Here is a 46,637-nt window from a genome sequence, read left to right as displayed (position 1 = left end):
GCCGGATAGTCGGAGACGGAGCTCGCAAGTAGTCGAATACCGAGGCGGCGGCCGAGCTGCACCGCGTTCAATCAGAGCAGCCGGCTGGCCGTTTCTGACATGCGTCGGAGCAACGCGGAGCTAGTTTTGAGATGCGGGCTTTTAGCCCGCCGTCCTCACGATGCTCGAAGATGATTTCGCACTCGGAGGCACTATTGGCCTGCGGCCCGCATTACGACCTGTCTAGGACCGTCCGGATGCTGGGCGAGGAGGTCCGCCAGCACGCGCAGCACTTCCGGGTGATGGACCATGCCTAGATGGCTGACGTCGTCGACCTCAATGTTGCGGTGGTTCGTTGACCCGGTCGAGACGCATCCTTCCCACGCGACAATTCCGTCCGTTTTTGAGTAGACCGAAGCGGACGGAACAGGCGCAGTCGCATCTGAACACCGCGTGGGAGCGTGATTTATTGGAGGTATGCCACTGCTCAACATGTTCAGCATCCATCCGGCATGAGTGGCGTCCGAGTTGTCGGCAACAGGTGTCGCCAGCGTGATGACCTGGCGCACCAGTTCCGGATATTTCGCGGCCAACTGACGGGCGTAGACGCCGCCAAAGCTCCAGCCGAGCAGTGAAACCGAACGCCGATGCAACGCATGTATCTGCCGCAGATGGTCACCCAGACGTTCCAGCATCAGGTCATTGTCGGCACCCGGCCCAAAGTTGACGCCTTGTTCCCAATCGTGAACTTCGTAGCCGAGTTGTTGCAGGCGCTTGCGCAGGTCCGACGTCGCGACCCCGCTGACACCCAGACCGGGAAATACGAGTACCGGATGACCGTCACCGGGCGGCAGCGGGGCAGCCAGCGGAGCCAGACCGGCAGCGTAGTCGGCTGCCGCGCGAAGCGGTTCAAGAACGAGAAGTGTTGCTGAGGGTGGCGTGAGTTCAACGCTTTTCATTGCATCTCCAGTGGGGCGCGTATGCAGGGCATCCTAAGTATGCGCGCGTATTGCTGCATCGCAACGTAAACATATGAGATGCCACAGTTCAGATGTCCCGCTGCTTCGGTAAAAAACGTGCCACGCCCTGCTGACAAGGGACGGAGGCGCACGAAGGAGCTCCAGATGCGCAAAATAAGAATTTGACTTCGTCGAAATTGTGGCTATGATGGAACTCAGATTGCTGCAATGCAGCATTTAAATCGGGCGACATACGGCCCTACTTTTTTGGAGTCGAACATGAACACCCTCATCCCGGAACAAACGATTATTGCAACCAAGGCAAGCCTTGAGACAACTTTCGGTCTTGCGAGCAAGGCTTTTCAGGGCTTCGAAAAACTCATTGAACTCAATGCGCAGACGGTCAAGATGACGCTCGCCGAGGCGCAAGAATTCGCTGCCAAATCTGTTGCTAGCAAAGAACCGCAAGCAGCTTTTGCCGGTCAGGCAGCCCAACTGCAGGCTGGCGTTCAAAAGGCGCAGGCCTATTGGAAGCACGTGAACGAAATCGTGTCGAGCACCCAGGCTGAATTCGAAGCGGCGGCCAAGAACGTCTTCAAACAGCCCTCGTTTGATGCGAAGGCATTTTTCGCCAACATGTCGAAAAATGCACTGCCTGGCGGTGACGCGATTACTGCCTTCTGGAAGTCCACTTTCGGCGCAGCGGGCCAGACAGCTAGCGTGGCGTACGCGGCTGCCACGAAAGCGACTAAAAAGGTCGGTGAAACCGCGGTCAGCGACGCGTAGTAATTGCTCGCGGTTGGAGACCTTAATAATGTGCCGAAAAATCTTGCGCTGAGCGCGACGGAGTAAGCTCAACGTTGAGCAGTAGAAGGGAGTCCCGGTCGAAAGACCGGGACAACCCAAAATGGAACGAGTGAAAATAGCGGTCTGCGTGTGCAAACACGTCGTGGCGCTTAAGCTCGACGGTGTAGGCACCGGAAGAAGAGTCTGTCTGCTAACGGGACTCGTGCGCCGTTACCTCTTCGGGGCTTTCGTAGATATAGGTCGCGACGCTGCGCCGGTGCAGCGCTTCTCCCAGTTTCATTCGAAGGAAGCTGCTTGTCGTATATCGAGTGACGTCCGAGTAGTAGCGGGAGACGAGACCAGTAACCATGTCTGAATAGGCGTCGATGACTTTGGGAGCTATCGAGAAGTTGTCGTAGTTTACGATGGCGTGAAGTCTCACCGTTAGTCCGGACAGCGCCAACTCAACCTCGGCACGGATAGCTTCCACGTCGTCAGCGGACGTGACCTTGTGCCCCTCGAAGTTGATGAAGAACATATTTTTGTCCGCGTCGTAGCTGAACCTTTCTCCGAGTGTCAATCGCAAAAGCATGGCTCGCAGGCCCATCGGTTTGCTGTCAAAAATTCGGGCGTCCATGAGACGCGGCGGCGATTTTATGATTGGGACGAATTCCATCTGTGAAATGATGTCTCTCTGCAAGTCGATTCCGGGTGCGATTTCGACAAGCTCAAGACCGCCCGGGCTAAGAGAAAAGACGCATCGTTCTGTGATGTACAGAACAGGCTGGCGGCGTTCACTTGCGTAGCGACCACCGAACGTGCGATGCTCCACCTCGTTCACAAACTTTCGGCAGACGCTATCTCGAAGAATCGTCAACCGGCCGTCTTTGATACTTAAATCAAGTTTGCCGGCGTTGAACGTGCCAAGAAAGACCACCTTCTTCGCGCTCTGGGAAATATTGATGAAGCCGCCGGCGCCAGCCAGCTTCGGTCCAAACTTGCTCACATTCAGATTGCCTTCCCGGTCGACCTGAGCCAGTCCGAGAAACGCTATATCCAGTCCGCCACCGTCATAGAAGTCGAACTGGTAGGGCTGGTCAATGATGGCATCGGTGTTGGTCGCCGCGCCAAAATTCAGGCCATCCGCAGGTATTCCGCCAATGACACCCGGCTCGGTCGTCATTGTGAAAAGGTCGCATACCTTCTCCTCGTTTGCGACGCTCGCTATGCCTTCGGGCATCCCAATCCCAAGATTCACCACGCTGTTGGCCATCAGTTCGAACGAGGCCCGTCGTGCAATGACTTTTCGCTCCGTCAAGGCCATTGCGGGAATCGAACCGGCTGAAACGCGAAGCTCACTTGCAAAGCCGGGACTGTACGGTTCAGCAAAGGTCTGCCAGTGGTTTTCAGGCTTGGCGACCACAACACAATCGACCAGGATTCCGGGTATCTTGACGTGTCGAGGATTCAAGGTGCCAGACTCTGCAATTCGCTCTACCTGAACTATTACGATGCCCCCAGAGTTACGTGCGGCCATTGCAATGGAAAGCGACTCGAGGGTGAGCGCTTCCTTCTCCATCGTTATATTCCCGTTCGCGTCGGCCGTGGTACCGCGTACGATAGCGACGTCGATGGGGAATGTCTTGTACAGAAGGCAGTCAGCGCCGTTGACAGATATAAGGCTCACCAAGTCTTCGGTAGTTTTTGCATTGAGCTTGCCGCCGCCGTTTCGCGGGTCTACGAACGTGTCGAGCCCGACGGTCGACAAGTGGCCAGGTCGGTGCGCCGCGATGTCTCGAAAGAGTTGAGAGATGACACCTTGCGGGAGGTTGTAGGCTTCGATGTGACCTTCGACAGCCAGCCGTTGACGGCCCGGTACAAGGCCCCAATGGCCCGCCGATTACTCTCCGAACGAGTCCGTGATGGGCGAAATGATTCAGCCCCTTCAACGCACCGTCCCCTTGTCCGCCAGCATAGACAAGCGTCAGGTTCCGCGGCGCATCGTTTTCCAGACTACTGGTGTCGAGGAACAGCTGTTCGAGTGCAACAGCAATTTCCTCCGCAAAGCCAATTCCAACGAAGCCGCCTGTCGCTACAGTGTTGCCTTCGCGAATTAGCCTAACTGCGTCCAGGGCGTTGACGATTTTTCCTCGTCCAACGCTTTGCATTGCCACCGGAAACGGATGGTGAAATCCTGCACTCATGTCTAGTCTCCAATCCGCACCATGGAGGCGAGCTCCGGCGCAATATGTTTGTTCAGCCAAGCTGGCGGCTCTACCGAGGCTGTACTAGCTATTACATGAGCCATCCGTGACTGATGACGATGTTTGGTGCTGAGAACTCACGGCTCCGCATCGGGTTGGGCGGCGGGGTCGGCTTGCCGGAACGCATCCAACTTCATCGCGTTGGCTGCCAGTCGGGAAATGATGGGGTAACGATTCAAAGGTATTTCGAAGCGGCGGGCGTTCCAGACCTGTGGAACGAGGCATAGGTCTGCAATGGTAGGGGCGCTCCCAAACACATAGTCGCCAACGCGGGGCTCAGACTTCAGCCTGCTTTCGAGCGAACTGAAGCCGACATCAATCCAGTGCTGATACCACTCCGATTTCTGTTCCTCGGAGATGCCGAAGCGTCTTTTCAGGTACTGGAGGACTCGTAAGTTGTTGACCGGATGTATTTCACTGGCGACTTGCAACGCCACGGACCGTACATATGCACGGTCGGCGGGAGCGGCAGGAAGCAGTGGCGGCTCCGGGTGCAGCTCGTTCAGATACTCGATAATCGCGAGCGATTGCGTCAGAACCTGCGGGCCATCCTCGAGAGTTGGCACCAGTCCATCGGAGTTGAGCTCGCGGTAGACGGGCGAAAGTTGCTGGCCCCCTCCCTTGAGAAGATGCACCGGTGCATATTCATAAGGTAGCCCCTTTAATGCGAGGGCAACGCGAACCCGATATGACGCCGAGCTCCGGAAGTAGCTGTAGAGCTTCATTCATCGCTCTCCGGCGCGGCGACCTCGAGGGCCGGCAATATGGTGCCGACGCATGAACCGAAGCCAATGCGGTAGCCTTCGCCTTGACACCATCCGAGCAGAGTCAGTTCGTCGCCGTCCTCAATGAAGCTCCGAACTTCGTCGTTGCCAAGCTTGAGTGGCGTTTGTCCATTCCACGTCAGCTCGAGAAGGCTGCCGAACGTTCCAACATTGTCGTCAGCCAACTCTGATTTTGGCCCGCTGATAGTTCCCGAGCCCAAGAGGTCTCCAACTCGCGTGTTGCAGCCCGAGGACGTATGGTGCACCAACTGTTGCGCCATCGACCAGTACATGTGCTTGAAGTTAGTCCGAGCAATAGTTGTTGGGGACGCGGCGGATTTCGGCTTCAGAAGGACCTCAAGGTGCAGGTCAACGCCAGCGTTCTTCGCTCCTCGCAGGTACGCCAAGGGTTTCGGCATCTGCGACGGCTGTTCGACACGAAACGGCGCCAACGCATCCATCGTCACCACCCACGGCGAAATGGTGGTCGCGAATCCTTTTGAATTGAACGGGCCAAGTGGCTGATATTCCCATTGCTGGATGTCTCGCGCGCTCCAGTCGTTAAGGAGGACCATGCCAAAGATATTCCCATCCGCGTCCGCAGCGGAAATCGGTGAACCAAGAGCATTGCCGACACCGACGAAGAAGCCCGTTTCCAATTCGATGTCCAGCTTGCGACACGGCCCATACGAAGGGCGTGCGGAGTCCGGGTCTTTGCGCTGCCCGTTCGGGCGCCGAACCGGCGTGCCGCTCACAACAACGGACGATGCCCGGCCGTTGTACCCAATAGGAATCTCGAGCCAGTTTGGCATCAACGCATTCTTCGGGTCGCGAAACATACACCCTACATTCGTCGCATGTTCTCGCGAGGAGTAGAAATCGGTGTAGCCCGGAATTTCGAACGGAAGATGCATGACCGCATCGCATTGACGAACGACTGCACGCTCACGGACCGCGGCGTTGTCACGAAGTGCTGTTCCGTCTGCAGACAGGAGCATCGAGAGTTGAGTCCGCACACTAGCCCAAGCTGCCTTTCCCAAGGCGACAAAGTCATTGAGTCGCCCCTGACGGAAAACGCTCTTCGGTTGGCCCGCGTCGTCGGTAACCGCGTACGGCACGGAGAGCAAGCCGGCCGATTCTAGTACAGCGAGGTCGACGACTAATTCTCCAATTGCGACGCCGACACGGGGGATGCCGGAATTGTTGTCCGAGAAGACGCCAAAGGGCAGGTTCTGGATGGGAAAGTCGGTGTCGCCCGTATTGGCCGATTCAACCCAGCTTTTCAGGTTCGGACTGGTTGTCCGCGGCAGCGCCAAAGCTTCGTCTGTCATCGCAGTCATCATTTCACTTCCGGATTGAAGTTGTTCTTGAGCCCCTGCCAGCACTCGAAGTAGTTCGCCTGTAATTGCGAAATTTCGAGCGCGAACTGCGTCGGTTTGATGAGCGTGCGCGTCTCGAACATGAAGGCCATGGTGGAGTCGACCTTGGCCGGCTTCGCGGTGTCAGACGCTGACGCCTTGTCGAATGTGCCGGCGTCAGGCCCGTGGCCGGACATGCAGTTATGCAGGCTTGCGCCCCCTGGGAGGAAGCCTTCCGCCTTCGCGTCATATTCGCCATGAATGAGACCCATGAACTCGCTGGCAACATTGCGATGGAACCAGGGCGGTCGAAAGGTGTCCTCGGCGGCGAGCCAGCGCGGCGGGAAAATAACAAAGTCAATGCTGTCAACGCCAGGCGTGTCGCTGGGTGACTGCAGGACCAGGAAGATTGACGGGTCTGGATGGTCGAAGCTGATTGAGCCAATTGTGTTGAATTGGCGTAGGTCGTACTTATAAGGCGCGTAGTTCCCGTGCCACGCGACGACGTCGAGCGGCGAGTGGTCGATGTCGGCGCGCCAAAGTTGGCCGTTCAGCTTTGCGACCAGCTCGAAATTACCTTCGAGCACCTCGTAGGCGGCCTGCGGCGTCAGGAAGTCACGCGGATTGGCAAGTCCGTTTGAGCCGATTGGGCCGAGGTCTGGCAACCGGAGGAGGGCGCCAAAGTTTTCGCAGACGTACCCCCGTGCATCCCCGTCGAGCAGTTCAACGCGAAAACGCGTGCCGCGCGGAATAACAGCGATTTCTTGTGGCCCGACTTCAACGAGCCCAAATTCGGTCCCAATGCTCAGCGTGCCGAGTTGAGGAACAATCAGTAGCTCGCCATCGGCAGAATAGAAGAAACGGTCGTGCATCGACCGGTTCGCTGCATACATGTGGATGGCGCAACCGGTCATCGACTCAGCCGAGCCGTTGCCCGCCATCGTTACCAGACCGTCGATGAAGTCGGTGGGCTCCTGGGGGAGCGGTAATGGGTCCCAGCGGAGCTGATTGGGCGGCGTCTGCGGGACGTTGGAGAAGTCGCTAACGAGCTTGCTTTTGCCTAATGGCGTGAATGGCTTATGGACGGCGGCAGGGCGTATCCGGTAAAGCCATGAGCGACGGTTGTGCGAGCGCGGCGCGGTGAACGCCGTTCCAGAAAATTGTTCCGCGTAAAGGCCGTACGCGACTCGCTGTGGTGAATTCCGACCCACAGGCAGGGCGCCAGGAAGCGCTTCGGTCGCAAATTCGCTACCGAAGCCGGACTGATATCCGGTAGGGTGCGCTGAAAAAGCAGCCGATGCCGACGAGGCACGTTTAAGGCTGGAATTCTGAAGCGAAGCTGCGTGGGCAGTCTCGCGATTTTCCTTCGTTTCGACAGTCGGGTGTTGCACGTTGAGTCTCCAAGGGGGATTCATCTTGAAAGCGGAGACCCTGGCGTTGTGTCAAACAGCCGCGGTCCGCCGATACAGGTCAGCCTTCGAGCGTTTCCCACATCTCCTTGTCGCGCTGCGCGGTCCAGATGCGCGGGTCGGGGTACTGCGTGGCTTCGTCGTGGGCGCGCGTCACATCAAACGGCATGCAGTGGTCGAAGATGACCCAGTCGCCGAACTTCGGCTTCAACGCTGCGTAGGTGTCTTTGTAGATGGCGTTCAGGTCCTTCCCTTCGCTCGAGCTGGACTTGACCTTGTTGTAGAGCTCGCTGACAAATGCACGCGTCCCAGCCAGACCGTCCGCGACTTCCTGGGGCGTTTTCAGCGCGGCACCGCGGCCGGGAACCAGCTTCTCGGGTTTCAGCGCGGCAATGGCGTCGAGCGTAGCTGGCCAGTCCTGGAAGTAGGCGTCACCGGCGTACGGCGTAGCGCCGTACTCGACGAGGTCGCCCGACAAAAGGACCTTTTCCTGCGGCAACCACACAACAGTGTCGCCCTTCGTATGTCCGCGACCAAGCTGAAGGATTTTCACTTCGAGCTTGCCCAGCCACAGCGTCATTTCCTTCTTGAAAGTCAAAGTTGGCCACGTCAGCCCCGGCACGGACTCAACGGCATTGAACAGTCGCGGGAAGCGTTCAATCTCGCTCTTCATGTCCTGCTCGCCACGTTCGACGATGAGGTCGTAGGTGTCCTGACTCGCGATGATTTGTTGCGGGTTGTATGCCGATGCGCCGAGCACGCGAACAGCATGATAGTGGGTGAGGAGCACGTATTTGATGGGCTTGTCCGTCACCTCGCGGATGCGGCGAATGACGTCCTGAGCCATGACCGGCGTTGCCTGGGTGTCAGCGACCAGTACCGCGTCATCGCCGATGATGATGCCGGTATTGGGGTCGCCTTCCGCCGTGTAGGCGTACGCGTGCTCGGAAAGCTGTTCAAACGTGACCTTTTTCTCTTCAGTATCCGCGTGGGAAGCGAACTTCTTCTGTGACGTCATGGCGAAACCTCTGTTGGTGGTTCGAAAGTCGGACTGAGCGGTCGCCCGCCGATGGGAAAGGCCACATGCGTGGTCGGATGTTTAAAATTATACAGAAGAGAATGAAATCGCATATAGATAATTTCCCTCATCCCTCGAACGGAATCCGAAACCATCTGATGTAAACGGCGCTACTGCCCGTTTACGTCTACGGGATTGTACCCATGCAAATAAGTTTGCAAGGAGTAAATTGCGACGTACTATTCGCTTAAGGAGACATTGAGGCTCCGCCATCCATTTTTTGGTGCGTCCTGGGACGAACCATCACCGGAGAAAGCAATGCCGCAAGAGAGTGAATATCAATGTGATGTCCTGGTTATCGGCTCAGGCGCATCTGGCATGTCGACGGCGATTACTGCCGCGTCGAAAGGTCTGAAGGTGCTGGTTATTGAGAAGGAGCCGAAATTTGGTGGGTCGACGGCACGCTCCGGCGGCTGGCTGTGGATTCCGAACACCTCTTTGGCGAAGGTGCAGGGAATTTATGAACCGGAAGGAGCGGCGCGCACCTATCTCGCACATGAGGCTGGGGACAGCTTCGACCCGGACCGCGTGGATGCTTTCATCAAGTACGGCCCGGAAGCGGTGGATTTTTTCACGACGAAGACGGCAGTGCGGTTCGACATGCCGCTAGTTTTTCCTGACTATCACGCCGAGGCTCCCGGGGGCAGGCAAGGTGGGCGTTCGATGGTAACCAGACCCTTCGACGGACGTGAGCTGGGGAAGCACATCGGCGATTTGGCCCCGGCGCTGCCCGAACTGACAGTCTTCGGGATGATGCTGGGTTCGGGCAAGGAAATCGTGCACTTCATGCGAGTGACGAAATCTGTGAAGTCGGCGTGGTATGTGACCAAGCGGTTGTCGAAGCACTTCGCCGACGTGATGAAGTTCGGCCGTGGAATGACGCTGACGAACGGCAACGCCCTATCTGGCCGGCTGGCAAAGTCGCTTTTCGACCTCAACGTGCCGCTTTGGCTGAATACGAAGGCAACTTCGCTGACGTTTGATGATGGCCGCGTGTCCGGTGCGACGCTAATCCGCGAGGGTAAGGCGGTCCGTGTTACGGCTAGTTGCGCGGTGGTACTGGCAAGCGGCGGATTCCCTTACGACATCGAACGGCGCAAGCAACTGTTCCCGCATGCTCCGACGGGCATGGAGCATTTCTCTCCGTCGCCGACGGGGAATACGGGGGATGGTTTGCGTATGGCTGAGGCCGTCGGAGCTCAGGTTGCAAAGACACTTCCAAATGCGGCTGCGTGGGTGCCGGTATCGACCCTCAAGCGAAAGGACGGCACGACGGGCATCATGCCTCACTTCATCGACCGGGCGAAGCCTGGCGTCATCGCGGTGCTGAAAGACGGACAACGGTTCACCAACGAAGGCAACTCATATCATGACTTTGTGCAGGCGCTTGTCGCCGCATCGAAGCCGGGCGAGGAAATCTCGGCACACCTGATTTGCGACCACAAGACACTCCGTACTTATGGCTTGGGAAGTGCAGCACCGTTTCCAATGCCCATCGGTCGGTATCTGCGAATCGGCTACCTTACCCGGGGAAAAAGCGTCGAGGACTTGGCCCGACTCATCGGTGTAAGCGCAGATGGATTGCGGAAAACTGTGGCAGCGTTCAACGAGGAAGCGAAGCTCGGTCGCGACCCCGAATTCGGCAAAGGCAGCCAGGCATACAATCGATACCAGGGCGACGCTCTCCACGGCCCGAATCCCTGCGTTGCACCGATTGAACGCGGCCCGTTCTACGCGCTCAAACTGCGGATTGGCGACATTGGCACTTTCGCTGGCCTGAAGGCTGACGCGAGTTGCCGTGTGCTGGATGGAGAATCTGCGCCTATTCCGGGACTTTTTGCTGTTGGGAACGACGCATGCAGCATCATGGGCGGAAACTATCCAGGAGCGGGTATCACGCTCGGGCCGGCGCTGACGTTTGGTTTTATCGCTGGCTCGGCAATCGTGGAATCGAAGGTAGGAGCCGGCTCATCCGTTGGCTCAACGCCGGTCGGTAGCCTCGCTTACCACCCTTGATATCAAGTCTCACTGCCCTGCAACGTCGCGTAGCCCAGTCGATATGAGAGGTCGGTGGCAGTCTGGCGTAGGGTCTGCGCCAGTTCGCCATCCCACCGCGTGTCGAAAGTGCCGGCAGGGCCGACCAGCGTGATTGCCAGTGCAATCGTGCCGTTGAACATGAATACAGGCGCGGCGATTGCGTTGACGCCAGGAAGAGGATGACCGGTGGTTCGGGTCATCGCGTCTTCACGAATCTGCTCGTATTCCTTGAAAAGGCGTTGCTTGTCCTGCGCCTTCAAGTCGGTTGCACCGCTCAACCGAATACCTTCGTCTTCCAAGGCTTTACGTACGAGTGATTCGGGCATGTATGCGCCGAACAGCCGTCCCGTCGCCGTGTTTACCAACGACATGATGGTTCCGACACGCAAGGTCAAATGGAGGGGGTATGGGGGGTCTTCCTGGCGCACGACGACAGGGCCGTTCGGTCCCCAGGTCGTCACGAACACACTCTGACCCGTCTTCGATGCGAGTGCGAGCACATCCGCCTCGGCTTCTCGCAGCGGGTTAAGTCTCTGCAGGCCATATAGACCTAAACGCAACGCTAGGGGGCCCGGCGCGTAGCCACCTGATGGCTCAACACGCTGCACCAGCTGCAGTTTGATAAGGCTTACGAGGTACGGAAAGAGTTTCGCGGGAGGCATTCCCGTGACCCCCGCAATTTCCTTCAGTACCATGGGAGAATCGGAGTAGGTGAGCGCAAGCAGAATCTCGCTTCCTACTTCAACAGACTGGATTCCCCGCTGGGATTTATCGCTGCTTTCGGTATCCATGCGCCTGTCCGGATTGAAAAAACCTAAAAAATAAGTTACCGCCGACGAGAATGCAGAAGCCGGTAAAATTATATAATCACAACACAATTGTACGGCAGAGGATTGCATGGTAACGAAGCAGCCGGCAAAAAAACTGCGCTCAGAAGAGCAGCTATCCGATGGTCGCAAGGAGCAGCGGGGCATCCAGAGCATGGAGGTCGGCGGCCGCTTCCTTGAGTATCTGGCCAGCGCTGGCGAGCCGCTAACGCTCGCGGAGCTAGGTGCTCTCAGCGGCATCCCAACGAATCAGGCTTTCACCTATATGGTGAGCCTGCTGCGCACAGGCCTCGTCAAACGAGACCCAGTGACATCACGGCTGGAACCGGGGCCACTATCATTGCGACTAGGGCTGCACGCGCTCCGGATGGTGCCAGCAGTCCGCAACGCCATGCAACCTGCGCTTGACCTTGCGACACGGGCCGGGCAAAGCGTGCTGTTAGCCGCGTGGGGTGACCGCGGTCCGACCGTGCTTCAGAGCGTCGAACCTTCTGCATCGTTACACGCAGGTGTGCACGTCGGCACGGTGATGTCGCTCGTGCATTCGACGACTGGCCGTGTTTTCGCTGCGTATAAACAAACGCCCAATCTTCGGGACCTCATAAAAGCCGATATTGGGCTACAAACGCCGGAGGGTTCACACCTGTCGGCGGCGCAGTTCGAAGCGATTCTCGCGGATGTCCGCAAGCGCGGCATCGCACGTGGTGAAGGCCTGCCGATTCCTGGCATCAATAGTATCAGCGCCCCGGTTTTCGACGGTGGTGGTGACATCGTTCTCGTGCTTACCCTGTTTGGTGTGGGAGCCACGTTCGACGTCGCCTGGAAGGGTACTCTTGCGACGAGCTTGCTCGAGACTACCAGGGAGTTAACGGCACTGAATGTCAGCCCCGCGGTCCCCTCCGCCTAGCCGCAGGGCCTCTTCATGAAACCTGCCCAAAGGGCCTAACTCCTCCTTTCGCACAGTCCACGCTTGCCTTGCGGCACCAGACGCTTCGCAGTCGTCTTGCTGCACGGCCACCGAGAGTGGCCGCCATCTCGGCGTATTCCCTTATCGGCCAACAGACGCGCGTGTAATCCGCGCCTCCTGTACCTGCGACCGAACGCTGAAACGCACTCCTGCCGGGGAAATGCCGAATACCGTCTGAATTCCTCTGCACTGACGAGTTACCTATCCCGCACGCGCCTGGCGTAATCAGGCCAATCAAAATGGCGCGTCAAGTCGTGAAGGCACGTCGTTGCGCTCCTATAGTCGCCTCATGGATATCGAAGGCGGCATTGGTCATTGGATTGCGGGCTCAAAAAAGGAGAGGAGACGATGAAGCAACTTATCAGATATTCCACGCACGTTCTTGCCGCAGGCTTGCTGGCAGGAACTGCATCATCGGCAGCCATGGCGGCAGACTCGATATCGGTTCAGCGCCAGGGCGACATCACGTCCATGTGCGGGACCAAGCCCATGGTTGTTGGACTTTCAGATGGCTATGGAGGTAACACCTGGCGAAAGACAGCCATCGCCGAATTGAAGGACGAAGTCGGCCGTTGCAAGAACCTGACACGGTTCATCTACACGAACGCAAACGGCGACCAGCAAAAAGCGAACTCCGACATCAACAGTATGGTCGCTCAGGGGGTTAACGTCCTCATCGTTTACCCAGACTTCGGCGCCGCTCAACTTCCGGCAATGCGAGCAGCAACTCGAGCCGGCGTGACGGTCATTCCGTACATGGCCGAGATTCCGGGAACGCCCGGGAAGGACTATGCGGCGAACGTGAGCGCCGACCTTCTTCGTATTGGTGGAGCGTGGGCAGACTGGTTCGGCCAGAATCTGAAGAACGGCAATGTCGTCTTTCTTGGCGGCATCCCGGGTGCACCGGCCTCACAAACTTTCCTCAATGGCTTCAAAACACACCTCGCGAAATATCCCGGCCTCAAGCTGGTCCAGAACGACTTCGTCGTTACTAACTGGAATCCTATCGATGCGCCGAAAGCCGTTGAAGGTGTGATTGCCAAATACTCACACATCGAGGGTGTTGCGTCCGACTATGGCGTCACGGCGCTTGCAACCGTCAAGACATTCCAGCAGGCACATCTGCCGATTCCCGCGATTGCGACGGGCTCAAGCAACAACGAGCTCAGCTGCAAGTACGTAGCGATGAAGGAAGCTGGCCAGCCTTTCCCGTACTACTCGCTTGACGGCATGACTTCTGTTATCCGGTTCGCTGCTCGCCGTGGGGTCGCGACGTATCAGGGCACAACGGATAACGAACCCCTGAAGGTGTTCCCCTATATATACGCCGATAGCGGTGCCGGAGTTACGCCAAAGTGCGATGTATCTGCTCCCCCTGACGCAGATTTTTCTTCCGTGCTGGCCGCTGACAAGCTGAAGGCAGTTTTTAAGCAGTAACTTGGCATACAAAATCTTATGAGCCAATTAATTTATATGTACTACTAAAAAGTGTTTTTAAGCTAACCATAGGAAGGCAACATGAGTCATGAACTTAGTTTGGAAGAGCGCGTCAATCGCATCGAGGACATCGAAGCTGTCAAACAGCTGAAGGCAACATACGCGCGTCATCTCGACGATGGCTACAACCCGGAAGGAATCGCATCGCTGTTCACTGAGGAAGGCCTTTGGGTTATCAAGGGCGTCGGCGGTGAAGCGAAAGGCAGGGCTGGAATCGGGCAGCACTGTCGAAATCTAAAGGAGGGTATCGCCTGGGGCCAGCACAACATCTCCTCGCCGGTCGTCACAATTGCTCCGGACGGAAAGCACGCGGATGCGACCTTCTATCTGGTTTGCTTGCTGACGATGGCACCTTCGCCGGCAAACCCGGAGGCCGAGGCGTTTGTTCTTGCCGGCAAATACAGTGACAAGCTCGTCAAGATTGACGACCAATGGTTCTTCGAAGAAATCACGGGAACCATCGACCAGTCATCACCGTGGACGGAAGGGTGGGTTAAGTCTCCGTTCGTAAAGGAATCTTGGTGACTTCCTAGCTGACATTTTTCTTGTCGGTGTATTGCGCGGCAGGTCATGAGAGGAGTGCAATGTGCTTCCCCTCGTTCAGCCTGTTCGCGCAACTTTCATGTATGGAACAGAGCGATTGAAGGGATAGCGATGAGCAAGCTACTGAAAAGTTACGATATGAATGGCACGTTACTGGCGAACCGTGTTCTGATGGCACCAATGACGAGGTCACGCGCCCGTGACACGGTTCCTGATGCCAGGACCGCACTGTACTATCGTCAACGAGCCGGTGCCGGCTTGATAGTTACAGAAGGGTCGCAGATTTCAATCGAGGGAACGGGCTACCTCTTCACCCCTGGCATTCATACGCCCGAACAAATCAGAGGGTGGCAAGCCGTAACAAAAGGTGTGCATGAAGAGGGTGGCAAGATTTTCATCCAAATCTGGCACGTCGGCCGCATTTCGCACGTCAGCCTGCAGGAGAATGGTGTCGCGCCGGTCTCGTCGGTTGACGCTCCTGCCAAAGGTTACACGTGCTTCGCGTACGACGAGCAAGGGCAACCAGGACCGATACCCGTGAGTACACCTCGAGCGTTGACAAAAGATGACATCGCACGGGTGACGGAGGATTTCGTCACGGCCGCGAAGAACTCGATAGAAGCGGGATTTGATGGAATTGAAATCCATGGGGCTAACGGCTATCTGTTCGAGCAGTTCATCAATGCCGGTTGTAACACGCGCACGGATGAATACGGTGGCAACACGATGAACAGGCTGCGCTTTGTTCTGGACGCGGTCGACGCGATGTCCGAAGCTATCGGAAGCAGTCGAGTTGGCATCAGATTGGCGCCGTATGGCCGCCTTCACGATATGCACAGTTTCGACGGCGAGGAAAACACCTGGCTCACGTTGGCGCAAAAGCTCAGCGAGAAAAACCTTGCATATGTCCACCTCAGCGACCAGGAGTCGCTGTGCAACATTGACCCAACCGTTGCTGCCATTCCAAAAGATTTTGTCAGGAAGTTCCGCAACGTGTACAAAGGGACGCTCGTGATTGCCGGTTCACTTACGCAAAAGACTGCCGAGGAACTGGTGAATAGCGGGGTTGCCGACTTGGCAGGCTTTGGTCGTCCGTTTATCTCGAACCCGGACCTGGTGGAGCGTTTCAGGAACAACTGGCCGCTCGCGCCGTTCGACCCGGCAACCTTTTACGGCGGTGGGGACGAGGGGTATATCGACTATCTGCCATATCGAGAAAGCGTCGACAACGAAGCTTAGGCGAGTTGGGCACCGCACCCAAGGTCGGACCTACCCTCCTGCCGGGTATCCGACCTTTTCTTTTGCATCATGTCGAGCTTGCGGGGATATTGCTGGAACTCGTGCGATATGTCGAATATAGCAATCAAGATTCCTATTTGTTTCTTTCGACTCAGACGTCTGACAAAACGCGTCGAGATTTATGATGAGCAGACGTTAGGTTTTGACCAGATTCGGAGTCTGTTTCGATACCTGAACTGAAAAGGTCAATGCTAGCAAGAGCAGGCCCGCCGCTGATACTACGAAAACGGGGGGGGCCGAAAATCGGTCAATAAACCAGGCGGCACAAATGACGCCCAGAGATTGGCCGAAGAAGAGAAAGCACGAGAAGAGCGACACCGCGGTGCCACGTGCCCCCGGCGCCATTTGCGTAGCGTGGGTTTGCAGTGTGTTGTGCAATGCATAGAAGCCGAACCCGGCCAGAAAGCATGCTGGAAGCGCAAACACCCAGTCGTTCGACATGGCGAGCCCCGTATACGATATTGCGAGACACGCCCCGCCCAGCCTCGCAAGATTGGATTCTCCCAGTCGTCGAACCAGAACGCGTGCGCAGCGGCTATAGAGTAGGCCGCCAACTCCGTACAACGCAACGATGCTGCCGGACTTCGCCATCGGCATGTGGAAACTCGCGTGTAGGTAAGTCGGGATGAAGGAAAGGGTGCTGAATGCGAGTGAGCCTTCAATGAACGTGATTATGAGCACCGTTCGAGCCCAAGGAATCGAAAGGACTTCAAAAGCCCGGTGGCCAAACCCTTTGCCCGTGGCGACATTGTTGACTTTTGATGCGTTGTCCTCGCGCATCACGAAGAGCCCCGCGAACAAGGAAATCATCGCCAATAAGGTGAACGAGATGCGCCAATTGAATGTGTCGGCGACCAGCGCTCCCAACCATTGCCCGGCAATCATTCCGAATACCGTTGCGCCCAGAAGCCTGGCAAGAATCTCCTGGCGTTTGTCGTAGGGCACCGTATCGCCAATCCATGCCATTGTTAGGGGAACGATTCCGGCCGCTGCTGCGCCGGACAACACTCGTGCACCGACCATCTGACCCAAATGGAGCGAAATAGCTGCGCCGAAATTTCCTACGGTACATGCAAGGGTAGCCAACGCGATAACGCGAATCTTGCCAAACCGGTCGCCCAAGGGACCAAAGAAGAGCTGCATCACTCCGTAAGCAAGTGCGAAAGAGGAAATAGTTTGTGCCGCGCTAGCCATGGATACGCGGAACTCGGACTCAAGCGATGGGAGCAAGGAATCGCAGACCCTCATCGACGCCATGCTCGCAAAGCAGCAAGTGCTCAAAAGCCATAGAACTCGTTGTGACAGCCTGCTTTCCATGTTTGAGTGTCCGCGAGAATTAATTCGGAACCGGTGCATTTCTGATGAGGTCAACGCGCCCGGCACCGATGGTCGTCAGACCAAACATCCCCTCACGACCCCGTCCTCCGAATGAAAGAAATTATACATACGCGACTACGTACGCGTATATAAAACATAACCCTGGGTCAGGTAGCCGGCGGCTGGAGAGCGTTGATTCAGGGGCAAATCGCTTTCGCTACCGGCATGGAGGGAAATCCTTGGCGCAAACAGGCCATTGATTATGTCGCGAGGAGTCGCGAACGCCCGTTTTCCCTCTCATATATTGGCTGTAAGTCTGATGAAGATAGCTTCATCGAAGGGCTTGCCGACTTTATAAAAGATGAGGAGACGATGAAAAATCTCTACCTGTTTTCCATGCGTACGCTTGCCGTCAGCCTGTTGGCGGCTACTGCATCCATGCCGGCGATGGCCGCCGACTCGGCCTTGGTAACTAATCAGGGCGACATCAGTGCGATGTGCGGCACGAAGCCGATGGTCGTTGGCTTGTCCGACGGCTATGGAGGTGTGACGTGGCGCAAGACCGCCGCCGCTGAGCTGAAAGACGAGGTTAGCCGTTGCAAGAACGTAAAGAAGTTCATGTACACGAACGCGAACGGTGACCAGCAGAAAGCAAATTCGGACATCAACAGTATGGTCGCGCAGGGCGTGAACGTGTTGGTCGTGTTCCCGGACTTTGGTGCGGCTCAGATTCCCGCAATGCGGGCGGCAACCAAGGCCGGCGTAACCGTCGTCCCGTATCTAGCGAAAATATCTGGCAATGCTGGAAAGGACTACGCAGCGAATGTGACCGAAGACGTCTACCGGATGGGGCAGGTCTGGGCCGACTGGTTTGGACACAACCTCAAAAAGGGAAATGTGCTGTTTCTCGGCGGTGCCCCGGGAGCCATGTCGTCGCAAATCTTCCTGGATGGTTTCAAGACGGAACTCTCGAAGTATCCGGACCTGAAACTTCTGGACAACAATTTCATAGTGACCAACTGGAATCCAGTCGACGCTCAGAAAGCAGTGTCGGGTCTTATCGCTAAGTACCCGCACATCGATGGCGTCGCAACCGATTATGGCGTCACTGCGCTCGCAACGGTCAAAGCATTTGAGCAGGCGAGCCTTCCGATTCCAGCAATCGCAACAAACGCCAGTAACAACGAACTCAACTGCAAATATCTCAGCTTAAAGAAATCGGGCAAGGCATTCCCGTACTTCTCGCTTGACGGCACGACCTCCGTCATTCGATTCGCCGGCCGTCGCGGGGTTGCAGACTTCCAAGGGACAAAGAACGACGAGCCGTTGGCGGCGTTTCCCTATCCGTACGCGGACAGCGTCAAGGGTATGGACCCCAAGTGCGACCCTACGGCACCGCCCGACGCGGACTTCTCTTCGGCCCTTCCGCCGGAAAAGCTCAAAACGGTCTTCCAGCAGTAAGCCTCCTGAGTCGACGACGTCTACATCGCGCATAAACGCCTGGGCGCTCTCCCTGACGTCGCCTTTCTTGAGGTCGGTTCCGCAACAAACCGAGTGCGAAGGGTTGCAAGCATAAGTTGCATCGCGCAATACGCGTACGAATTGGAAAAAAATGGAGGCATGACATGACTGACTACATCATCATCGGTGCGGGCTCGGCCGGCGCCGTGTTGGCAAATCGACTGACCGCCGACCCTAGCGTTAATGTGACGCTGCTGGAAGCGGGCGGGTGGGACAAGAGCCCCTTCATTCATATGCCGGCCGGTTATTTCCGGTTGATGCAAACTGGCCAGCTTGATTGGGGCTATCACACTGTGGCTCAGAAGCACATGAACAATCGCGAGATGTTCATTCCTCGTGCCAAGAGCATTGGCGGTTGCACTACCGTCAACGGCATGATTTATACGCGCGGCGACCGCACGGATTACGACCGGTGGCGCGACCTTGGCAACGAAGGTTGGGGCTATGAGGACATCCTCCCGTACTTCAAAAAGTCGGAGACGTGGTCGGGTGGCGAAACGGAGGTTCATGGTGGTAACGGTCCGTTGAAGACAAGCAGATTTGGCATCCACAATCCGGTTTGCCAAGCTTTTATCGAGGCCGGCAAGCAAGCCGGGTACAAGTACAACGATGACTTGAACGGGGGTAATCAGGAAGGGTTCGGCCCCTGCGACAGCACGCTCGCAGACGGCGTTCGGTCAAGCGTTGGACGCTGCTATATCGCACCGATTCGCGACCGGAAGAACTTCACCGCCATCACCGATGCCGTCGCTTCGCGCATCCTCTTTGACGGTGACCGCGCCGTCGGGGTCGAATATCTCGCTGGGAAGAAGTTGAAGAAAATCTACGCGTCGCAGGAGGTCATCCTCTGTGGGGGCGCCTTCAATTCGCCGCATCTGCTCCAGATTTCCGGAGTTGGCGACCCCAACCACCTTCAGTCCATCGGCGTGCAGACCGTACACGAGCTTCCGGGTGTCGGCAAGAATTTGCAGGACCATGTGGGATGTGGCCTGAAGCAGAGAATTACGCAACCGCTGTCGTTGCTCAAGCACCTCAACATTCTGAATTCGGCCTCGGCGGTCGCCAAGTACATGGCGACGAAGACTGGGCCTGCCGCCTACCACGGTGTCGAAGCCTTGGCATTCGTCAAGACGCGGCCGGACATTGTGGCCCCTGATATTCAGTTCCACCTGAACATGGTCATGTATGAAGACCACGGCCGAAAGATTTTCCATGAAGAGGGCGTGATGCCGTACTTCAATATCTCGCGTCCGCAAAGCCGCGGCACGGTGTTGGCCCGTTCGTCAGACCCGCTGGCATTGCCCGAAATCGACCCGAATTTCTTTGCTGTGCCTGACGACATCCGTGTGATGCGCGATGGGCTTCGCATCTCGCGTGAGCTGATGGCCCAGAAAGCCTTTGACCCTTACCGAGGCGAAGAGTTTGGCCCCGGCAAGGAAGTGCAGTCGGACCGGGACCTCGATGAATACCTGAAGAACAAGAGTGAAAGTGTCTATCACCCGGTCGGGACTTGCAAAATGGGCTCGGACAACGACGCGGTGGTTGATGCAAGGTTGCGCGTGCGCGGCGTACGCGGTCTGCGCGTTGTCGATGCTTCGATTATGCCGACGCTCACGAGCGGAAACACCAACGCCCCAACAATCATGATTGCGGAAAAAGCCGCAGACATGATTCTGTACGACGCTGTCGCTAACAGCTCCGGCGCTAGCAGCAAGCTCGACCAGCAGGTTGAACATCTCGGAATCTGAAGCTCCGCGCTATGAGCGCTCTCTCTCACCCGTCTCTTCGGTGTGTCGGGGGAGAGTTCTGACTTGCATGCGTACGTTTCAATTAACAGTCACAGGGACGAGTAATGACATCTTCAATCGCAGTATTCGATACCTCCGCTCGACTCTCAGAAAGCACGAAGCGGTTCCTTGCCAGAAAACATCGATTGTTCATCGGCGGTGAATGGGTCACTGCCTCCTCGGGTGCCACCCGGGAAGTCCTCGACCCTGCAACCGGAGCGGCGATTTCGACCATGGCGAACGGCGATGCGAAAGACGTCGACCTCGCCGTAAGAGCTGCCCGCGAAGCCTTCGAGCACGGCCCGTGGCGCTCCATGTCCACGGCAGAACGCGCGAAGATTATCTGGAATATTGGTAATCTTGTCGACGAACACTCGGAAGAACTCGCGCAACTGGAAGTGCTCGATGAAGGGTCTCCGTACAACATCGTGAGGAATTTTTACGTGCGGCTGGGTGCGGAACATTTCCGTTATTACTCAGGTTGGGCTACGAAAATTGGCGGCAGTACGGTTCCCGTGAACATGCCGGGTGAATGGCATGCATACACCGTACGCGAACCAATCGGAGTGGTCGGGCAAATTATTCCGTGGAACGTGCCGCTCCTGATGGCTGCATGGAAGTTAGCACCTGCCTTGGCCGCAGGTTGCACCATCGTACTCAAGCCTGCGGAAGATACCCCGCTGACTGCTCTGCGCATCGCGGAATTGTGTCAACAAGCCGGTCTGCCGCCGGGCGTCCTGAACGTCGTAACGGGTGATGGCGTTGCCGGCGCGGCACTCGTCGAACACCCTGACGTGGACAAGGTGGCTTTCACCGGCAGCACCGACACGGGCAAGGCAATCGTTCGTGCAGCTGCAGGAAATCTCAAACGGGTTACGCTTGAGCTAGGCGGAAAGAGTCCGGTTTTCGTATTTCCTGACGCAGACCTGGAGCGTGCTATTCCGGGTGTTGCCGAAGCGGTACTGCTCAACAGTGGGCAAGCTTGCACGGCAGGGTCCCGCCTTTATATCCACGAAGACATCTACGACAAGGTTGTCGGAGGAGTCGCGGAATACGCGAACTCGCTCAAACTCGGTCATGGGCTCGACCCGGAGTCCAATCTTGGACCGCTCATCTCCGAGCGCCAACTCTCGCGCGTGTCCAAAATCCTCCAGGCGGGAATCGACGAAGGTGCGAAGGTCTTCGCTGGCGGCGGCAAGCCTGATGGTGCCGGCTTCTTCCATCGCCCGACGGTTCTCACCAATGTCCAGCCAGGCATGAGCGTGTACCAGCAGGAGATTTTTGGGCCCGTTATCTCGGCAATGAAGATGAGCGGCGACAATCTCGATGCACTCGTGCGCGAAGCGAACAACACGGTGTATGGTCTTGCCGCAAGCGTGTGGACAAGAGACCTAAGTGTGGCCCATAAGCTCGCGGCGAGGATTCGTGCCGGCGTTGTCTGGGTGAATAATCACAACCAGACCGACGCGGCGCTGCCGTTTGGTGGCTACAAACAGTCGGGTTGGGGCCGGGAAATGGGGCTCTCGGGCCTGGAGGCTTATACGGAACTCAAGTCCGTAGGTGTCTATCTCGGCTAGAAGTTGCTGTGCAGGTTCCCCGCTCCCGCTCGACGTTGCCACGGACGGGAAGCGCGGGACTCATTGTTCGATATGCGAATCTAAGAAGATGGAGCCGCAGAGCATGGAAGGATTGAGCAACAAGACAATCGTTGTGACCGGGGGCGCGGGAGGCATCGGGCTCGCGACGGTAAAGCGTCTCGTAGCGGCCGGTAGCAGAGTGATTATCGCGGACATGCCATCCAGCAACGGTGAGAACCTGGCTATGGATGTGGATGAAGGGCGACGCATGGTCCATTTCTTGCCCATCGATGTGACTAGCGTCGAATCCCTAAGTCGGGCCGCCGCCCAGGTCGTGAGTCGACACGGCGGCGTTGACGGTGTCGTGGCCAATGCAGGGATTGCGGTTCTGTCGGAGGCGTTCGATTATGACGAGGCGTCATGGCGAAAAACGATGTCGGTCAACCTCGATGGAGCATTTTTCACCGCACAGACTTTCGCGAAGCACATGCGTGGGCGCGGCGGTAGTGTCGTTCTAATTTCGTCAATTGCGGCTCGAACGGTCATTCGGCCTGAGAAGTGCGCCGCTTATGGTGCGACCAAAGCCGCAGTAGAGCATCTCGCCGCATTACTTGGGGTTGAATGGGCGAGCGATGGCATTCGAGTGAACGCGGTCGGCCCTGGTCGTACTGAGACTCCGATGATTGAGCGATTCGCCAATGAGTCTCCTGAGATGGTTGCCATGTGGATGTCACAGGTGCCGATGGGACGATTGATTCGGCCGGAAGAGGTCGCTAACGCAGTTGCCTTCTTCCTGTCAGACCTATCGAGCGGATGTACGGGCACAACGTTGATGGTAGACGGCGGCTACGACAAGGTTTGATGCTGGCGTGAAGTGCCAGGCGTGTTGACGTCTGGCATTTCTCTGCCGCACGGAAGCCGCAACGCGTAGCATCTGACCAGCGATTGCTGACTGCAAAAAATGGCAAGCGGGCATCGAAGAGGCGGCAAGCAACAAGATGCCGCCTATCGACTCCCGTGCTTGTTCCATTCGCCTAGGCGGCCCGCTGCTTGACCAACGTGTTCGGCGCGATTCCGTATGTTCTCTTGAACGCCCGGCTGAAATGAGAGAAGTCGCTGAAACCGCACGCTACCGCAACGTCGGCGATGTGCTGAGCTCGGCCTTCAGTAAGCGACGTGTGACTTGCTTCTAACCGTTTCTGCCAGAGCCAACGGGCAGCAGTCGTACCGTGGGCCGCAAAAATTCTGTTCAGCGTGCGACGTGACACCCCTATCGCATCGGAAACCTTCTCAACGTCCAGCTCTGAGTCACTCAGATTTGCCTGAATGTAGTCTTTCGCCCGTTGAAGGACATTTCCGTGGCGTTCCAGCATCCCTTCTGCGCCACGGAACTCGGTTTCGACAGAGGCCGCGAAAATGTCGACAACAGAAGCAGATAGTTTGGCTGCTGCGCAAGGTTCCAGGTCTGCGTCCACGCTGGCAGCGCCCTTGATAACGGCTGCCGCGAGTGCTCCCATCGTCGACTGCCCGTCAAGCGCAATGGCGGTGAGTCGTTCGGCAGCAGACAGTCGGCAGAGCATCTGCTTGCGCGGAATTTTCAGCAGAATGATTCGGTAGTCGGTGGAAAAACTATATTTAAAAGCGCGCGCCGTGTCATAGAGCACGATGTCGCCGACCTTCTGAGCCGTATGGCGACCGCTTTGCTCGAGCGACGCGCTGCCTTGCACAAGCAGGCTCGCCAGAAACTCATCACTCGGGCTCCGGCTGAGGTCGCTGGACGTCCTCACATATTGAAGCCCAGGTGCCGCGATGTCGCCCACGCCAATATTGCCAATCGGCTTTTGGACAACGCGTGCGCTGAAGACGTCAACAGCGTCCTGGAACGACGGAAGGTCGACGTGACAGTAGAGACGGCAGATGACGTCATGATAGTAGGCCAGTCGTTCGCGGGCCAGCACTGCGGACGTGTCGAACTGTTCAATCATAGCCGGGCACACCTCTAAAGAGCTCTCGCGACTTCAGGTCGCGAACAGAAAACTTGCATATATACAAATTAGATTGAAATGATTGAATTTCATATTCGAGCAAACCCGGACTGAATAACCGACTGGAGCGTCCGCTTACCCGGGCTAGCCGTCGATAGGTGACGGCAGTCCCGCGTATGGGTCGCAGTCCCGGTGGTCCCGGACAATTGCCCAAACCGAGCCAGGCGAGTCTGAGCGGTCCACAGGCTTCCTGGGTGGCGCAATCGGTCCAGCAAATCTGTCGTGCCCAGTCGCGAACGGGCGATTCAAGTCTCATATATTCGTCACAAAGAGAGCAGGAATCCGCGCAAGCAGGACTCCGTCTCGTATACAAGGAGACGAAAGTGCGACTTCACATGGGCATCAGCAATGCGGAACGCCCGCATGGGCTCGACGTTCCGTTGTGCGCATGCAGCAAATCCATGGCCCGGTGGTCACTGTCCCCTCGCTTGTTTGGGCGGTCACACACAACGCCAATCTTGTACCTCTCACTCGTTCGTTAGTTTGAAGCGTCCCTCACTCGCCAGCGCGTTTGCGTGCTGAGCGGCCGGCTGGAATCGCAATTAGGTGCATCGCTTCGACCCGCACCGGTTACGGACAAGGCAATAGTGCCTGTATGCGACAACCATTGTTTAACTAGGAGACAGTCATGGAAGGGTCCCAGTTCACACAAGCACAGCGCTTGGCAAGGCTCGAAGACATCGAAGCCATCAAGTATCTGAAAGCCAAATATGCCGAGCACCTGGATGACGGCTACAACCCGGAAGGTGTTGCGTCGCTGTTTGTGAACGATGGCCTGTGGGTCATCAAGGGCGTCGGTGGCGAAGCCAAGGGTAAAGAAGCAATCAAGGAGCACTGTCGCAACTTGTCGGCAAACATCACCTGGGCGTTGCACAACATCGTTTCGCCTGCTGTAGATATCGACGAAGACGGTCGTCACGCGAGCGCGTCGTTCTACCTTGTGTGTTTCGTCTCCATGGCGCCCAGCGACCAAAATCCCCAAGGCGAAGCCGTCTTCATTGCGGGCAAATACAAAGACAAGCTCATCAAAATCGATGGCAAATGGTATTTCGAAGAAATCACCGGCGTCGTTCAACAGTCATCTCCATGGACGGACGGCTGGGTGAAAAACCCCTTCGTCAAGGAGACTTGGTGACCAAGCATGAGCATGCGCGTGGGCGGCGGCTCGTGTCTGCTCCCAAAGGCGTCCAAACAGCAGGTACCAACCATCGCGTCATACGACGTGCGTGGAGTGACCAGATATTCAGTCAAAGCGAACGAAGGAATTGAGATGAGCCCACTATTGAATAGCTACGACATGGGTGATATTCCACTGGCGAACCGTATAGTCATGGCGCCCATGACACGATGTCGTGCAAGAAGCACGGCGCCTGACGCGCAAACAGTCTTGTATTACGGCCAACGGGCTGGCGCGGGGCTGATTATCAGTGAAGGCTCGCAGATTTCGGCGGAGGGTACCGGCTATCTTTACACGCCCGGAATCTACACGCCCGCGCAGATTGATGGCTGGAAGGCGGTTACGAAAGCTGTGCATGACAAGGGCGGCAAGATGTTTGTCCAGTTGTGGCACGTTGGCCGTATGTCCCATTCCAGTTTGCAGAAAGACGGCGCACCTCCCGTCTCGTCAGTTTCAGTCGCCGCACAAGACAGTAACTGCTATGCCTACGGTGAAAGCGGCGAACCGGGCCCTGTTCAGGCAAGTCAACCGCGCGCGCTCGAAACAGCCGAAGTCGCACGCATTACTTCTGACTTCGTCACGTCTAGCGTTGAAGCCATGCGGGCTGGGTTCGATGGTGTCGAAATTCATGGCGCGAACGGCTACATATTTGACCAGTTCACGAACGGAGCGCTCAACAAACGCGCCGACCAGTATGGCGGCAGCACCATGAATCGGCTGCGTTTCACCCTCGAGACCGTCGACGCTTTGGCGACCGAAATCGGCAGCTCCCGCGTTGGTATCCGGATATCCCCGTTCGGCCGACTCTATGACATGCAGCCTTTTGATGACGAAGAGAACACGTGGCTGACGTTGGCAAACGAATTGAGCAGGCGGAACCTCGCCTATGTCCATCTCAGTGACCAGACAGCGTTCACTGGTGCTGGTATCGAAAGGGAGTTTCTCGGAAAGTTTCGCGACGCCTACAAGGGCACGCTAATTCTGACCGGTGCTCTCGACCAGGAAGCCGGAGAGGAGCTTGTCGAGCTCGGACTCATTGACCTGGCAGGTTATGGACGTCCTTTTGTTTCTAACCCTGACCTCGTCGAGCGGTTTCGCAACGGATGGCCGCTCAGTCCGGTCGATTTGCCGACTCTCTACACAGGAGGCGAAAAAGGATATGCCGACTATCCGGCATACACCGAGGAACTCGAGTCAACCTCGGCATCCAATTAACTGGCGTTTCTACAGGAAAAGTTCCACCGGTGGTGGTTACGGGTTGAGGAACTGACAGTCGGGAGTTGCCGTGCCCGTGTCGGCAAAGGTTGAAAAACTTTCAGCCTAGTCGCGGGTTAATTAGGTAGGGGCAGGAGAGGAAAATGGAAACGAAGATAGCACTGCAGGTAGGCCACATAACGAAGGTCTTCCCTGGCGTTAAGGCACTGGACGACGTTACGTTCGAAGTAGCCGCCGGAGAGGTGCATGGTCTGGTCGGCGAAAACGGCGCAGGGAAATCAACCCTGATGGCCGTCGCCTCAGGCGCGTTGCTCCCGGAGGAAGGGCGCGTTGTAATCAATGGTGTGGAAACAAAAGGCGATACCGAGAAAGCCCGGACGCTTGGGCTTGCCATCGTGCGTCAAGAACCTGCCTTGATGCCTGATTTGACCGTTGCGGAGAATCTTTATCTCGGTGTATCCGAAGCTCAACGTCCGTCGCTCCTGCGGACCACGGCATGGGCGCAACGACTGCTCGAGCAGTGGAGCGATGACGTCGAAATCGACGCCTCCGAGCGAGTGGTTAGTCTCAATCCGGAGCAGCGATTCATCGTCGAGATTGTTAAGGCGCTCGCCACTAACCCGAAAGTTCTGGTGCTGGATGAGCCGACGGAGCATCTGCTGGCCGAGGACGTGAAGCGGCTTTTTGAGCGCATCCGGAAGGTAACCGCAGGCGGTTGCGCTGTCGTGTATATCTCGCATCGGATACGTGAGGTGCAGCAGATTGCAGACCGCCTCACCGTGCTCCGCGATGGTCAAGGTCAGGGCACCTACGATGCGTCAAATCTGAGTGAGCAACAGATTGTCGAGCTCATTGTGGGCGGTGCACTAGACCGGGAGTTTCCGCCAAAGGCTACTGGCGGACGCGCAGAAATCGTTCTCGATGTTGTCGGATTGCGAGGCACCGGCTTTTCCGACGTTTCTTTGCAGGTCAAGAGAGGGGAAATCGTCGGCCTGGCCGGGATTGATGGAAACGGTCAGCGGGAATTCATGCGTGCGCTCGCCGGCTTGAACAAGAGTCGAGGTGGCGTCACCGTCAACGGGAAAAGTGCCTCATTGACGAACTCGCAGGCCGCAACACGCAGCGATATTCGATACCTGCCGGGCGACCGTCACCGCGAAGGTATTTTCGGCGACTTGTCCGTCCGCGAAAACTTCTCATTGCGCAGTCTGTCATTCGACACCGTGCGTGGTCTGGTACGTCCAAAGAGTGAGGGACGTCGGGCGAGAGAAGCCGTATCGAGTTTCGCTGTGAAGACGCCAACCATCGAGACTCCAATCCGCTCGTTGTCGGGTGGCAACCAGCAAAAGCTCGTTCTCTCCAGTGTGCTCGCGAGCAAACCGAAGGTGCTGCTCGTCGATGAACCCACGCAGGGGGTCGATATCGGCGCACGGATGGAAATCTACAAGGTGCTTAGGCAAGCCGCTGCTGCTGGTACCGCAGTTATTGTGGTGTCGTCTGACGCGCTGGAAGTTGCTGGCTTGTGCGACCGCGTCCACATTTTCTCGCGAGGTCATATCGTCAAGGAATTGCGAGACGGCGGGGTGAGCGAAAGCAACATCACCTCCGCGGTTCTGACAGCCACGACAGAGCGCGAGCGAGGCTCGGCTAGCATCTCCTCGTTCTGGAAATGGGCGGCGGGCGACTGGGCGCCGCTGGTCATGCTCGCCCTCGTTATATGCATCCTTGGCGTCTACGCGACGCATGTCAACGAAACATATTTGTCGACTCGTAACCTGAGCGGGATGCTCGCGCTGGTTGCGACCCTCGCAATCGTCTCGTATGGACAGCAGGCACTCATGCTTGTCGGCGGTATCGACCTCTCGGTCGGGCCACTGATGGGACTGATGGTGGTTATCCAGTCTTTCTTTCTCAACGACGGAGCGCCGTTCGGCCAGCAGATAGAGGGATGGATTATCGTTTTTGTGGTTGCCGCATGCGTCGGTTTCGTCAACTGGTTGCTCGTGGACCCCTTCCGGTTGCATCCGATGGTTGCGACGCTCGCCACATATATGGCTCTTCAGGCTGTATCACTTCTGCTGCGGCCAATCCCGGGGGGACTTATTGCAGATTCAATCGTTGACGGAATCGGTACCCAACTTGGTTTCGTGCCCGTTATCGCGATTCTCGCAGGTATTGTCGCGCTCGCACTGGAATTTGGACTGTTCCGGTCGAGGCTTGGTCTGGCATTTCGTGGGGTAGGGTCCAGAGCAGAAGCGGCGCGCATGGCCGGCGTGCGTCCGCACCTCACGTTGCTGACTGCGTACATGGGGTGCTCGCTCCTTGCAGGCGTTGCTGCGGTACCAATGATGGCTCAAGTTGGCTCAGGCGACCCGAGTGCAGGGGGCAACTACACTCTGGCAAGCGTAGCAGCGGTGGTAATTGGCGGAGCAAGCCTGTTCGGCGGTCGCGGGTCATTCATCGGCGCATTGCTAGGTGCGCTGCTAATTACTCAGGTCAACGTCGTTACATCGTTCCTTGACCTTGGCGACTCGTGGCAGTCGTATCTGCTGGGCGGGATGATTCTCGCGTCGGTAGCCCTCTATTCCAAGAGCAGAGAAATGGCGGTGGCAAAATGAGAAATGTAACGACTCAAAATCGCGCTGAGGCGGTTCAGCATCTCCCACATCAGACTCCACAGCTACCGCGCCCGAAGGTGCATCCGGCCATGGGCGAGTTCTCGTGGATTTGGGTTGGGCTCGTGCTGCTGTTCGTAATCAGTGCGGTGGTCGCGCCTGGCACCATGACCCGTGGCTCGATTCTGGCGATGCTGCCGTTCGCTGGCATCCTGGCAATCGTCGCCACTGGCCAGACCCTCGTCATCCAACAGCGAGGTCTCGACATGTCGGCGACGGGAATGGTTTCCCTCGCTGGCGTTCTCATGGCCAGGACGGGCTTCGGGTTTGATTCGATAGCCCTGGCTGCGATATTCACGGTCTGTGTTGGCGCGCTCGTCGGAATGGTCAACGGAGCGTTGGTCTCGCGACTCGCAATTACGCCGCTTGTTGCAACGCTGGCCGTAAATGCGCTGCTTATCGGCGCCGTGCGTTCCCTTACCGGTAACGTGCCGGTCAACGTTCCGCCCATCATGCAGAACATCTCACACGCACAGATTGTGGGCCTTCCGGCGAACGTGCTATTCGCATTCGCTTTCGTAATTACAGCGTGGGTCATAACGCGGAAAACAGGCATCGGGCGTCGATTTGTCGCTGTCGGTGTCAATCCACGAGCGGCGGAAGCGGCGGGTGTGCGGGCCTTGAAATATCAGATTGGTGCGTACGTAGCGTCGGCGGTCTGTTTTTCTGCTGCGGGCATGCTGCTCGCCGGATTTATCGGTAGCGCGTCTCAATCGTCTGGTAACGACTATCTGATGCCAGCCATCGCCGCAGTGGTCGTTGGTGGCACCCCGTTCACTGGAGGCAAGGGGAGCGTTATTGCTAGCGCGGTCGCGGCGCTGTTCATGGCCCAACTAGGTCAGATGGTGCTTGCGCTCGGAGCAGGTACGGCAGTTCAGTTGCTTGTTCAAGCTTGCGCCATCCTCCTTGCGACGACGGTGCGCTATCTCCCGGCGGCGCTGCGCACCTTCCGTGCCATCAAGAGCTGACATGCTCAGGCGCGCCCTATCCAGTAAGGATGACGCCTATTTTTCCGTGACGGCCGAAGGGCGAATTGCAGATTAGTGCGATTGCATAGCGGATTAAGAAGATAAACGCAGACGTCCGGGAATTTACGTGCGTCCGCGTTCCTTGTCGAATGCCGTTGGTGCATTTGAGAAGTTGAGCTGGAGAGGTGATTGCACCGGCCCGTTTAGAGGTCGGAGGGTAATCTGGAGATTCTTTTTCGATATTAAGGATAACGAAATGAAAAGGGTAATCGCTGTTGCGGTTCTGACGGTTCTGGCGGTTTGCAACGCGCGCGCGCAAAGCAGTGTGACTTTGTACGGGCGTGTTGCATCCGGCCTAGACTTTGTGTCGAATGTGGCGACGGCTGATGGTCAATCGAAGAACAACTATCGATTCGGTAGCAATCAGTACGGGATTAGCTGGTGGGGGTTGAAAGGCGACGAAGACCTCGGAGGCGGGTTTCATGCGGTGTTCAACCTTGAAAGCATGTTCACGGCTGGCACGGGGTCGCTACCAGATTCCAGTCTGTTCAACCGCTACGCCTACGTCGGGCTGGCGAATGAGACCTACGGCAGTCTTTGGGCCGGCCGCGTGATGAGTCTCACTGATGAAACCGGCTTTTACATCGACCCTTTCGGTGAACAGGCGACAGGCATTGCCAACTTCGCGAAGGGTCGCGCGTGGGGCTCGCGAGCCAACACGGTGACGTATAACTCGCCGAAATGGTCTGGTTTCTCGTTTCGCCTGCAAAACGGGTTCGGCAATGAGGCAGGGAATTTTCGCGGAGGACGACAATTTAGCGCGAGCGCTACCTATTCCATCGGTGGGTTCAACGCCTACGGCGTCTACGAAGAAATCCGCGATGCAGACGGTAAATTCTCAAGTCTCTACAGTGCCTCGCGCGAATATATGGCTGGTGCGACCTATCAGCTGAGTGCGCTCAAGTTCTACACGGGGTACCAACAACTGGTTTCGTCGGGAAAAGACACGGTCCTTGATGCTACGAACCCCGTCGGCGCGACCCGAAACCAGCAAGAATGGCTTGGCGCAACATATCAGGTCAACGCCGCCTTGGCGTTCCAGGCCGCGTGGTTCCACGGCAACGTCAATCACGGCGGCGGAAGTGGCAATCTTGGCGTCGTCGGCACGACGTACAACCTTTCCAAGCGTACCTTCCTATATGCAACGTTCGGCGCCATGTTCAACGGTGGCAGCGCAGCGTTTCCTGTTGAGACGGCCGACCAGTTGCCGCTTCCGGGCCACAATCAGCAAGGTGGCTACTTCGGCATGATGCACTACTTCTAAAAGATTGCATGGCGTAGCCCGAGCTCGCGAGCCCGCGTAGTGGTGGCTCGCGGGGCGCGACATCCGGCTCGCCGGAACGTCGAGCACAGCGATAGGTAGAAACGATAATTATACATATGCGAAGTCGCACGTTATTATCAAATCCCGGGTGACGAGCGTACCACGGTGCGATTGCTTCCGCGATGCTGCGGCGGCGCTTGCTTCGATGTGTCTATCGGGTTCGCCGGCGTATGGAAATTAACTGCGCTGTGGAGCTCACCCATGACTATGCCGAGTTCGGTCCACGCTGTTCCGTTACCGCCGGACCAGCCCTCTGTCGCTGCGGCGGATGACCACCTTTTCAGAAAGGTGGCGCTGCGAATCATCCCGTTTCTATTCATCTGCTATGTGGTTGCCATTCTTGACCGAAACAACATCGGTTTTGCGCAGTTGCAGATGAAGCACGACCTGTCGCTGACGGACGCGATGTACAGCCTGGGGGCCGTTTTCTTCTTTTGCGGCTACGTGCTGTTCGAAGTTCCCAGCAACATCCTCCTGCATAAATTTGGGGCGAGAAAAACGTTTGCGCGAATTATGTTTCTTTGGGGGGCGGTGTCAGTCCTGATGGTATTCGTCTCGAGCACCACTCAGTTCTACGTGCTTCGATTCCTCCTCGGTGTCTTCGAGGCCGGATTCTTCCCAGGCATCGTGTTTTATTTGACGTTCTGGTTTCCTTCGCGTCGGCGCGCACAACCGCTGTCCGTGTTCTATGCCGGCGTAGCCGTTGCCGGTGTGCTTGGCGGGTTGGTGTCCGGATGGATTATGAAGGGCATGAACGGCGTTCACGGCGTTCACGGATGGCAGTGGATGTTCGCTATTGAGGGCGCTCCAGCGATTTTCCTGGGCCTGATTGCGCTGTTTTTCCTGAAGGATGGCCCCGCGAAAGCATCGTGGCTTTCCTCAGACGAGAAGCGCCGACTGGAAGATGTGCTGTCGCGTGAAGGAGTAGTTGGGAAAGCCGGCCACTCACTCCGCGAAGCCTTGAGCAACCCGCACGTTTACCTCTTCGCATTTGTGTACTTCTGTCTCACGTCGGCAATCCTTCTACTGTTGTTCTGGATGCCAACGATGATTAAGGAGTTTGGCGTTCTGGACATTGTCCAAATCAGTTTGTATTCGGCCATTCCGAACGCAATCGGTGCCGTCGGTGTGATAGTCATTGCCCGCCATTCGGATAAGTACAACGAGCGTAAGTGGCATTTCATCGTCTGCGCGCTGGGGGCGGCTGTGGCGCTTGCGTTACTGACGGTGCACAACAATAGTTTCGTCCTGTCGATGGCACTGCTGACGGTCTGCGCAGTTTTCGTGTACGCAGCACATCCGATTTTCTGGTCGGTACCGTCATCATTTTTTCGCGGGTCAGGCGCTGCTGCCAGCATCGCGATGGTCAGCAGCGTGGGGGTGTCGAGCGGAATGATTACGCCATATCTCATCGGCCTCATCAAGACTTACACGGGCAGTATGAGTAACGCTTTTTACTTCATCGCGGTCCTGCTCGCCATTAGCTGTGGAGTAATGGCATACGCGCTCCGCTCACAAGGCGCGGTTCACCTGCAAAAAACGTAACCGAGGCGGCTCGTCTGCCGCAGGCGGGTCGCCGAAGGTCGGTGACCCGCCATAGCCTTTTTTCACCGTGACGAAGCCGGTGCGTCACGGAGCGGGAGCACGAGGCAACACATGTCTGGTGTTTGCGCGAGTCAGCGTTTCTTTTCGAACTGGCTGTTCGCGCGCTCAGACTGGACGTGGCGCTCTGCCGCCTGAATATTGTCGGGGTAGTGCACCCAATCTTGGGGCGAATAGCCAGCCCGGTGAAGCGCTTCCAGTTCAGAAACAACCTGTGCTCGGGTCAACTGGGACGAAGGTTCCGCAGCAAGGCACGAAACACTGACTAACATTGCGATGGCCGCAGCAAAAAGCTGAAACTTCATGAAGAACGGTCCTTTTAAGTTGCCGGGCGAGCGGGTCGCTTACCCGTTGCGCAACTATATGACCGTTTGGATTAGGTAAAAACCCTAGTGTGCCGAATTCACTGTTTGCCAGCCTTGAACAATTTGCGCGCGACGCAACGTCCGCTATTCACCAGATTGGAAAGGCCGGAAGGAGGTGATAGTGGTTCGAGCAGGCAAGCACGGAACGGACGGCTCGAGCCTGGCACATCGCGGCGAATGTGCGTCGCTATTGCGAGGGCATTCGCCGCTAAGGACCGAAGGGCCGCTTACTTCACAACCAGCGTATTGATGAGATATGCAGCGGCGCGGTCACTGACGGAAAGAAGTGCCCGCTCATAACGGCCGCCAGATTCGAAAGCCGCGTGAGCATCAGCAACGTTCTCGAACCAGAGCGAGACGAGGGCATCTGGGGGGCTTGGCTCTGACCAAAGCCGCTCCCTACTGGCTGTGCGGCTTGTCCAGTTGAAAGCGAGTCTCGCAGGTGACCTTTGAGCGTCGTTTGCATCCTTGACTGCCATTCTGAGGTCCGACTTTGATGCAGCGGTTTTCATGACCGCTAGAACGATAACTTTGACCCCCTTGGGCTCCGTCTGCTCCTCGTCGTTTTCCACGACACACAAGGACCATCCACGCAGGAAGTTTGGCTCATCCTCCGGGATGTACTTGCTGCCGACTGCCGATGATTGTGCTTCGTGCATGACGTTCTCATTTTCAAAGCATAGTTCGACTACACCATCAACCTGAAAGCAGCCGTCGTCATCGGACAGCTGCCAGAGAACCTTGTCTACCCGGTTCTGCGTGTAGCTGGAGATGCCGTTCATACAGAGAGCGAGTTCGGCATGGCAGCCGGCCCAGTACGCACGAAAGTCGCTGACTGACGTCCCGTCTTTGCGTGCAAGCAGCGTCATGCGTTTAATCATACTGTCTCCATCGTTGAGATTTGGTTCGAAATGGCGCCGCCATATGGTGCACCGGTTCATCGAACCAATTACTTCCCTTCCACGCTGCGCGCAGCAGACGCTAAATCCAGGTCGTAGCGCGCTTCGTAGAGGTCAGCATTAGGGACACTTTCGCGGTGCAGCCGCTCGGCCGCGGGACGTCAATGCGAGATTGCATACACGCATACAGATACTGCATATGTGAAAAATCGCCTGTTTTAATGTTATCTCAAAAGTCCAGTCTTCGAGTGCGTTGCGGGGGTGTGGAAACCGCTAGGGATTGTACTTATGCAAACAAAGTGGCACATATTTAATTGTGGCGTATCATGGTTGTATGCCAGTGGAAACTGGGAAAGACAGACTGAGGGCGCACTGGCTTGCCGCGTCTTCGCTTTTGGAGGTGCGCGATGAATCAGGACAGCGAATATTTTTGCGACGTACTTGTCGTCGGCTCGGGGTGTTCCGGAATGTCAGCCGCAATTACGGCCGCCTTGGAAGGACTGAAGGTTCTTGTTATTGAAAAGGAACCGAAGTTCGGAGGCTCGACGGCAAGGTCGGGCGGCTGGCTGTGGATTCCGAACACTGCGCTCGCCAAGGTGCAAGGCATCCACGAGCCGGAGGGTGCCGCTCGCACGTATCTGCAGCACGAGGCCGGCGAAAGTTTCGATGGCGCGCGCGTCGACGCTTTCATTAAGAATGGACCCGAAGCCGTTAGTTTTTTCACTTCGAAGACCGCGGTCCGTTTCGATATGCCACTCGTGTTTCCTGACTATCATGCCGAGGCGCCAGGCGGAACGCAGGGCGGGCGCTCAATGGTGACGCGGCCGTTCGATGGTAGAGAGCTCGGCGCCCTTATCAAGGACCTTGCTCCGGCTCTGCCCGAGCTGACCGTGTTTGGGATGATGCTTGGTTCGGGCAAGGAGATTGTCCACTTCATGCGGGTCACGAAGTCCGTCAAGTCCGCGTGGTACGTGACGAAGCGTCTTTCAAAGCATTTTGCCGACGTCATCAAGTATGGCCGTGGCATGACTCTGACCAACGGGAATGCGTTGGCCGGACGACTGACTAAATCATTGATGGACTTGAATGTGCCACTCTGGCTGAACACGAAGGCGATAAACCTCACGAAGGAAAATGGTCGCGTGACGGGAGCGCTTCTCCAGCGGGGCGGTTCCAAAGTGAGGGTCGTCGCCAGTCGTGGCGTCGTGCTGGCAAGCGGTGGCTTCCCGTACGACATCGAAAGACGTAAGCAGCTTTTTCCGCACGCACCGACTGGCAACGAGCATTATTCGCCATCGCCGAGTGGCAACACTGGCGACGGGCTTCGCATGGCTGAGGCGGTAGGCGGCCAGGTGTCAACGACGCTCCCGAACGCCGCCGCTTGGGTTCCCGTTTCGACGTTGACGCGAAAAGATGGCTCGACCGGCATCATGCCTCACTTCATTGACCGTGCAAAGCCAGGTGTCATCTCCGTGCTCCGGGATGGCCGTCGCTTTACGAATGAGGGCAACTCCTATCACGATTTTGTGCAGGCTTTGGTCAAGGCATCGACTCCAGGTGAAGAAATTTCGGCCCACCTCATCTGCGACCACAAAACGCTACGCACATATGGTCTGGGAAGTGTTGCACCATTCCCGATGCCGATTGGTCGATATCTGCGTGTTGGATACCTTACCCAGGCATCTTCGATTGAGGAACTGGCTAGCAAGATTGGTGTTGACGGTTTGAGCCTGAGAGAGACCGTGCGCGCGTTCAACACGGAGGCTGAACAAGGCCGCGACCCAGTCTTCGGAAAGGGCAGCAAAGCCTACAACCGCTACCAGGGTGATGCGCTCCGTTCGCCGAACCCGTGTGTTGCCCCTATCGAGAAGGGTCCGTTTTATGCAATCAAAATCCGCATTGGCGATATTGGGACATTCGCTGGGCTGAATGCAGACTCTTCGTGTCGCGTCCTGGACACCACGGGTAGCCCTATAGAGGGGCTGTTTGCGGTTGGCAACGATGCCTGCAGCATCATGGGAGGCAATTACCCGGGAGCTGGCATCACGCTGGGGCCTGCTCTGACCTTTGGCTACATCGCAGGGAAAACAATCGCAGCGACTGACGATTTGACACAAGAGCTTGTTGCTAACACGGCGATGACAAAGCTTGCCGTCGTAAATCATTGAGGTTCGTGTAACGGTGCTCCAAGGCGCGAGTGTTGCCGTGGTGGAGAAGGGTGTGCCAGGCGGCTTTTTTTTCTCGCGCCCTCGTCAGTCGGCATTTCTCTACAGTAGCAAAGCCGGCTCAACGGCTGCGCGGTAATCGTCGCACCAGAGGACGTACGGTCCGGAGGAGTTCGTCATGGGGGCGAACGAACGTTTAACGGGACAGGTTGCGGGCGCCGCCAAAGAGCAGCGGGGTATCCATGCGATGGAGGTCGGAGGGCGACTATTACGCCAACTTGCCGATGCTGGACAGCCAATGTCCATGGCCGCGCTAAGCGTCGCGACCGATATTCCAATGAATCAGGTTTTCACTTATCTAGTGAGCCTGACGCGCACGGGCCTCGTCAGACGCGACGCGTTGACCCATCGTTACGAGCCGGGCGCTCTGTCCTTGACCTTCGGGTTGCATGCGCTTGCTCAAACGTCGCCACTGCGCGAGACTTTCCAGCGCACACTGGATTTGGCGAAGGCAACGAAATATGGCGTGCTTGTTGCGGTGTGGGACGACCGCGGGCCAACCGTGGTTCAATACGTCAGCCCGGAGGTTCCTTTGCATACAGGCATGCATGTCGGGGCGGTTATGTCGATGGCGCATACAAGTACAGGTCGAACGTTCGCGGCTTTCATGCCGAAGGGGACAGTGGAACCGATGCTGATGTGCGACGTTCGAAAGCGCCATGGTGCTGGGAGCGGGCCGACGCCTGAAGAGCTTGAGCATTTATTGGCCGAAGTCCGAGAGAAGCGCCTGTCGCGGGCGGACGGATTGCCGATACCCGGAGTCAGTAGCCTAAGCGTTCCTGTGTTCAATCAGTCGGGTCGGATAGTTCTCGCTATTACCGCATTTGATAAGACGGGCATCCTTGATATTTCCGGCGACGGCGGGCCGGCTAGATTATTGACGACGCTCGCAGGCGAACTCTCGTCCTTATAGAGTTGAAGACCTCATGGCGCGGCTATCCGTCACCTTCGGCGCTCGCTCGCGGGCGTTGTAGTCGACAACCCCGTTGCTGTATAGCCTTGCCGGCGCGCCTGTCGAAGCCCCTTGTCGTCTCATGCCGTCGGGCGGAACGAGGCTCCTCGGGTGATGACGTGCTCTTGGCCGTTACAAACAATCAAAATTGGCGCGAGAGGTCCAGCAGAAAGTATTCTGCCGCCATACATTCTCTTTGCCGGCGAACAAAGCCCTAGATTGTGCCGTTCGCAGCGGCTCCGTTGCGCGGCTTCGAAACCCGTTAGTCGATGGGCTACAACTATTGGAGTTCGATGCAGTGAGGTCGAAGACCGTTGTCTCGGGTCGCTCTTTTGGGGCACATATCTGGACGCGATACAGTGGTCCATTGGTGCGAACCTGAGTCACGCAAAGCCTACAGCAAGGGCTTGTCCGCGGAAATTAAAAACATACGTTGGTTTGGAGGCATGGAGTGAAGACGACAGACACAATTTGCGTAGTCATTGGCGTGGCAATCGGTATCGCATCGGCCAACGTAAGTGCCCAGGGCGGGTCGGGCAGCGAGACGATGTCAACTGCTAAATCTGCAAGTCAGGTCCCAACGAGCAAGTCGGCAGACCGCGCGCTCCAGAAGCGGGTGCGTGCGGCCTTAACGAAGGCCAAGGATGTCACAGCGTCCAACATTACGGTCCGGGCACATGGTGGAGCAGTGATTCTGGAGGGCTCGGTGCCTGACCAGGATGACATCGATAAGGCAGCCGCGGTTGCGAAAGGGGTGTCGGGCGTTACGTCGGTGAAGAACGTTCTTACCGTACGGTCTCCGGGACAGTAGGGCGACAGGAGGTGCTGGAACGTTGTGAATGGGCGGTGGCCCCACCTCACATTGAAGGGTCCCCGCTTTCGGGACCCTTTTTCTTTGGACGACTTGTCAGATTGCGAGGAAACCGCCGTCTACAGGCAGCGTCACGCCTGTGATGTAGCGTGACATATCGGACGCGAGGAAGACGGTGGGACCGACGAGGTCCTCGGTTTGCCCAACGCGACCCATTGGTATGCGTGCCATGAACGCCTCCAGACGAGTGGGGTTATCACGAGTCGCCGCTGTCATGGGCGTTTCAATAACACCTGGCGCGAGGGCGTTCACTCGCACGCCGAACGGTGCCAACTCGGCGGCAAGTGACTGCGTGAACATCTTGATTGCGCCCTTCGAGGGCGAATAGCCAAGACTGCCACCCTGTCCTGCATAGGCCGCGATAGATGCAACGTTGATGACAACGCCCTTTGTAGCCTTGATAGCAGGCATGAAAGCGAGTGTCACGTTGAACGTGCCCTGCACATTGACGTCCATAACCTTCTTCCAGTTCTTCGCCGCGTTCGGGCTTGACGAGTTCTCCCGAATGATGATGCCTGCGTTGTTCACGAGCAGGTCAACCTCGCCAATCTCCTTGCTAACCTTCGCAGCAAGGGCGTAACACGTTTCGTCATTGGTCACGTCCAGTTCGAACGCCCATGCTTCGTGGCCTTCCGCGCGGATGAGCGACGCTGTCTCTTCGACCTGAACGAGATTGATATCGCTGACAACAACCTTTGCGCCGGCCTGTGCGAGTCCAAGCGCAAGTGCGCGTCCGTTGCCTTGGCCTGCTCCAGTGATAAGGGCGAGCCGGCCGTCGAGTAAAGACGGGGCGATTGAGCGATTGAACGACATACATTCTCCCTAGGGTGTTTTAGGGTGGCAACGAGGACGCCACGCTGAGTCAAATCTATATTACACATTAACATATAATGTAGTATAGGTGTAATTACCATAGCTGAGAAATCGCACCGACATCCGCGCTACTTCGCCTGCCGAAACCTTTTACGAACGCCGCAAGGGAAGAGGGCACAACCGCCTCTGCACGAGCTTGGCGGTTTGACCCCATAAGATTGCTCGCCCAAATTTTCCCTCGATAGGGATTTGCACCTATGCAAAACATATGGCGTATATATAATTTCGTGACGTAGTATTCGCTCATCGAAGGTCGCCCCGCAGATGCTGAACAGCACACTACTGGCCTTGGTTAGCACAAGACGCCAGTGGGGTATTCGAGCGGCTTCTTGCCTCCCTGAACCATATAGAGGCCCGATTCAGCGCATTCGCATTCTTGCGTGACATCCGGAGGAGAACCCTGCCGGCGGTCTGACATAGGGCGAGATGAATTTAGGTCAGACGCAACAGAGCGGGGCACTCAGCGATATCACAGGAGATTTGATGTTGACCAAATCGTTTCACATATGCGTACTAGGGGCCGTGGCAGGGCTCGCGGTAGCGCCTGTATTTGCACAGTCGTCCGTCACTCTGTACGGAATCGTCGACACGTCCATCACGTATCAAAACAGCCAGACGACTTTAGGCTCCACGACGCCGGGACACTCGAATGTCCGGATGCAGTCCGGCGTTTGGAATGGCAGTCGTTGGGGCATGCGCGGAACCGAAGATTTGGGTGGCGGGACACAGGCGCTCTTCGTTCTGGAGTCTGGCTTCAATTTGGCCACGGGTGGACAGCAATTTACTAACGCAATGTTCGGTCGTCAGTCGCGCATTGAATTGTCCAATAAGTCGTATGGTGCGGTCTCAGTCGGCCGGCAATACAGTGCCTATTACACGATGCTCGCACCGTGGGTCCCGGCTCTTTATCAGACCGGGTACGGTTCCCATCCGGGCGACCTCGACGGACTGGACACATACTATCGGGCCAACAGTGCGATTGTGTACACGACGCCGACACTCTATGGTTTTACGGCGAGCGGTGAATACGCGCCTGCAGGCGTCCCGGGGAGTTTGAATCAAGGGTCCACGTGGAGTGCTGGCCTTCAATACAAGGGCGGCTCCTTAGGTCTCGCAGCGGGGTTTTGGCGAATCAATAACTCCACACCTGGTGGCGGCCCCTACGGAGCTGAATCCGCCGTGAATTCCTCCGGACAGCAGGGAGTGTCGGCTATCACGAATGGCTACAACCAAGCTCAATCACAACAACGCTTCGCTGTCGACGGCGGGTACATCTTCAATGACGCTTGGGACATTTCGTTCGCGTACTCGAATGTCCAGTATATCCCCGGCATAAATTCGAAGTTCACGGACACGGCGGTTTGGAACACTGCGGGAAGCGTGCTCCATTGGAAGCCGTCTGCGCCGCTGGACCTTGCAATTGGCTATAGCTACACCTGGGCTTCGAAGGCGAACAACATCTCGGACGCGGCCAAATATCATCAAGTCGTCCTGTCTCAGTATTACGCTCTGTCCAAGCGGACGGGTCTTTACGCGCTCCAAGGGTATCAGCTTGCCTCCGGCAAGACGCTTGGTAACCCGGGAACGGGCGCCGTCATCAATGCAACACCTGCGATTGGCGACAGCTTCCAAGGTACGCCCGGGGCGAGCCCCTCCATGCTGGCGGTAAGTTTTGGCATTGTCAGCAAGTTCTAGTTAGCGAGCTCACAAGGGGACCAGTGTTCCGTTGTGATTCAGGGGTAATGGGCTGGAGACATCATGAGAGCAATTCGTATCATTGCTGTGGCACTCGCTATTCTGAGCCTCAGTGCGGCGGCTTCGTCTGTTTCAGCGCAAGACGTCAAGATTGGCTTCAACGGTGACCTGTCGGCATCGCCATCGGCGCAAAGTGGACAGGCTGCGGTCCTTGGCATGCAGGCAGCGATTGACGACATCAACGCGAGCGGAGGATTGCTTGGTCGCAAGCTGGCCTTAGTGGTGCGAGACGACATATCGCAACCACCGAAGTCCATTCAAAACATGTCCGACCTGATTGACAACGAGAACGTTGTAGCGGTTTTCGGACCAACAAACTCGGGCAATGCGATGGCATGGAAGCATATCGTCAATCAGAAGAAGATTCCGGTTCTCGATAACGTCTCCGCAGGCACCGACATCACGGCGCCCATGAGTGCTGGCGCAGAAAACTATATGTTTCGTGTTTCTATGGTCGACCGCGAGCAGATTGCTGCGCTGATGGCGTACGTCAGGAAGAGCGCAGGGGCGTCGCAAAAGGTTGGCTTCATGGCGGAGACCACAGGATATGGTCAAGGCGGCTTACGCGACATGAAAGCCATGGCCGAGTTACAGGGTGTCCGACCGGTCGGTACCGAGCAGTTCGGCGTCGGAGATACGGACATGACGTCGCAGCTCAATAAACTGAAGGCTGCTGGAGTTGACACAGTCATTATCTGGGCACAAGGCACTCCTATCGCTCAAGTCATGCGAAGCATGGAGAAAATCAACTACTACCCGCGAACCCTGACCTCCTGGGCTGCCGACAACATCACCTTTTACGACGCGGCAGGCAAGACGCTAGCCGAGAAACCCCTTTTCCTGCGCACGGTAAGCGAAAATCGTACGCCAGAGCAAGACAAGCTCTTCGCACGGGTCGGCTCTCAATTGAAGGCACCGAGCTCCTTTTCGTTCGCGCTTCATGGTTACGACTCGGTGTTGATTTTGGCGCAAGCCATCAAACAGGCCCACAGCACCGTCGGCTCTGACGTCCGAGTCGCCCTCGAGAATCTGAACACTCCGGTTCATGGTCTGCTTAAGACGTACAGCAAACCCTTTAGCAAGCTAAACCACGAGGCGCTGGTTGCGAAAGACCTGGTCTGGGTTCATTGGAAAGATGGCAAGTTGATTCCTTACGCCGATGCTGTCATTGCCTCTCTGACTGCCGTAGATTATAGGAGTCAAAAAGCGGTTGATAACGTCAGGGTTGCTCCGATTCTGACGCCTCAAAATGCGGATACTTCGAAAGCGCTTTTGCAAGCGCTCATTAGTGGCCTTGCTATCGGGGGCGCTTATGCGCTGGTGGCTCTAGGATTCAGCATCACCTTTACTACGACCAAGACGCTCAACTTCTCGCATGGAGAGTTTGTTTCGGCTGGCGCCTTTATCGGCATGAGCGCAATGCTCTTGCTTTTGGGGAAACCGGTAACGGCGACCACTTTCGGAGGTGCGGTTCCCAGCGTAACAGCACAGTTGCTGGCGCTGGTTGCGGCCCTCGTCGTAATGGGTGGCCTCGGATGGCTCCTCTATGTGCTCGGCGTTCGACCCTTCGCGAGGAAGCCGGGGATGGTGTGGGTCATGAGCACTCTGGGGTTTGGAGTAGTTCTCGAAAGTATCGGCCTTGCCATCTGGGGTCCGAAGCCCGTCGTCGTGCCATCCCCAGTGGGAGATTCGGTCGTCCAGTTCATGGGTGTGGGTGTGCGGCCTCAAGAATTGGTTCTGCTCGGAGTGGCTGTAGCCGTGATGATTGTGTTTGACCTGGTAATGAGAAAGACCATGGTCGGAAAGATGATGCGTGCGGTCGCAGCAAACGGCAGCGTGGCCAGTCTGATGGGCATCAACACAAACGCCGTCATGATTGGTGCCTTCGTGGTCAGCTCTGCGTTGGCGGGTCTTTCTGGTTTCCTCATAGCTCCCATCACGCAGGCGTCGCTGTTTATGGGGTTGACTATTGGCCTCAAGGGATTTTCAGGCGCCATGATTGGCGGTCTCAACAACCCTCGGGGCTGCGTCATTGGCGGCTTTGCTTTAGGGGTGTTTGAGTCCACCGTCAATCTGTGGCAGGCGCAATGGCGTGAGATTGCGGTGTTCGCGGTAGTCATTCTCGTCCTTGCTTTTAAGCCCACGGGCCTCTTCGGAAGCAGACTGGTGGAGAAGGTATGAAACGCTACTCACACATCCTTTCGGTTTGCGCTATCGCAATCGTCTTGATTGCCGGTGCGCTGGCGGTAGGGAACGATTACTACCTGCACATTGCATTCATGATGTGCGTCTATTACCTGTGCGCAGCTGGTATGAACGTCTTGGTTGGCTTTGCCGGCCAGAAGTCGCTAGGGCAAGCAGGGTTATTTGGTGCCGGCGCCTACGCGGCGGCGCTCCTGACATCACAGACCGGACTCAATCCCTGGATTGCGATGGCACTCGCTACGGCGGTCGCCGGAGCCTGCGGCGTGCTCATTGCATTGCCCTCACTTCGAGTTAAAGGACCTTACCTCGCAATGGTCACTCTCGCGTTCGGGATTGTTATCGAGCGGTTGGTGAGCGACTGGACCGATGTTTTTGGAGGCGCTCAAGGCATTTACGGAGTACGCGGTCCTCAGTGGAACGGTCAGCCAATGACGTCGGCACAATGGGTCTGTGTAGCGGTCGCTTTTTGTGCGATTACGCATTTGCTGCTACGCAATTTCTTGCGTGGACGATTCGGTCGGGCATTCCTGTCACTTCAGGCAGACGAGATTGCATCGTCGGCGGTGGGCGTCCGAGTGTATCGCGCTAAGGTCATCGCGTTTGTCATCGCGGCAATCACGTGCGGTCTTGCCGGTGCCATGGTTGCCCAGCAAAACCAATACATCAACTCGGACTTCGTGTCGTTTCAACTTTCTATCTTCATTCTTCTCTTAGTCCTTTTCGGTGGAGCAGGAACGAGGCTTGGCCCGGTCGTTGGCGCAGTGATGCTGACTTTGTTGGACGCGCTGCTTGCACGCTGGCCGTCGGTTCAGCATGTGCTGTATGGCTTGCTATTACTTTTCGCGCTCTATGCAATGCCTCATGGCGTGGTCGGTACGGTGTCGAGTTTGTTCGCTCGCAAAGCGTCGGCAGACAATTCCTCGCTGCATTCTCGTCCTTCTAGTCAGGTGACCACACTTCTGAGGAACGCTCGGTCGAGCGGCGAGGAGTTGCTATCGGTTGGGAACGTCTCGAAATCCTACGGAGGCGTGAAACCGGCGCAGGAAATCTCGTTCTCTCTCAAGCGCGGTCACATTCACGCGCTCATCGGTCCAAATGGGGCGGGTAAGAGCACGATGATAAACATGGTGACAGGAATCGTTAGACCCGATTCTGGCTCCATTAAATTCAATGGGGTGGAAATTTCCGGTAGGCCGGTCCACGCCATTTGCTGGTTGGGGATGGGACGTACGTTCCAAAATTTGCGGCTCTTCGCCGACTTGTCGGTGCTCGACAACGTGATGCTGGGGCGTCATAGCCGCATGAAAAACGGTATCTTCGCTTCAATCGTCGCGTCGCCCCATGCTCGCCGAGAGGAAGAGATAACGAGGCAGCGTGCGCTCGAATTGCTTGAGCTAGTCGAACTTGGTCATCTGGCGGGCCGACCGGCCGGCAGCTTGTCTTATGGACTTCAACGGAGGGTCGAACTGGCGCGCGCGCTCGCCACTGAGCCTCAACTGTTGCTTCTTGACGAGCCAGCAGCGGGCCTGAATCCGCAGGAGACCGCCGAACTTGGCCAGCTCTTGCTTCGCATAGGCAAGCAAGGGGTAAGCATTCTTATGGTGGAACATCACATGGACCTCGTCATGTCCATATCTGACCACGTCATAGTGCTTGATTACGGGGTCAAGATTGCCGAAGGCAAGCCGTCCGATGTGCAGACCAACCCGCGAGTCGTTGAAGCCTACCTGGGCGTCGACGAAGCTGAAGCAGCGTAAAAGGAGGGCCTATGCTCAGAATCGACTCGGTCAAAGTGTCATATGGCGCCATCCATGCTGTTAAAGGAGTGAGCCTGGAGGTTCGCGAAGGGGAGGTGGTGACAATCATCGGCGCGAACGGCGCCGGAAAGAGCAGCCTTCTCAAGAGCATCGCGGGGTTGCAGGCGGTATCGTCCGGCCGTATTTCGGTGGGTGGTCGCGATTGCACTCAATTGCCGCCGCACTTGAGGCTGGGCTTGGGTATCGCACTTTCGCCGGAGGGGCGCGGAGTTTTCCCTGACCAGACGGTGCGCGAGAACCTCTTACTTGGTGCGTATTCTCGGAAGCAGTCTGCCGCGACAACGGGGGAGGCTATTGAGCGAGAGTTTGACCGCTTTCCTCGGCTGCGCGAGCGTCAGAACCAGCTGTCTGGAACTCTCTCAGGCGGCGAGCAGCAAATGCTCGCCATTTCTCGGGCGCTGATGAGTCAACCGCGCTTGCTCCTCCTCGATGAGCCTTCGCTGGGACTGGCGCCGCTTGTCATCCGGGACATCTTCATTGCGATTCGAAAGTTGCGCGACGAGGGACTCACAATTCTCCTCGTTGAGCAGATGGCCAAGCAGGCTCTTGCCGTAGCTGACAGAGCATATGTGCTCGAGGTCGGAACCATCACCTTGGAAGGGTCCGGCCGCGAGCTGCTGAATGACCCCAAGGTCAAGGCCGCCTACCTCGGCTCACATTGAGAGCGGCCACATCAGTCGGCTTCGTACCTTTACACATCTGGGAGATTTAATGAGTACGGTCAGAATGGGCTTGATTTCAAGGAAGCCTGATTGGTCCATCGAGCATTTCCAGCAGCATTGGCTCAACCACCATGGTCCGCTTGTGAAGAATGCACCCGGCCTCAGTCAGTACCGACAAAACCACGTTGTAGACAGGGTGCAAAGAGGTATCGATTTCGCGCGGGAGCCCTGGGAGTTCGACGGTTTCTCCCAACTTTGGCTTTCTGACCCCGGTAAGCCGTTTGGCGATGGCGAACTTCCCAAGCAGATTCGCGCTGATGAAAAGCATTTCCTCGGAACGCTCAACATCGTGACCGTTGAACAGACGACGGTCGTCGACGTCCCGAGCGATGAGGTCCGGTGCCGCGTGAAGAAGAGAATGTCTCTGATTCGACGTCGTCCCGAACTTTCCGAGCAGGACTTCCTGAATGAATGGAAAGTGCACGCGGACTGGGTTTGCACGATGCCAGGGGTGCTTGGGTATCGTCAGAATGCAGTGGTGCAGCGCGAGGTACACAAAGGAGTACCAGCCAGTTACGATGACATGCCTATCGATGGAATCGTCGAGTTCTGGTTTGAAGACGCAGACTCATTGCAGGAGGCTTTCACCTCGGAGGCTGGTCTCAAAACAATGGCGCACGCGAAGACATTTTTATCCGGAATCACAGCCTTTCTCGTGAAGGAGCACCGAATCATTTGAAGGGCCAACGAGGGTCGGCCAGCGATACGCGGCGACGCTGGCCACCCACGTTGTCAACGTTTGTGCTCAGACAGGAATCGAAAATGCCTAGACACTTTTCCCTTCGGTCGGGGGAGAGTGACCGTTTTGAGATTAGGAACCTGCGTACGGTGCATAATCGATGTAGCCCTCTGCGCCGCCACCGTAGAAGGAGTTCGGGTCCGCTGGAGTCAACGGCCAATTGTTTTGTAGCCGGGCAA

Annotated in this window: 35 protein-coding genes and 2 pseudogenes; 25 read left to right on the top strand and 12 right to left on the bottom strand. The window is 56.8% G+C overall.

What is annotated here, in order from left to right:
• Nucleotides 1-191: 191 nt before the first annotated feature.
• Nucleotides 192-938 carry an esterase/lipase family protein gene (locus P0D73_RS41285; RefSeq protein ID WP_408435624.1) on the bottom strand — a complete coding sequence of 249 codons (747 nt, stop codon included), beginning with the start codon at nt 936-938 and terminating at the stop codon, nt 192-194.
• Between the two features lie 279 nt (nt 939-1,217).
• On the opposite strand from P0D73_RS41285, the gene phaP reads away from it, so the two are divergent.
• Nucleotides 1,218-1,724, top strand: a complete 507-nt coding sequence (phaP, locus tag P0D73_RS41280; protein ID WP_408180313.1) for a TIGR01841 family phasin — start codon at nt 1,218-1,220, stop codon at nt 1,722-1,724.
• A 211-nt stretch (nt 1,725-1,935) separates the two neighbouring features.
• Here phaP and P0D73_RS41275 read toward each other — a convergent pair.
• The 5 genes and pseudogenes from P0D73_RS41275 to P0D73_RS41255 all read right to left on the bottom strand — a co-directional run bounded on the left by P0D73_RS41275 (nt 1,936) and on the right by P0D73_RS41255 (nt 8,537).
• A pseudogene (locus tag P0D73_RS41275) lies at nt 1,936-3,928 on the bottom strand (acyl CoA:acetate/3-ketoacid CoA transferase).
• A 137-nt stretch (nt 3,929-4,065) separates the two neighbouring features.
• Nucleotides 4,066-4,713: a maleylacetoacetate isomerase gene (gene maiA / locus P0D73_RS41270; protein WP_408289457.1), complete on the bottom strand. Its 648-nt coding sequence runs from the start codon at nt 4,711-4,713 to the stop codon at nt 4,066-4,068.
• Nucleotides 4,710-6,092 carry a fumarylacetoacetase gene (gene fahA / locus P0D73_RS41265; protein ID WP_408435628.1) on the bottom strand — a complete coding sequence of 461 codons (1,383 nt, stop codon included), beginning with the start codon at nt 6,090-6,092 and terminating at the stop codon, nt 4,710-4,712. Before fahA ends, maiA begins: the two co-directional genes overlap by 4 nt.
• Complete coding sequence (hmgA, locus tag P0D73_RS41260) at nt 6,092-7,501, bottom strand: homogentisate 1,2-dioxygenase (protein WP_408435621.1); 1,410 nt, start codon at nt 7,499-7,501, stop codon at nt 6,092-6,094. Before hmgA ends, fahA begins: the two co-directional genes overlap by 1 nt.
• Nucleotides 7,502-7,580: 79 nt before the next feature.
• Nucleotides 7,581-8,537, bottom strand: coding sequence for an MBL fold metallo-hydrolase (locus tag P0D73_RS41255; RefSeq protein ID WP_408180316.1), 957 nt, complete (start codon nt 8,535-8,537; stop codon nt 7,581-7,583).
• Between the two features lie 318 nt (nt 8,538-8,855).
• Here P0D73_RS41255 and P0D73_RS41250 point away from each other — a divergent pair, with 318 nt between their 5' ends.
• Nucleotides 8,856-10,613 carry an FAD-dependent oxidoreductase gene (locus P0D73_RS41250; RefSeq protein ID WP_408435619.1) on the top strand — a complete coding sequence of 586 codons (1,758 nt, stop codon included), beginning with the start codon at nt 8,856-8,858 and terminating at the stop codon, nt 10,611-10,613.
• Nucleotides 10,614-10,615: 2 nt separating this feature from the next.
• Here the strand turns inward: P0D73_RS41250 and P0D73_RS41245 are convergent, their stop codons facing one another.
• Nucleotides 10,616-11,425, bottom strand: a complete 810-nt coding sequence (locus P0D73_RS41245; RefSeq protein ID WP_408180318.1) for an IclR family transcriptional regulator — start codon at nt 11,423-11,425, stop codon at nt 10,616-10,618.
• Between the two features lie 106 nt (nt 11,426-11,531).
• Between P0D73_RS41245 and P0D73_RS41240 the strand changes: the two genes are divergently transcribed.
• From P0D73_RS41240 to P0D73_RS41225, 4 genes are all read left to right on the top strand, one after another.
• Nucleotides 11,532-12,368 carry an IclR family transcriptional regulator gene (locus P0D73_RS41240; protein ID WP_408180319.1) on the top strand — a complete coding sequence of 279 codons (837 nt, stop codon included), beginning with the start codon at nt 11,532-11,534 and terminating at the stop codon, nt 12,366-12,368.
• Between the two features lie 408 nt (nt 12,369-12,776).
• Nucleotides 12,777-13,865 carry a substrate-binding domain-containing protein gene (locus P0D73_RS41235; protein WP_408289444.1) on the top strand — a complete coding sequence of 363 codons (1,089 nt, stop codon included), beginning with the start codon at nt 12,777-12,779 and terminating at the stop codon, nt 13,863-13,865.
• An 81-nt stretch (nt 13,866-13,946) separates the two neighbouring features.
• Nucleotides 13,947-14,450, top strand: a complete 504-nt coding sequence (locus P0D73_RS41230; protein ID WP_408180321.1) for a nuclear transport factor 2 family protein — start codon at nt 13,947-13,949, stop codon at nt 14,448-14,450.
• Nucleotides 14,451-14,579: 129 nt separating this feature from the next.
• Nucleotides 14,580-15,707, top strand: a complete 1,128-nt coding sequence (locus tag P0D73_RS41225) for an alkene reductase (RefSeq protein WP_408180322.1) — start codon at nt 14,580-14,582, stop codon at nt 15,705-15,707.
• 195 nt (nt 15,708-15,902) lie between these two features.
• Here P0D73_RS41225 and P0D73_RS41220 read toward each other — a convergent pair whose 3' ends face one another.
• Nucleotides 15,903-17,084 carry an MFS transporter gene (locus tag P0D73_RS41220; RefSeq protein ID WP_408289439.1) on the bottom strand — a complete coding sequence of 394 codons (1,182 nt, stop codon included), beginning with the start codon at nt 17,082-17,084 and terminating at the stop codon, nt 15,903-15,905.
• Between the two features lie 192 nt (nt 17,085-17,276).
• On the opposite strand from P0D73_RS41220, the gene P0D73_RS41215 reads away from it, so the two are divergent.
• The 4 genes from P0D73_RS41215 (at nt 17,277) to P0D73_RS41200 (ending at nt 22,831) form a co-directional block, all read left to right on the top strand.
• Entirely contained in the window at nt 17,277-18,545 is a 1,269-nt protein-coding gene (locus P0D73_RS41215; RefSeq protein ID WP_408180323.1) for a substrate-binding domain-containing protein, read from the top strand.
• Between the two features lie 164 nt (nt 18,546-18,709).
• A complete protein-coding gene (locus P0D73_RS41210; protein WP_408180324.1) occupies nt 18,710-20,353 on the top strand; it encodes a GMC family oxidoreductase in 1,644 nt (547 codons plus the stop codon).
• Nucleotides 20,354-20,457: 104 nt separating this feature from the next.
• Nucleotides 20,458-21,969: an aldehyde dehydrogenase family protein gene (locus P0D73_RS41205; RefSeq protein WP_408180325.1), complete on the top strand. Its 1,512-nt coding sequence runs from the start codon at nt 20,458-20,460 to the stop codon at nt 21,967-21,969.
• Nucleotides 21,970-22,072: 103 nt separating this feature from the next.
• The gene (locus P0D73_RS41200) at nt 22,073-22,831 is read left to right on the top strand and encodes an SDR family NAD(P)-dependent oxidoreductase (RefSeq protein WP_408435616.1); all 759 of its coding nucleotides are present in this window, start codon (nt 22,073-22,075) and stop codon (nt 22,829-22,831) included.
• Nucleotides 22,832-23,003: 172 nt separating this feature from the next.
• Here P0D73_RS41200 and P0D73_RS41195 read toward each other — a convergent pair whose 3' ends face one another.
• Nucleotides 23,004-23,954, bottom strand: coding sequence for a helix-turn-helix domain-containing protein (locus P0D73_RS41195; protein ID WP_408180327.1), 951 nt, complete (start codon nt 23,952-23,954; stop codon nt 23,004-23,006).
• A gap of 688 nt (nt 23,955-24,642) precedes the next feature.
• Between P0D73_RS41195 and P0D73_RS41190 the strand changes: the two genes are divergently transcribed.
• The 6 genes from P0D73_RS41190 to P0D73_RS41165 all read left to right on the top strand — a co-directional run bounded on the left by P0D73_RS41190 (nt 24,643) and on the right by P0D73_RS41165 (nt 32,978).
• Nucleotides 24,643-25,149: a nuclear transport factor 2 family protein gene (locus P0D73_RS41190; protein ID WP_408180328.1), complete on the top strand. Its 507-nt coding sequence runs from the start codon at nt 24,643-24,645 to the stop codon at nt 25,147-25,149.
• Between the two features lie 135 nt (nt 25,150-25,284).
• Nucleotides 25,285-26,406: an alkene reductase gene (locus P0D73_RS41185; RefSeq protein ID WP_408289475.1), complete on the top strand. Its 1,122-nt coding sequence runs from the start codon at nt 25,285-25,287 to the stop codon at nt 26,404-26,406.
• Between the two features lie 143 nt (nt 26,407-26,549).
• Nucleotides 26,550-29,024 carry an ATP-binding cassette domain-containing protein gene (locus P0D73_RS41180; protein ID WP_408180330.1) on the top strand — a complete coding sequence of 825 codons (2,475 nt, stop codon included), beginning with the start codon at nt 26,550-26,552 and terminating at the stop codon, nt 29,022-29,024.
• Between the two features lie 89 nt (nt 29,025-29,113).
• Entirely contained in the window at nt 29,114-30,049 is a 936-nt protein-coding gene (locus tag P0D73_RS41175) for an ABC transporter permease (protein ID WP_408180331.1), read from the top strand.
• 256 nt (nt 30,050-30,305) lie between these two features.
• On the top strand, nt 30,306-31,373 hold the full coding sequence (locus P0D73_RS41170) for a porin (RefSeq protein ID WP_408435614.1): 1,068 nt from the start codon (nt 30,306-30,308) through the stop codon (nt 31,371-31,373).
• 261 nt (nt 31,374-31,634) lie between these two features.
• On the top strand, nt 31,635-32,978 hold the full coding sequence (locus P0D73_RS41165) for an MFS transporter (RefSeq protein ID WP_408435612.1): 1,344 nt from the start codon (nt 31,635-31,637) through the stop codon (nt 32,976-32,978).
• A 131-nt stretch (nt 32,979-33,109) separates the two neighbouring features.
• On the opposite strand, the gene P0D73_RS41160 is transcribed toward P0D73_RS41165, so the two are convergent.
• Nucleotides 33,110-33,340: a DUF4148 domain-containing protein gene (locus tag P0D73_RS41160; protein WP_408435610.1), complete on the bottom strand. Its 231-nt coding sequence runs from the start codon at nt 33,338-33,340 to the stop codon at nt 33,110-33,112.
• 287 nt (nt 33,341-33,627) lie between these two features.
• Nucleotides 33,628-34,281 (bottom strand): EthD domain-containing protein, encoded by a 654-nt coding sequence (locus tag P0D73_RS41155; RefSeq protein WP_408289421.1) that lies wholly within the window; start codon nt 34,279-34,281, stop codon nt 33,628-33,630.
• Nucleotides 34,282-34,706: 425 nt separating this feature from the next.
• Between P0D73_RS41155 and P0D73_RS41150 the strand changes: the two genes are divergently transcribed.
• The 3 genes from P0D73_RS41150 to P0D73_RS41140 all read left to right on the top strand — a co-directional run bounded on the left by P0D73_RS41150 (nt 34,707) and on the right by P0D73_RS41140 (nt 38,287).
• On the top strand, nt 34,707-36,467 hold the full coding sequence (locus tag P0D73_RS41150) for an FAD-dependent oxidoreductase (RefSeq protein WP_408289418.1): 1,761 nt from the start codon (nt 34,707-34,709) through the stop codon (nt 36,465-36,467).
• A gap of 175 nt (nt 36,468-36,642) precedes the next feature.
• Entirely contained in the window at nt 36,643-37,437 is a 795-nt protein-coding gene (locus P0D73_RS41145) for an IclR family transcriptional regulator (RefSeq protein ID WP_408289415.1), read from the top strand.
• A gap of 586 nt (nt 37,438-38,023) precedes the next feature.
• Nucleotides 38,024-38,287 (top strand): BON domain-containing protein, encoded by a 264-nt coding sequence (locus tag P0D73_RS41140; protein WP_408180386.1) that lies wholly within the window; start codon nt 38,024-38,026, stop codon nt 38,285-38,287.
• Nucleotides 38,288-38,383: 96 nt separating this feature from the next.
• Here P0D73_RS41140 and P0D73_RS41135 read toward each other — a convergent pair whose 3' ends face one another.
• Nucleotides 38,384-39,160: an SDR family NAD(P)-dependent oxidoreductase gene (locus P0D73_RS41135; RefSeq protein WP_408180338.1), complete on the bottom strand. Its 777-nt coding sequence runs from the start codon at nt 39,158-39,160 to the stop codon at nt 38,384-38,386.
• Between the two features lie 543 nt (nt 39,161-39,703).
• On the opposite strand from P0D73_RS41135, the gene P0D73_RS41130 reads away from it, so the two are divergent.
• From P0D73_RS41130 to P0D73_RS41105, 6 genes and pseudogenes are all read left to right on the top strand, one after another.
• Entirely contained in the window at nt 39,704-40,915 is a 1,212-nt protein-coding gene (locus tag P0D73_RS41130; RefSeq protein WP_408180339.1) for a porin, read from the top strand.
• 63 nt (nt 40,916-40,978) lie between these two features.
• Nucleotides 40,979-42,016: pseudogene (locus tag P0D73_RS41125) on the top strand (ABC transporter substrate-binding protein); the annotation flags it as partial.
• Nucleotides 42,017-42,247: 231 nt separating this feature from the next.
• Nucleotides 42,248-43,156 carry a branched-chain amino acid ABC transporter permease gene (locus P0D73_RS41120; RefSeq protein WP_408435626.1) on the top strand — a complete coding sequence of 303 codons (909 nt, stop codon included), beginning with the start codon at nt 42,248-42,250 and terminating at the stop codon, nt 43,154-43,156.
• Entirely contained in the window at nt 43,153-44,937 is a 1,785-nt protein-coding gene (locus P0D73_RS41115; RefSeq protein WP_408435608.1) for a branched-chain amino acid ABC transporter ATP-binding protein/permease, read from the top strand. The genes P0D73_RS41120 and P0D73_RS41115 overlap by 4 nt, the downstream gene beginning before the upstream one ends.
• Nucleotides 44,938-44,948: 11 nt before the next feature.
• Nucleotides 44,949-45,659 carry an ABC transporter ATP-binding protein gene (locus P0D73_RS41110; protein WP_408435606.1) on the top strand — a complete coding sequence of 237 codons (711 nt, stop codon included), beginning with the start codon at nt 44,949-44,951 and terminating at the stop codon, nt 45,657-45,659.
• 49 nt (nt 45,660-45,708) lie between these two features.
• Nucleotides 45,709-46,398 (top strand): EthD domain-containing protein, encoded by a 690-nt coding sequence (locus tag P0D73_RS41105; protein ID WP_408180342.1) that lies wholly within the window; start codon nt 45,709-45,711, stop codon nt 46,396-46,398.
• Nucleotides 46,399-46,637: the final 239 nt, after the last annotated feature.

Source organism: Paraburkholderia sp. RL18-101-BIB-B (assembly GCF_046026985.1).
GTDB lineage: Bacteria > Pseudomonadota > Gammaproteobacteria > Burkholderiales > Burkholderiaceae > Paraburkholderia.
The sequence above is the reverse complement of the archived record's forward strand: the minus strand, read 5'-3'. Positions and strand labels throughout refer to the sequence as shown.

Coding starts and splice junctions, on each gene's coding strand:
- P0D73_RS41175 (WP_408180331.1), top strand. CDS start 29,114: ATGGGCGAGTTCTCGTGGATTTGGGTTGGGCTCGTGCTGCTGTTCGTA.
- P0D73_RS41220 (WP_408289439.1), bottom strand. CDS start 17,084: ATGGAAAGCAGGCTGTCACAACGAGTTCTATGGCTTTTGAGCACTTGC.
- fahA (WP_408435628.1), bottom strand. CDS start 6,092: ATGACTGCGATGACAGACGAAGCTTTGGCGCTGCCGCGGACAACCAGT.
- P0D73_RS41115 (WP_408435608.1), top strand. CDS start 43,153: ATGAAACGCTACTCACACATCCTTTCGGTTTGCGCTATCGCAATCGTC.
- P0D73_RS41255 (WP_408180316.1), bottom strand. CDS start 8,537: ATGACGTCACAGAAGAAGTTCGCTTCCCACGCGGATACTGAAGAGAAA.
- P0D73_RS41160 (WP_408435610.1), bottom strand. CDS start 33,340: ATGAAGTTTCAGCTTTTTGCTGCGGCCATCGCAATGTTAGTCAGTGTT.
- P0D73_RS41200 (WP_408435616.1), top strand. CDS start 22,073: ATGGAAGGATTGAGCAACAAGACAATCGTTGTGACCGGGGGCGCGGGA.
- P0D73_RS41135 (WP_408180338.1), bottom strand. CDS start 39,160: ATGTCGTTCAATCGCTCAATCGCCCCGTCTTTACTCGACGGCCGGCTC.
- P0D73_RS41165 (WP_408435612.1), top strand. CDS start 31,635: ATGACTATGCCGAGTTCGGTCCACGCTGTTCCGTTACCGCCGGACCAG.
- phaP (WP_408180313.1), top strand. CDS start 1,218: ATGAACACCCTCATCCCGGAACAAACGATTATTGCAACCAAGGCAAGC.
- P0D73_RS41155 (WP_408289421.1), bottom strand. CDS start 34,281: ATGATTAAACGCATGACGCTGCTTGCACGCAAAGACGGGACGTCAGTC.
- P0D73_RS41240 (WP_408180319.1), top strand. CDS start 11,532: ATGGTAACGAAGCAGCCGGCAAAAAAACTGCGCTCAGAAGAGCAGCTA.
- P0D73_RS41245 (WP_408180318.1), bottom strand. CDS start 11,425: ATGGATACCGAAAGCAGCGATAAATCCCAGCGGGGAATCCAGTCTGTT.
- P0D73_RS41170 (WP_408435614.1), top strand. CDS start 30,306: ATGAAAAGGGTAATCGCTGTTGCGGTTCTGACGGTTCTGGCGGTTTGC.
- maiA (WP_408289457.1), bottom strand. CDS start 4,713: ATGAAGCTCTACAGCTACTTCCGGAGCTCGGCGTCATATCGGGTTCGC.
- P0D73_RS41145 (WP_408289415.1), top strand. CDS start 36,643: ATGGGGGCGAACGAACGTTTAACGGGACAGGTTGCGGGCGCCGCCAAA.
- P0D73_RS41180 (WP_408180330.1), top strand. CDS start 26,550: ATGGAAACGAAGATAGCACTGCAGGTAGGCCACATAACGAAGGTCTTC.
- P0D73_RS41195 (WP_408180327.1), bottom strand. CDS start 23,954: ATGATTGAACAGTTCGACACGTCCGCAGTGCTGGCCCGCGAACGACTG.
- P0D73_RS41185 (WP_408289475.1), top strand. CDS start 25,285: ATGAGCCCACTATTGAATAGCTACGACATGGGTGATATTCCACTGGCG.
- P0D73_RS41110 (WP_408435606.1), top strand. CDS start 44,949: ATGCTCAGAATCGACTCGGTCAAAGTGTCATATGGCGCCATCCATGCT.
- P0D73_RS41285 (WP_408435624.1), bottom strand. CDS start 938: ATGAAAAGCGTTGAACTCACGCCACCCTCAGCAACACTTCTCGTTCTT.
- P0D73_RS41140 (WP_408180386.1), top strand. CDS start 38,024: ATGTCAACTGCTAAATCTGCAAGTCAGGTCCCAACGAGCAAGTCGGCA.
- P0D73_RS41210 (WP_408180324.1), top strand. CDS start 18,710: ATGACTGACTACATCATCATCGGTGCGGGCTCGGCCGGCGCCGTGTTG.
- P0D73_RS41190 (WP_408180328.1), top strand. CDS start 24,643: ATGGAAGGGTCCCAGTTCACACAAGCACAGCGCTTGGCAAGGCTCGAA.
- P0D73_RS41225 (WP_408180322.1), top strand. CDS start 14,580: ATGAGCAAGCTACTGAAAAGTTACGATATGAATGGCACGTTACTGGCG.
- P0D73_RS41105 (WP_408180342.1), top strand. CDS start 45,709: ATGAGTACGGTCAGAATGGGCTTGATTTCAAGGAAGCCTGATTGGTCC.
- P0D73_RS41230 (WP_408180321.1), top strand. CDS start 13,947: ATGAGTCATGAACTTAGTTTGGAAGAGCGCGTCAATCGCATCGAGGAC.
- P0D73_RS41130 (WP_408180339.1), top strand. CDS start 39,704: ATGTTGACCAAATCGTTTCACATATGCGTACTAGGGGCCGTGGCAGGG.
- P0D73_RS41150 (WP_408289418.1), top strand. CDS start 34,707: ATGAATCAGGACAGCGAATATTTTTGCGACGTACTTGTCGTCGGCTCG.
- P0D73_RS41235 (WP_408289444.1), top strand. CDS start 12,777: ATGAAGCAACTTATCAGATATTCCACGCACGTTCTTGCCGCAGGCTTG.
- P0D73_RS41250 (WP_408435619.1), top strand. CDS start 8,856: ATGCCGCAAGAGAGTGAATATCAATGTGATGTCCTGGTTATCGGCTCA.
- P0D73_RS41205 (WP_408180325.1), top strand. CDS start 20,458: ATGACATCTTCAATCGCAGTATTCGATACCTCCGCTCGACTCTCAGAA.